This is a genomic window from Allorhizobium undicola ORS 992 = ATCC 700741, from assembly GCF_000621665.1.
GTDB lineage: Bacteria > Pseudomonadota > Alphaproteobacteria > Rhizobiales > Rhizobiaceae > Allorhizobium > Allorhizobium undicola.
The window spans coordinates 287,607-330,009 of sequence record NZ_JHXQ01000003.1 but is presented as its reverse complement, the minus strand read 5'-3'; the positions used below and the strand labels follow the sequence as shown (position 1 = coordinate 330,009).

At 59.2% G+C, this 42,403-nt stretch carries 37 protein-coding genes and 1 tRNA gene (1 of these 38 running past the window's edge); 19 read left to right on the top strand and 19 right to left on the bottom strand.

Going from position 1 to position 42,403, the window contains the following annotated elements:
* Together T424_RS0105580 and T424_RS0105575 are read left to right on the top strand one after the other, a co-directional pair.
* Positions 1 to 191 (top strand): ATP-binding protein (locus T424_RS0105580; RefSeq protein ID WP_027486846.1); only part of this gene is annotated, 191 nt, incomplete at its 5' end.
* 137 nt (positions 192 to 328) lie between these two features.
* Positions 329 to 1,297 carry a flagellin gene (locus T424_RS0105575; RefSeq protein WP_269076422.1) on the top strand — a complete coding sequence of 323 codons (969 nt, stop codon included), beginning with the start codon at positions 329 to 331 and terminating at the stop codon, positions 1,295 to 1,297.
* On the opposite strand, the gene T424_RS0105570 is transcribed toward T424_RS0105575, so the two are convergent.
* The gene (locus T424_RS0105570; RefSeq protein ID WP_027486844.1) at positions 1,290 to 1,982 is read right to left on the bottom strand and encodes a helix-turn-helix domain-containing protein; all 693 of its coding nucleotides are present in this window, start codon (positions 1,980 to 1,982) and stop codon (positions 1,290 to 1,292) included. The two genes, T424_RS0105575 and T424_RS0105570, sit on opposite strands and share 8 nt — an antisense overlap.
* A gap of 1,053 nt (positions 1,983 to 3,035) precedes the next feature.
* On the opposite strand from T424_RS0105570, the gene T424_RS22430 reads away from it, so the two are divergent.
* The 5 genes from T424_RS22430 (at position 3,036) to T424_RS0105540 (ending at position 4,948) form a co-directional block, all read left to right on the top strand.
* On the top strand, positions 3,036 to 3,200 hold the full coding sequence (locus T424_RS22430) for a hypothetical protein (RefSeq protein ID WP_154664809.1): 165 nt from the start codon (positions 3,036 to 3,038) through the stop codon (positions 3,198 to 3,200).
* Positions 3,201 to 3,422: 222 nt separating this feature from the next.
* The gene (locus T424_RS20280; RefSeq protein WP_154664808.1) at positions 3,423 to 3,947 is read left to right on the top strand and encodes a hypothetical protein; all 525 of its coding nucleotides are present in this window, start codon (positions 3,423 to 3,425) and stop codon (positions 3,945 to 3,947) included.
* Between the two features lie 32 nt (positions 3,948 to 3,979).
* On the top strand, positions 3,980 to 4,216 hold the full coding sequence (locus T424_RS0105550; protein ID WP_027486842.1) for a hypothetical protein: 237 nt from the start codon (positions 3,980 to 3,982) through the stop codon (positions 4,214 to 4,216).
* A gap of 83 nt (positions 4,217 to 4,299) precedes the next feature.
* Positions 4,300 to 4,629 (top strand): hypothetical protein, encoded by a 330-nt coding sequence (locus T424_RS0105545; protein WP_027486841.1) that lies wholly within the window; start codon positions 4,300 to 4,302, stop codon positions 4,627 to 4,629.
* Positions 4,630 to 4,648: 19 nt separating this feature from the next.
* A complete protein-coding gene (locus T424_RS0105540; protein WP_154664807.1) occupies positions 4,649 to 4,948 on the top strand; it encodes a hypothetical protein in 300 nt (99 codons plus the stop codon).
* A gap of 615 nt (positions 4,949 to 5,563) precedes the next feature.
* Here T424_RS0105540 and T424_RS0105535 read toward each other — a convergent pair.
* From T424_RS0105535 to T424_RS0105495, 8 genes are all read right to left on the bottom strand, one after another.
* On the bottom strand, positions 5,564 to 5,968 hold the full coding sequence (locus T424_RS0105535; RefSeq protein WP_027486839.1) for a hypothetical protein: 405 nt from the start codon (positions 5,966 to 5,968) through the stop codon (positions 5,564 to 5,566).
* Positions 5,965 to 6,207: a hypothetical protein gene (locus T424_RS0105530; RefSeq protein WP_027486838.1), complete on the bottom strand. Its 243-nt coding sequence runs from the start codon at positions 6,205 to 6,207 to the stop codon at positions 5,965 to 5,967. Before T424_RS0105530 ends, T424_RS0105535 begins: the two co-directional genes overlap by 4 nt.
* A gap of 288 nt (positions 6,208 to 6,495) precedes the next feature.
* Positions 6,496 to 8,457 carry a DotA/TraY family protein gene (locus T424_RS0105520; RefSeq protein ID WP_084268392.1) on the bottom strand — a complete coding sequence of 654 codons (1,962 nt, stop codon included), beginning with the start codon at positions 8,455 to 8,457 and terminating at the stop codon, positions 6,496 to 6,498.
* Complete coding sequence (locus T424_RS0105515; RefSeq protein WP_027486835.1) at positions 8,454 to 9,119, bottom strand: hypothetical protein; 666 nt, start codon at positions 9,117 to 9,119, stop codon at positions 8,454 to 8,456. The genes T424_RS0105520 and T424_RS0105515 overlap by 4 nt, the downstream gene beginning before the upstream one ends.
* Positions 9,116 to 10,273, bottom strand: a complete 1,158-nt coding sequence (locus T424_RS0105510; protein ID WP_027486834.1) for a plasmid recombination protein — start codon at positions 10,271 to 10,273, stop codon at positions 9,116 to 9,118. Before T424_RS0105510 ends, T424_RS0105515 begins: the two co-directional genes overlap by 4 nt.
* A 9-nt stretch (positions 10,274 to 10,282) precedes the next feature.
* Positions 10,283 to 10,645 (bottom strand): hypothetical protein, encoded by a 363-nt coding sequence (locus T424_RS0105505; RefSeq protein WP_027486833.1) that lies wholly within the window; start codon positions 10,643 to 10,645, stop codon positions 10,283 to 10,285.
* Positions 10,638 to 10,901: a hypothetical protein gene (locus tag T424_RS0105500; RefSeq protein WP_027486832.1), complete on the bottom strand. Its 264-nt coding sequence runs from the start codon at positions 10,899 to 10,901 to the stop codon at positions 10,638 to 10,640. The genes T424_RS0105505 and T424_RS0105500 overlap by 8 nt, the downstream gene beginning before the upstream one ends.
* On the bottom strand, positions 10,888 to 11,169 hold the full coding sequence (locus T424_RS0105495) for a hypothetical protein (RefSeq protein WP_154664806.1): 282 nt from the start codon (positions 11,167 to 11,169) through the stop codon (positions 10,888 to 10,890). Before T424_RS0105495 ends, T424_RS0105500 begins: the two co-directional genes overlap by 14 nt.
* A gap of 388 nt (positions 11,170 to 11,557) precedes the next feature.
* Here T424_RS0105495 and T424_RS0105490 point away from each other — a divergent pair, with 388 nt between their 5' ends.
* Positions 11,558 to 13,930: a hypothetical protein gene (locus T424_RS0105490; RefSeq protein ID WP_027486830.1), complete on the top strand. Its 2,373-nt coding sequence runs from the start codon at positions 11,558 to 11,560 to the stop codon at positions 13,928 to 13,930.
* Positions 13,931 to 14,118: 188 nt separating this feature from the next.
* Here the strand turns inward: T424_RS0105490 and T424_RS0105485 are convergent.
* Both T424_RS0105485 and T424_RS0105480 read right to left on the bottom strand, forming a co-directional pair.
* Positions 14,119 to 14,195 (bottom strand) — tRNA-His (locus tag T424_RS0105485).
* Between the two features lie 168 nt (positions 14,196 to 14,363).
* A complete protein-coding gene (locus T424_RS0105480; RefSeq protein ID WP_027486829.1) occupies positions 14,364 to 14,813 on the bottom strand; it encodes a phasin in 450 nt (149 codons plus the stop codon).
* Between the two features lie 270 nt (positions 14,814 to 15,083).
* Between T424_RS0105480 and T424_RS0105475 the strand changes: the two genes are divergently transcribed.
* Positions 15,084 to 18,674, top strand: a complete 3,591-nt coding sequence (locus tag T424_RS0105475; protein WP_027486828.1) for an ATP-binding protein — start codon at positions 15,084 to 15,086, stop codon at positions 18,672 to 18,674.
* Positions 18,675 to 18,874: 200 nt separating this feature from the next.
* A complete protein-coding gene (locus T424_RS0105470; protein ID WP_027486827.1) occupies positions 18,875 to 20,731 on the top strand; it encodes an AsmA family protein in 1,857 nt (618 codons plus the stop codon).
* Positions 20,732 to 20,798: 67 nt separating this feature from the next.
* Here the strand turns inward: T424_RS0105470 and T424_RS0105465 are convergent, their stop codons facing one another.
* The 4 genes from T424_RS0105465 to T424_RS0105450 are packed head-to-tail and all read right to left on the bottom strand — an operon-like array spanning position 20,799 to position 24,837.
* Entirely contained in the window at positions 20,799 to 21,614 is an 816-nt protein-coding gene (locus tag T424_RS0105465; protein WP_027486826.1) for an ABC transporter permease subunit, read from the bottom strand.
* Between the two features lie 3 nt (positions 21,615 to 21,617).
* Positions 21,618 to 22,526, bottom strand: coding sequence for an ABC transporter permease subunit (locus tag T424_RS0105460; protein WP_407921376.1), 909 nt, complete (start codon positions 22,524 to 22,526; stop codon positions 21,618 to 21,620).
* A 9-nt stretch (positions 22,527 to 22,535) separates the two neighbouring features.
* Entirely contained in the window at positions 22,536 to 23,684 is a 1,149-nt protein-coding gene (locus T424_RS0105455; protein WP_027486824.1) for an ABC transporter ATP-binding protein, read from the bottom strand.
* Between the two features lie 52 nt (positions 23,685 to 23,736).
* The gene (locus T424_RS0105450) at positions 23,737 to 24,837 is read right to left on the bottom strand and encodes a polyamine ABC transporter substrate-binding protein (RefSeq protein ID WP_027486823.1); all 1,101 of its coding nucleotides are present in this window, start codon (positions 24,835 to 24,837) and stop codon (positions 23,737 to 23,739) included.
* A gap of 251 nt (positions 24,838 to 25,088) precedes the next feature.
* Between T424_RS0105450 and T424_RS0105445 the strand changes: the two genes are divergently transcribed.
* On the top strand, positions 25,089 to 26,072 hold the full coding sequence (locus T424_RS0105445; protein WP_027486822.1) for a hypothetical protein: 984 nt from the start codon (positions 25,089 to 25,091) through the stop codon (positions 26,070 to 26,072).
* A 6-nt stretch (positions 26,073 to 26,078) separates the two neighbouring features.
* Here T424_RS0105445 and T424_RS0105440 read toward each other — a convergent pair whose 3' ends face one another.
* Entirely contained in the window at positions 26,079 to 27,497 is a 1,419-nt protein-coding gene (locus T424_RS0105440) for a helix-turn-helix domain-containing protein (RefSeq protein WP_027486821.1), read from the bottom strand.
* Between the two features lie 220 nt (positions 27,498 to 27,717).
* Here T424_RS0105440 and aceA point away from each other — a divergent pair, with 220 nt between their 5' ends.
* On the top strand, positions 27,718 to 29,007 hold the full coding sequence (aceA, locus tag T424_RS0105435) for an isocitrate lyase (RefSeq protein ID WP_027486820.1): 1,290 nt from the start codon (positions 27,718 to 27,720) through the stop codon (positions 29,005 to 29,007).
* Positions 29,008 to 29,066: 59 nt separating this feature from the next.
* Positions 29,067 to 29,309: an SMc00767 family acetate metabolism repressor gene (locus tag T424_RS0105430; RefSeq protein ID WP_027486819.1), complete on the top strand. Its 243-nt coding sequence runs from the start codon at positions 29,067 to 29,069 to the stop codon at positions 29,307 to 29,309.
* 250 nt (positions 29,310 to 29,559) lie between these two features.
* Here T424_RS0105430 and T424_RS20275 read toward each other — a convergent pair whose 3' ends face one another.
* The 3 genes from T424_RS20275 to T424_RS0105415 all read right to left on the bottom strand — a co-directional run bounded on the left by T424_RS20275 (position 29,560) and on the right by T424_RS0105415 (position 34,176).
* On the bottom strand, positions 29,560 to 32,085 hold the full coding sequence (locus T424_RS20275; RefSeq protein WP_037066675.1) for a methyl-accepting chemotaxis protein: 2,526 nt from the start codon (positions 32,083 to 32,085) through the stop codon (positions 29,560 to 29,562).
* Between the two features lie 561 nt (positions 32,086 to 32,646).
* Positions 32,647 to 32,787, bottom strand: a complete 141-nt coding sequence (locus T424_RS22425; protein WP_154664805.1) for a hypothetical protein — start codon at positions 32,785 to 32,787, stop codon at positions 32,647 to 32,649.
* A gap of 207 nt (positions 32,788 to 32,994) precedes the next feature.
* Positions 32,995 to 34,176: a BaiN/RdsA family NAD(P)/FAD-dependent oxidoreductase gene (locus T424_RS0105415; protein ID WP_027486818.1), complete on the bottom strand. Its 1,182-nt coding sequence runs from the start codon at positions 34,174 to 34,176 to the stop codon at positions 32,995 to 32,997.
* A gap of 129 nt (positions 34,177 to 34,305) precedes the next feature.
* Here T424_RS0105415 and T424_RS0105410 point away from each other — a divergent pair, with 129 nt between their 5' ends.
* From T424_RS0105410 to T424_RS20270, 6 genes are all read left to right on the top strand, one after another.
* The gene (locus T424_RS0105410) at positions 34,306 to 35,742 is read left to right on the top strand and encodes a glutamine synthetase family protein (RefSeq protein WP_027486817.1); all 1,437 of its coding nucleotides are present in this window, start codon (positions 34,306 to 34,308) and stop codon (positions 35,740 to 35,742) included.
* A 117-nt stretch (positions 35,743 to 35,859) separates the two neighbouring features.
* On the top strand, positions 35,860 to 37,143 hold the full coding sequence (locus T424_RS0105405; protein ID WP_027486816.1) for an NAD(P)/FAD-dependent oxidoreductase: 1,284 nt from the start codon (positions 35,860 to 35,862) through the stop codon (positions 37,141 to 37,143).
* 94 nt (positions 37,144 to 37,237) lie between these two features.
* Entirely contained in the window at positions 37,238 to 38,710 is a 1,473-nt protein-coding gene (gene zwf, locus T424_RS0105400; RefSeq protein WP_027486815.1) for a glucose-6-phosphate dehydrogenase, read from the top strand.
* Between the two features lie 74 nt (positions 38,711 to 38,784).
* Positions 38,785 to 39,480 carry a 6-phosphogluconolactonase gene (pgl, locus tag T424_RS0105395; protein ID WP_027486814.1) on the top strand — a complete coding sequence of 232 codons (696 nt, stop codon included), beginning with the start codon at positions 38,785 to 38,787 and terminating at the stop codon, positions 39,478 to 39,480.
* 140 nt (positions 39,481 to 39,620) lie between these two features.
* On the top strand, positions 39,621 to 41,438 hold the full coding sequence (edd, locus tag T424_RS0105390) for a phosphogluconate dehydratase (protein ID WP_027486813.1): 1,818 nt from the start codon (positions 39,621 to 39,623) through the stop codon (positions 41,436 to 41,438).
* 400 nt (positions 41,439 to 41,838) lie between these two features.
* Positions 41,839 to 42,403 carry the beginning of a methyl-accepting chemotaxis protein gene (locus tag T424_RS20270; RefSeq protein WP_037066672.1) on the top strand. Its footprint extends 1,112 nt past the window's final position, so only the first 565 of its 1,677 coding nucleotides appear in the window; its start codon is at positions 41,839 to 41,841; its stop codon lies off the right edge, out of view.

The window sequence follows — 42,403 nt, the reverse complement described above, 5'->3', positions numbered from 1 at the left end:
TCCATCTCATCAGCAGGCTCTATGAGCGGACATCGATCATCGTCACGACAAACCTGGCCTTCGGCGAGTGGCCAGCCGTATTCGGCGATGCCAAAATGACCGCCGCTCTGCTCGACAGGCTCACCCACCATTGCGAGATCGTGGAAACCGGGAACGAATCCTGGCGCTTTAAAAACCGCTCTCAAAGCTAAAGCCGAAAAGACAAACAACCCGCGCCCGCAGGCCCCTGCGCTAAATGGAGAGCTCCGGGCCTACGCGCGCTGACCCGATGCAACCAGAGGCAGGGGTCCCTTTTGGGAGCCGATAAGGGGTCCCGTTACAACGCCGATTGACATACTGGTCGATATCTACGACAATGCGCTCGGAGACCATGGCGATGTCTGCGGTCACAGATTCGATCGGCCTCGCGTCAGCCATAGTCGATACCGCCTATGCCGCGATGGAGACGGTCCACAAGAGTTTCGTGGAGATCAGGAACCTTGCGATAACGGCGAGCGACATGCCGCAGCCGGAATTCAAGAACCTCATCATCGGTGGCTATAGCCTCGACGAGTACTACGGAAAGTCACAGGTCGCCGACATTGAACAGCAGATGCAACAGCTGCAGGACCAGGCGCGGGACGCGATGGTGTCCGCATCCTTTTCGGGGGTGAACCTCCTCTACAACCCGAAAGGGCAACCGGAGAAGGCAAGCCAGCGGACGTACTCATTCGTTATCGGATATGGGGAGGCGAAGGTTCAGACGCTAGATGTCAAGGCAATGGACCTCCTGTTACTGAATGACGATTCCGGATACCCGATGAGCCACCCGTCCGACTACAATCCTGAAAAGGCGCTGTTCGATCTGGGTGATATCGTGGATGTCCCCGATTCATTCGTGCCGGCCTACGCGAGTTGGTACAATATTCTACTGACCAACCCGGTGACGGGCGACTACGAGGCCTATGACACGGATGCCTCTTTCAATCTGATGCGGCTCGAAAACAACCTCCTGCGGAACGGCGGCGACAGGGCGGGAGCGTATTCGAACTTCGTGAGTTACATCGAAACGAAACTGCAGGGTGTCGCCGACCGCATGTCCTATCTGGGGTCCATCCAGAGCTCGCTCGATACATACGAGGAACTGAACAAGTCGCGGATGGACGCGGTGACAACAGGCGTCGGGCGATTGGTCGATGCCGATATGAACGAGGCGTCTACCAGACTACGCGCTCTCGAAAGTCAGCAACAGCTGGCAGTGCAGGCGCTATCTATCGCCAACGCGTCACCCGATACCCTCCTGCAACTCTTCAGGTAATACTGGCACCGTTCTCCCGATTGACATGTCCGCCGAGCAACATGACGACCAGATGCACAAGGTTGCGTGCGCCAAACCGCACTTTAAGCCGGTCGAGACGGTGCTCGACGGTCCGGTGCGATAGACCCAGCTGGGCAGCTATTTCCTTGGCTGTGCAGCCTTCCAGCAGGAGCTGGACCACGGCCTCGTCGTCTACGTCAAACTTCCCGGGGGTCTTGGGCGCATCCAGAAGAAAACGGGCGTGTGATGACGAGATCACCCACCGTGGGCGGCCAAGCGTCCGCTGCGGTATCAGAATCCGGTCGTAGCCGAGATTGATGCCGAAGAGCTTGGTCTTCACCAACTCCATCGACGGTTGTTGGTTTTCGATGACTTGGCGAAGGCGGGGGATCACGGCGGACGCCATGTAGTCCTGGTCCTTGAAGTCGCCAATTCGCTGATCTTCAAAAATCTTGTTGACGTTGAACAAGCTCGACGTGAAGCCAGAATGACGCACGGGCGTCATCTGCCACGCGAGCGGATCATCACCTTCGATGCGGAATACGGTCAACCGCATCTTGATCGAAAGCAGGTGTAGAACACCGGCATAAACGCGATGCGGCTCCGCAGGATCGGCGGGATCGGTCTCGATCCATGCATCCAACATCTTCTGAGTGAGGGCGGCAAAGGGTTTGTCTTTCAACATGCGTCTCTTCTTCAAGTTGCCGCTACTGAAAAATGACGGACCTTGAAAGGACAACCGGGCATAGAGGCGCAAGCAACGTTATCCCGTCCTTTTTGCGCCGCGGATTTGCAATCATGGCGGACGGATAAGTCAGAGCTTTCAATGAGGCTCGAACCGGAATGCCTCGGCGGGGGTGGTCGGTCCCGGTTCCCGCCTACAGCGGCGCTTTGCAGAACCTCCTGCGGCAACCCGGTTAACCGCGCTCGGCATGCGCGAATTCCCGCGTCATCCCCGTTATCGGGGTCGCTATGCTTGCCGCTCCGATATGCTCATCTTTCGTCGCCTGATGCGGTTCCCGCATCGAAATGTCCCACTGGCCATTTTGAGAGACTTCGGTGCTGTATCGCGAAGAATACAGGCCGCTACAGCACCAATATACGCTGGAATGGGTCGGACTACCTCTCATTCTGTTTCCGCACCCTCACCGCCAAGCCTACCGCCATGCTCCCTCTGTCAACGGCGATGCCGTCCTACGCGTTGCTTCGGTCCTCTGGATGACTGCCGTTGCGCGTGCCGGTCAATTGAGGGCATCGGGACGGGAACATCCAAGGCCGCCCTCCGGGCGGGTTCGAGAGCTTGGCCTGCGGCCCGCATCGAACAGGAACATGCCTCTCGTCTTCAAATCATTAAAATCCAACCAGTGCCGTTAAGTCTCCCTCCGGCAAGACGCAACCATTCCGTGTTTATCCCTGGGCACCCTTCTCACGGAATGATATCCATTATTGCATAGAAATCAGCGGAAAGGTACACGAGATGCAGGTGAAAATCACAACCATTCCGGGCTTAACCTTCTCGGTGCAGATCGAGGAGGTTAACGACCGTGACGCCTTGGGCGGACTCATCTGTTACCTGGCATCGCTATACCGCCTCGATCCGCAAACCTCTGCTAGACACCTCATCCGACGTTCCCGCATCCCGGGGTCCGCTGCCGAAATGCGCAACGAGTTTCACCGAGACGGCATTCAGGCTTTCCGACGTCTAGATCAGGCAACCGCCTAAAAGAAAGACTTGACCATGGTCGCGCTTCGCATCCTCTCCCTCCCGATTGGGCTGACGGTTTTCACCGCGCTCTACGTCATTGCCAACAAGGCACCTGCAGCGGTCGAAACGAACAACATCGTTGTCTGGATTTTGTTGTTTCTGGCCCTCGCATGGAAAATCTCACGGCGTCGTCGTTAAGTTTGAGCGGAAATTCAAGATGTCGCGTCGGAGTCTTTAATTTAATAGTTTCAGTTACTTAGCTCAGAAATATTCGCTGCTCACTGTTGCGATCGGAGGCGACTCACATCACCATTGGTCGTCATCGCAACAGTGAGCAACGACTAAACAAGCGAGACATCAAAAAGAACTGAAACGGGCTTCGGCACGAACGGCGAAGCCATGCCAACAGAAGGACTGATTATGAACTTCATCAAGATCGAGCGCGGCGAGCGGTACCCGCTTGCGCTTAACAACATGGAAGGAGCCAAGGCCGAGTTCCTGACGGTGGAAGGCAACCTATTGCTTATAGGCATGCCAGACCTGCAGCGGTCCGAAGCTCAGGCCATCCGTAAAGGGAAAATGAAGGCTGGCTTCATCAAGGATGGCCCGCTGATCCTATGGGTGTTCGAGTTCCCGGGAGACCTCGTATTCGATTGCCCGTTCGATATTCGCCTTGTCTCCGAAGATCGCCGTCATCTTCCAGATGTCACCAATCGCGAGGAGCGGCTTCTCATCGACATTCATCTTGTGGACTCGGCCACCGATGTGGTGAGGGGGCTACGTGGAATAACGCTACCGCCCAAGCTCTCCCTGAAGTTCCTGAACGCGGTTCAGGAACAGTTGACCGACACCCGGTCCATAGCCCCGCCGCTAGCCCGATATCATGCCATGGACATTCTGCGCCTGCCGAAGCTCGCGGCAGTCCAGGTTTGCGGCCAGAACTGAACTCCCAATCACCCAAGAAGAGGATAATCGATATGAACGTATTCTATATTAGCTGGAAGCCCGATGCGGACGTCTGTGGTGAGGCCGCTGGCTTCTCTTTCGCTGGACGAGTCCTTGATCTCGTTGTGACGTTCGGCGGCGATGGCCTGTTTTACTGGGAGGTAGTTGATGCATGCACTCGCATCGCTTCCGGCACGGAGACCAGCGCCGCCGCTGCTCGACGTGCCGCCGAAACCGCTGCAAGGCTAGAAGCTATCCGAGCTGCCTAAATTTGCCTCACCGCGTGATTTCTGTTGCCAACTATCTCACGCGGTGAGACCCTTCAAACACGTTAGAGACGCAAGGTGACACAATGGACTTCAACACATGGAAAGCCCTCGATCCCGTCGAGGACATTGCCCGCAAACTCGGGTTTGACATCGGCAGTTGCCGAAGCTGGGACGACTATAGCAGCCGCTTCCAGGCCGCAAACGACCGGGACGTGGGCCGTATGGTCAAAAGAGCCAAGGAGATCGCCGGCCTTCTCTCGACAGGCGAGCTCCCTGTATTGCAGGCGATGCTCCACGCTGCCGATTTCTCGCGGCAGGCCGATGAAATATCCGAGGAGCGAACCTGGAGGCGTCTGGATCACACCTACGGCGACAACGCCACTGCCGTTGCTCTCGCGATCCTGAGGCTGTAACTCGGTGGCGGACTTCGCATTGGACTACAAGAAGCGTCAGGCGGCATATGCAGCCAAAAATAGGCGGAAGGCGAAAGCCCTCCGCCGCCCCGATGCCCGCGCCGTCGCTGACGCCTATATGGCTGCCGTAGAAGAGGGCGGTCTTGAGCGTATGATGAAGGTCTACATCGGGAAACTCGCGCCAGATGCCGATGTCGATGCTCGGAGCCAGGACGTCATCAAAATCGTCCGGACACTCGTGAGTATGGTTCTCTTCGAGAAAGGATTCGACGGAGACCAGATCAAGGACAAGATGGCGTCCATGATCGACGAAAAATGAAAAGGGCGGCATCTCTGCCACCCTTTCCTATCCGCCAGACGGCGGTCAACGAGAAACACGTATATTTCAGAGCCGCCTCAATGGCGGTCGAAACTATCCCTCAGGGGGAACGATACCCAGATATTTCGGCCCGAAGACCTGATCTATCCTAATCCCTTACAGGGAGCGAATACCGGCTTTCTGTTGTTTCAATCCACGAAGTTCCTTGCGTCCCTTCGATGAATTGATAATGCACGGGACCAATGCGCCAGTCAACAGAAAATCGAAATTATTGAGCAATAATAAGAAGTTACAAAATACAAATTGTGATTTCTTCGTATCTATCGACGCCCTTGGACAACATCGAACGCGAGAATCCGACCGGTATTTTGGCCCGTGCCGGCATCCGTCATTTTGACTGCGAGTTGATGAAACGGGAATTCCGGAAAATCGGCGGGGCTGACTGTCACACGGCATCCATGCGGGTACTGACGTCGGGATAATCTCGACGTCTGCTGTGGTTCTCGTGACCACCACACCGATAGACCGACGCGAACCGAGCGGAACGCCAAAATCCCTTCGGCGGTCGAGAGCGCCAAAGATTTCGGGGGGCTTCCATATACTATGCAGTCGATCCTACCGTGGAATGAAAGTCATAGGCATATCCAACGTTGGAATGTGCTTGCCATCCTGGTACATCTGGATCGTGAACGTTCCTGGCTGAGGCGATCCGACTAGGTCTCTTCCAGCGCTGGTTTTAACCTCTCGTAGCCAGGACGGCAGACCACGAAACTCCAATCCGTGAAATCCCCAGAAGCCGTGTATTTTTCTGTCGGGCAAGCCTGTGGTGTAGGTGATCCGATCGGCCCAACCAAAGTATCGATACTGCCTTCCATTCGGCTTCGTAATCGTGCGCGCTGGCTGGGGCACGATTTCAATATGGATATCAGGGGCCATATATCGGAGATCAACTGAGGCCGCGTCCGCTACCCCCGTAATTGACGCCGACAGAACTAGGAAGGCAATCAAGATGGACTTCATCTATCGCGCTCCTCTCCAAGGCCCACAACTGCGCCAGGGGGATGCAACCAACTAAGTATACGATCCGGCAATGACCCGATGAAGCCGAAACACCAAGCCGAAAAATGGAACAATATCGCAGGCGTCGCGCAGAAGACGGTGAGCGTAACGATCGATGCAGACAGATGCGCCAGCCCCATCAGCCCGCAGATGACCGCCAGACCAAAGCCGCCAATTGCCCAGAGGACTACCTTTTTCATGGCGTCAGACCCTTCCATAAAAATGGCGGACGAGCGCCCAGCACATCTGTGTCCGCAAAACGTCAGACACCCGAGGGTACGCCCAGTACAAAAAGATCGGGATGGCGACCGTAAGTGACAGGCTTACGCCCTGTTCCAACACGCTCAGAGAGCCATGCATCCAGTCGCGGTCGAATGCCGCCATCAACGGCCACGCAAAGAGGAATAGAAGCCACAGAGCGCCAAACAGGGATAGTTCGATGAGGATCGTCCCAAAGGTAACAGCCAGGCTCAATTTCGTTCGCACCTTCACTTCGACTTTCCTCCTTTGGCCAACATCGCCATTCCAGTCTTGGGCAGAAGCCCGCGTCCGGCAAGGGAAAGCATTCCGCCGATCGCCCCAGATGCTATGCCCGCCTCGCCAGCCGTTCCCGGCAGTCCGAGCCAGCCGAGGATGCGATCCGGCAACGCCCAGGACTGACCAAACAGTTTCAGCGATATGTACCAGGTAAGGAACAGTTGGATGATGGACATGGTAAGGAAGCCGATCAGACCGACGACTGCGCCACCGGTCTGAGCGAGGAACGTGGTTGCCCACATCGAATCCATGGTTCTGAGTACGACGTCGAAGACTGGGTAAGAACCGCAATAGGCAAGGATCGCAAGGGACGGGCGCAGGAAGATGTTGACGGTCAGCAACATCCCCATGCGCGTGCCTTCGCTGGCGAAGTCTTCGCCGCCTTCCATCTTCATCCACTTGAGGCACCACAGTGGGAGTGCGATCATTGCCTCCAGCAAGGCGGCAATAAGAGCGATACCAGCGGCCAGAACAAACAGAAATGGAAGGATTGGGATCACATAGGCGCGCAGCGCACCAATGAACATGATGCCTCCGATCGCCCAGTTTCCCCAGCCCAGGAGGAAATCCGCCGCGCCGCCTGCGCCGACGGCTGATGAAAACCAGTTCGATGACGCCACCATCAACGCGGCTCCCGCGGCGATCGCCGTCCAGGCAATGGACAACATCGCGTGACCCGATGAGATTTGGTTCGACATCGCGTCACCCGACTGCGATGCGGACGTCGCCCCCCATTCGGCGAGACCTCGTGTTATCGGCGCGAGCAGTTTCACCAGGAAATTCGATCCATCATCACCCGCGGCCGCGAAATCATTGGCTGAAAGGCTGGCTCTATCCGCCTCCCCGGATACCTGCAGCCTCAAGATGGAGAACGCACGATCCAAGGCCCCCGCGAAATCGCCGTCAGTTCGTGGCGCGACGTCTTCCGGCAATTCATTCGTCATCGCCGTCGTGAGTTCGCTGATCTGCCCCAACGCCCGGAAGTACGAGCCGGCCGAAAGGAAACCTTCCTGCTTCGCGTTCTCCACCAATCTGGACCGTGATTCCGCCTGCACCTTCGCCGCTTCCACCTTCGCGGCGGCGGACACCTTTGCATCGAACGCCGTTCCACGTGCGCGGACATCCTGCACGATCGTCGAGGAGAGCACCTTTCCGGAGATCGCCTTGGTCACGGCTTCGGCGGATGAAAGACCTGACGTATGCGCCGCCAGGTTCGCGTAACGCTGCGCCTCAATCCGATACGCGGAAACAATTTCCGCCACGGCCTCACGCCGTGCGATTGCGAATGCCTTTCGATCATCCGGGATCGTATAGGCGAAATGACCGCACGTCGGCCCGTAGCTCCAGGTCACTTTCTGCGCATAACCGGGGATTCCAAGCCCCTCCACACTTCCGCCAGGCTGAGGCAACCGTGCCTCCCAGCCCCAGGTCGAACCGGCCTGATTGTAGACGGCAGCGCAAATCTCATGCTGAAGGATTGTCATCGCAACCGTCGATCCCGAAGACGACGTCGGGAGAATTGTGGCCTCGCCAGAGGCAACTGTTTTGACAAAAACGTTCCATGAAGCGTCAGCCAGATTGATGCCGCCCCGTGCAACAACGTCCCTGAGTAGATAATGCACCGGTGAAAATCCGGTCGATGGCATCGGTATCAAGAGGCCGGCACCGACGATGATCCGCAATGGCGTCCATATCTGGTGCCAGCGGTCTCCGAGTGTCCTGCCGGTATAGGCGCTCTGCACGATACCCGAAATCGTATTGTAGGCGATCAGGACCGCGCAGAAGGCAAACAGCGTTGATGTAAAGACCTGCAGCGTCTGCCCCCAAGCCGACGTTGCGTCAGACGGCAGGACGGCAGTAACCAGACGCCAGGCCCAGTTAGAGGCAGATGGTTGGGCAAACAGGTCCATCATTTGAAGCCCCCGTCAGGTCGCGGCCCCGTCACACCGTTTTGCGTCTCGGGACCATCGGGAGACGAGATGTCGTCATCTAATTTCTGGTCTTTGAGATCGAGCGCCTTTTCCTCGGCAGGTGTTGGCGTCACGGTTACAGGCGGAAATGCAAGACGTGGTGACCGTGGAGGTCTATGCGACGTCGCTGACCCTGCCTTTCCGGAACTGCCTTTCTCTCCATCGCCACCTGTTTCCGCCGTGACGTCTGAAAAGACCGGCGCGGCATCGGGCGTGGGTTCGTCTTTCTCGGCAACGCGATCGATGATGAGCTGTCCGAGGGCCGCGAGCTCAGGGAGGACGTGCCAGATAGCCGCGAGACGCGGGCGAGCGCATGGATGCATACCGCTTTCCCGAAGGACTTCAGCATGAAGCCTGACACGGGCGTCCAGCGTCCTCCAGGCCGCGATCTCTCCAGATTCAGCCAAGGTCTCCAAATACGCCAGTAGCGCAGGAGCCTCGGCTTCTAGAAATGCCTGCTGGTGGTGAGTGGGCCTGTCCCGGACATTCATGGATCGACGCACGATGTTGACCGCCGCTCCATGCGCCCAATCGAGATGGGGCATCCCAATGTCGCGCAGGATCGCGCGGGCATTCTGCAAGAAAATCTCTTCGCCCACCGTCATGGCGTCATCCCTCCCGATATTGGTCGTGGCTCGTCCACCGCAGCGGCAAGGGCGCGCGATAAATCTCGAATTTTCTGTTGAGCCGAGGCGAGACGCTGTGCCTGGAGCCGCAGCGCGTGGCGTTGTTCGGCAGCCTTCTTCTCGATCTCACGTCGTGCGATCCGTTCGCGGTCAGCGTCGGACCTCGCCTTCTCGAGGGCGGCTTTGGTGGCGGTGACGGCAGCGGCGTATTCCTGTCGCAGACTGTCTCGTAGGGCGGATTCGCGTGCGCCATCGACGACGGCGCGGACAGCGCCACCGACGCCCTTGAACCGGTCCGCCGAGGCCTTTGCCTTCGCAGCGTCCGACTCGATCGCCGCAGCCTTCTTCTTCGTGAGATCAATGTAGGCGCGCCCCTTTGCCTCAACGACCCGTGCCCGCTCCAGAGCCTCCTTGAGCGCCGCCGCTTGGGCTTTTTCCTGGTGCCACTGCGCTCGCGTCAGGCGGCGCTTGCCAGCACCGAGGCGGGTCAGGCCGGCTGGGATCGCCACTTTCGTGTGGTAGTCGTCCAGCCATGCCCGCATGCCCGCCACGTAGGCACGGTCAGCGCGCTTTCCCATTGCCTTCTTGTCTTCCCCGGGAAGCGGTCCAGCGGCAACGACGGCATTCTTCGCGGGATATCCCGGGTGCAGAAGACCGGCGCGCATCTCGACATCATCAGGAAGCAGGTAGGCGTGAAGGTGGGGATGGCTTTCATCGGTATGGCGAACGACCGACACCAGGCGATCACCGTATTGCGCCCGCAGCCATTCGATTGATCGCTGTTCCCAATCCGAGACGTCGCGGCGGACGTCGGCGCTGCCGCGGTATTCATCCATGCTCACGGGATGAGAAAATATCAGACCGGCCAGTGTGTTCTGGTCTTTGCGGATCGCCTTGAGAGACGTCTTGCCGTTCCTGTCGGTTCTTGATGTCTTGGCCGCAGACGCCCGCTCGTCGTGCAGCCCCCTCACCGCATCGGGGTGGAGACCGTATACGACTTCTGGCGGTTTCGGCGACGGCACATGGACAGAGGCAGACGGAACCCGTGTGACTTCATCGAAGATGTAGTCCGTCGTCCGTCCCGACTTGCCGGAGCGGCTGTAGAGCTCAATGCGCGCGAACTGGTATGCCATGAGCGCGCCTCACCTGAGCCGAGGAACGATCATGCAGTAAGAGATTTGGCCGTCGCGCTCCACGAGCCCAAAGCGCGGATCACGGGCCTTCTCCTCCATTGCGGCCAGCCAGTCGGCACGGCTCATTCCCTCGGGGACCATGTATGTGAATGGGCGGTTTTGCGGGACGCGGACGCTGAAAACGTCAGCGACTGTGTCGAGGAATGCGCCTGTTTGCATATCCTTCAGCAGTGGCGATGACGCGCTCGCGTGTTCCGTGAAGCCAAAGGACGCCAACTGGGCAAAGAACGCCGTTGGCTCCCGGATGATGGTCAGTGACGCCAAGTCACCGTTATCAAGGCGAACGAGCATGAAGTAGATGGGTCTACGCATCCAGGGCCTCCTCGAAATCGAAATCCACCCCTTGAGTGAAGCTGGCGACGAGTTGGACACGGTCGAGGAAATCGCGGTCGGACATATGCTCGAAACCGCCGTTTCGTGGCGATGCGTTTTGAGAGAAGCTCGCGTATCGCTCCGGGTTTTCCCAGATTACCGCGTACCAGCTTCCGGGGAGCCTGATGACCTTGAGAACGGCGGCGGCCAGCGGGCCTTGGTTGGTGATGACGATCTGGCGTTCATACTCCTGCATGGCGGCCTCCCATGCGACGAGTGTTCTCCGCCGCAAACAACGCATCCACCTCATCGGGGTCGGCATCGAGCATGGCTGCATAGGCATCCTGTCGGCACTGGCGCTCATGCTTCATCGCATAGAGAATCGCCCAGCCTGCAGGAAGAAGAGGATCGTCGGGACGGGTCTGCTCGGCATGGAGAAGACCTGCTTCCATGCTCGGTATCTGGTCATCAAGGATGAGGTCTTGAATTATCGGAGGGAGGGACTGGTAATCAGTCTGGGGCATCGCAGGCACTCAGAGGAATACACCAAGCGTGCCTGCCGGCGGTCAGGAAAACAAAGAAAAAGTGAGCTGTATAGACCGAATACAGCTTATCACTGCGTTCTAAGCATCGGCCATTTCATGGATAAGTTAGCCGTCAGATACCAGCCGAGAGGCCATTGGACCGTTTGTTCGGACCTTGGCTCGGTTGCCAGATCGCGTGAGATTCTTCATTCCCACTCGCCGAGATTGCAGATTCCAACGCCGCGATTTGCCGTGTAGAAACATGGGCTCGAAGCCTTCGCTGTATCTACGCTCTTGTCTCAGAACCCGAGGAGGATACAGCTGAGTTTCTATGGTGTGAATGTCCGGCCATGCAACAACGCGGATCGGCGACTGACAGGTATATTTTATGGCGCTACATGCTGATTTAAAGCGAGCCAAGAGCGAAGAAGACGTCAAAGACGCCTACATCAAAGCTCTTGGTCTAAAAAGCTATTCGAAGAATTTGATCGATATCCAGACCGAGGAGGTTTGGTTCGAAGCGAAGGCAAATGGCTCTTGGACATTCTATGAAATGTTCACTCAGTTGCTGCACTACGTGCAAGTCGCTCTGAATAAAGGAGAACATGTTCCCGCACTCCTGTGCGTGATTGACACGGAAAAGGCGGCCCTTATGCAGAGCAGCCACGTGGTTCCATTCCTTTCAAAAAAGACGATCAAGTGGGGCAAATCGGCGTCGGAAGTACCCAAGGAAGCCGTCGACGCCATTTCGATTCACATTGGCACACACTTCGTGGCGTTTAACATCGAACACGACGCGCCGGAATTTCTCACGACGGTAAAAGACGCCATTGCGTCCGGCGCAATCATCCGCACTCAGATCACACCAGACAACCTTAAACAGGTCTTCGATAAATGGGTCGAGATGATCGGCCAGGAGATCGAGGATGTTGATCCGGAGAGCTACAATCTTCTCTTCTTTGCCGACATCATGAACGATGGCATAGCATCCACGCACAAGAATCTGCCAGCGAAACTGCTATTTCTTGACGGCGATCCCGTTTTCGAGATTGCCGGAAAAAATCATGCTTTGCGAAGCTTGGAAGGCTACCGCCGGTTCTGGACGATTTTCCACCGTCCGCCGAAAGACGAGTATCGCAACTACATCCTTGAACGCAGAGACAGTCTGATACCTGTAGTCGAAAGGGTCTTTAAGGGAGCGTTCTACACGCCTTTGCACGTCGTGGATAAGGCCTACGACCATCTGACGTTCACCCTTGGGAAGAACTGGCAGAGGCGCTACAAAGTCTGGGACATGTGCTGCGGTGTGGGCAACCTTGAAGTCAAGCACTCAAACCATCGCAACCTATTTATGTCGACGCTGGACCAGTCGGATGTTGATGTGATGAAGGCGACCAAAACGTGCGTCGCAGCCCACCGGTTTCAGTACGACTACCTTAATGACGACATCACCGAAGACGGCAGAATCGATTATTCCCTGACTAACAAGCTTCCGCAGGAGCTACGGGCGGCGATCACTGCCAAGGAGAAAATTCTTATCCTGATCAACCCTCCATATGCGGAGGCGATGAATGCCGGAACAGGCGTGGCCACGACGGCCGTGGGCCGAGCTCTTGGCGGTGACGTCGGCTACGCAAGACGCGAGTTGTTCATCCAGTTCCTCCTACGCATACAGGCGGAAATGCCGAACGCCATCGTGGCGATGTTTTCAAAGCTCAAGTATGTGAACGCGCCAAATTTCGATGAATTCAGGGACTATTGGAACGCGAAGTATCTCGGGGGCTTCGTCGTTCACAGCCGTGCTTTTGATGGACTGAAGGGAGAGTTTCCCATTGGCTTCTTGATCTGGGACACCGCGAGAAAGCGGAAAGAGCCCTTCGAGATCGAAGCTGAAGTTTTGGACAAGCACGCTAACCCTATTGGCGCTAAACGCTTCTATGACGTTCCCCGAACGCGTCTGTTGAACACTTGGATCAAGCGGGCGAAGTCTAACACAACGCCTGCTCTTCCCCTTACCAATGCGCTTGAGCCCACCACTCGAACCGGTGATGTCCGAGGTACCAGATGGGCAGATGGCGCAATCGGAGGGATGATCAGCAAAGGCTCCGACTTGCAAAATGCAGACGTCACAGTCCTATACTCCTCTGGTTACGCGAGCGCTGGTGGATTTTTCGTTACGGAAGAAAACCTGCGGCAATCAGCCATTGTCTTTACGGCCCGTCGAATTATTCGACAGACTTGGCTTAATGATCGCGATCAATTTCTCGCACCGTCACAGGAAATTCCGGAAGAAATGGCAAACGATTGCCTAGTCTGGATGCTATTCAACAATCGAAATCTGTCCGCGGGTGCAAACGGCTTGGTATGGGGAGGTAAGACTTGGTCTCTGATAAACCACTTCATCCCATTCGAGGAAAACGAAGTGGGCGCACCAGATCGCTTTGAGTCCAATTTCATGTCGGAGTACATTTCGACGTTAAAACTGTCGAAAGAAGCAAAGAAGGTTCTTTCCGCCGGCCTTGACGTCTGGAAGGCATACTTCGAGGCCCTGGACAAAAAGCAGATTCCGAAAGCGGTGCGAGACGAATTCAAGCTGAATCGACCCGATGTCGGTTGGTTTCAGATTCGAAACACGCTGGAGGCGCTTGCAAGTCGAGGAATAGGGGTCTCGGCTCGCGCAGCCGATATCGAGCCATCCTACAAGATTCTGTCGGAGAAAATCGTCCCTGAGATTTACGCAAAGGGCATCCTGATTGCGTGATTACGATCATCCGAATCGCTGTCCTGGTGGCAGCGTTTCGGATGACACGGTCTAGATATCGGCGCTGGGGTAGCTTGTTAGCACAACCCAAATGTTCCAGACGTGTTCCGTAGGCAGTCTTTAGGCCGCATAACGGAAACGTGGAAAACTATTTCTCTTCCTAAGCGTCTGATATCACTGTGGAAAAATGGTACGGTTGGGGGGTCTCGAACCTCCGACCTCAGGTGCCACAAACCTGCGCTCTAACCAACTGAGCTACAACCGCACAAGCGCCGAAGCGCTCTTGAGGGGTCACATACGGGGAGTGCGGGAGTTTTTCAAGTCCTTTTTCGCAATCCTCTGCATGGAGCTGAAAAACCCTTTGATGAAAAAGGGTTTTTCCAAATCAAAAGAGCCGGATAGACCGGCCCTGAAAAAGCAGTTTCTGACGAGATCAGGAAACCTTGAGGCCGGACATGGCCTTTTCAGCGGCTTCCTTGCCGGGCTTGGTAACGGTTTCGGCAACCTTCCGGGCGGCGTCCTGCATGGCCTTGGCCTGTTCCACGGTCACTTCAGCCTGCTTGCGGATGAAGGCGGTCTGCAATTCCACGAATTCGGAAACGGACTTGACCGTCAGCAACGCTTCCATGTGCGAAAGGGAAAGCTCGGCATTGGTACGCAGGGCTTCGACCGCCTTCAGGCCAAGCTCGACGCCACCGTTCTGGGCGCTTTGCAACGTGGCTTCAACGGTCTTGGATGCATCTTCGGCAGCCGCCTTCATCTTGGCATAGGCTTCCTTGGACTGGGCCGCGCCCTTTTCCGCGAAATCGCGGAAGCTGTCGGAAAACTTCGACGCATCGAAGCTGGAAAAAGAAAAGACATCAGCGGTTTTCGGGTTTGCCATGATATTCGCTCCTCGCAAAGGGCGGTCGCTTCAAGGCCGCCTCGTGTTTCCATGAGGGATCATATAATGCAGTTTGTTGTGCATTGCAATATTGTTGTGCGCTGCACAATGCTCTTTTAGCGGGCAATTTGTCGCAGTCCGGCGGTTATCGCAGCGGTGGGAATTAACCCTGTTTGCCATTTAAACCCGCCCTTGCTGGACCAAAACCGGGTGCGAAGTTATTAAAAAACTGTTAATCTGAGCGAAACCAGCGTAGCCGACAGGAATATCATGCCCGCTGTCCATTACCCCTTCATCGATATTGCCGTTCACGGCAATGTGCGGGCGCGGTTTGCGCGGGGCGAGGCATTGGTGCTGTTTTCTCCGGGCATGGATCAGGTTCTCTGGGCCAATGGCGCGGGCACGGCTTTTTTCGGCGGCGCCTCCATCTATGACTTCCTTGACCAGCCGCCACCGCAGCAGGATGTGACCTTTCGCCAGATCGCGGCCGTGGCACGCAGCCTGAAAGAGGCCGGAGAGGCTCGCAAGCTCATGGTGCGCGTGGGCGCCGGTTTCCGCAGCCTGCCGGTGGAGGCAAGCCTTGAGAGGCTGGAAATCGTTCCCGGCGAAGGTGCTGTTCTGTTTGCCGTTCCGCAAGGTCATCGCAACGAGCAGGCGCGGACGGCGGCTATGCTCAGCGGCTTTGACGACCCGGACACCCATATGGCGCTTATGGACCGGGATGGCCGGATCGTGGCGGCATCCGAGCATTTCCTGCGCCTTGGAATTTCGTCGCAGACGGCGCTGACGCTGGTGCGCATGGTCAGCACCGATGAGGACGGGCTGGTCAAGCGGCCCATCCCCACCTCGAAGGGCTACCTGCCAGCCGCCATTGGCAAGCTTTCGGACGATCCCGGCCTGTTTCTGGTCTTTGCGGTCGAAACCATTTTGGGGATGCTCGATCCGGCCGAAGGGTTTCAGGCGGCAGAGCCGGAAGTGCCCGCGGCAGAGCCCGCAGCCCCCGCAAATGTCTTTGCGGACGTGGTGGAGGCCCTTGGCCATATAGAGGAAATCGCAGCCGAGCCGGAGGATGTGTCCTTCGAGGCACCTGCCCCCTTCATCGGCACAGAGGCGCAGGATGAGCCTCAGCCTGAGACGAGCGATCTTCCCCCCGTCGCGGAGGCACAGGACGCGCCCGAAATGGCCGACGCCGATCATCCGTGCGAGAATGCGGCAGCAGAGGACGCTCCGAAGGACGAAGCCGAGCAAGTACTGCATGTGACAGAGCAGCAAGACGCGCAGGCGCTGCACGCACCGGCGCCCGCCGCTGCCATGACGGATCCGGCCCTTCCTCAGGAGGAGCCGCCTGCCGAGCCGCCCCTGCCATCCTTCGCCTTCGAGCGCTCGGGACGGGCGCAGCGTTTCGTCTGGAAAATCGATGCGCTTGGCCGTTTCAGTGAAGTGTCGGGCGAGTTCGCCAAGGCCGTGGGACCGCGTGCAGCCGCCATCGAAGGCCAGACCTTCAGCGACCTTGCCGCCCTGTTCAATCTCGATCCCGATGGCAAGATCGGCGACCTGCTGAAGCGCCGCGACACATGGTCGGGCCGCACCATCTACTGGCCTGTGGAAGGCACCTCGCTGAAGGTGCCAGTGGACCTCGCCGCCCTGCCCACCTATACCCGCAATCGCGATTTCGACGGCTTCCGTGGTTTTGGCGTGGTGCGCATTGCCGATGCGGTGGAAGATGCCGAAGCCGTTGGCCTGACCTTCCTGCCGCGCTCCGGCGAGACGGAGATGGCGGATTCGACGGCTGGCGAAGGTTTCCTGTTCGAGGAGGAAGCGGCTGAGGGGGGCGCCCCCTCTACCGCCCTGGAAGACCCAGCCCCGGCAGAACCTGACACGCAAGAGCCCGCCGTGCAGGAACCGGCAGACCCCGTCATTCCGGCCGAAGAGCCGCCTTTGCCGGAACCTCCCGTCAAAGAACCTCATGCCGATGCTGGCGCGATCAGGCCTGAGCCTCCTGCCCTTCACATTACCGAAACCGCCGCGCGGCGCTTGTCGGACAAAATCATTCAGCTTGAAGAACGCCGCTTTCGGGCGCGCGATGGCCTGAGCAACAGTGAGCAGGCAGCCTTTCGGGAAATAGCCCGCAAGCTCGATGCCATGGGCATTCCGCCGCGCAGCGATGAGGCCGGGCAAGCCACGGAGGAGAAGGTAGAGGCGACCGAAACGCGGCAGGGCCCGCAATCGGAAGGCCCAGCACCCGTCAGCGAGAGCGCCGGGCCCGCGACCGTTGAGCCCGTCGAAGAAAATATCACGGTTCTGCCGCTGGCACGCCGGGATGCGAGCTTTTCCGCCGATATGCTGGACATGTTGCCGCTGGCGTTGCTGGCGCATCGCGGCGACCGGCTGATCCATGCCAATCGCGAGTTTCTGGCGCTGACGGGCTATGACAGCCTTGAGGCCCTCAGCGACGCTGGCGGGCTGGATGCCCTGCTGCAACGCGATGAGCTGAATGCAGACGAAGCAGAGCCCGGCTCACTTGTCATCGTTAGGGCTGACGATGCGCTGGTGCCGGTTTCGGCGCGGCTGCAATCCATTCGCTGGGAAGATGCGGGCGCCCTTTTGCTGGCACTGGTGCCGACAGCGCCGGACCATGGCGGCACGGAAACAACACCGCCCCACCGGCACGAGCCGCAGGCCCCCTCACAGCCAGAGCCGGTTTCCACGCCACAGCCTGCCTCTTCCGAGGTGATGGATCTGCGTATCGAAGTGGAGGAATTGCGCTCCATTCTCGAAACCGCGACGGATGGCGTGGTCACGCTCGGCGCGGAGGGCGATATTCGCTCGATCAACCGCGCTGCCAGCGCCTTGTTCAACTACGACGAGGAAGAGATTCGCGGCAAACCCTTCGTGACGCTGTTTGCCCATGAGAGCCAGCGCTCCATTCTCGATTATCTCAGCGGACTTGCCGGTCACGGCGTTGCCAGCGTCCTGAATGACGGACGCGAGGTGATTGGCCGCGAAGCCTCCGGCGGCTTCATCCCGCTCTTCATGACGATCGGCAGGCTTTCCTCCTCCTCGGGCTATTGCGCGGTCATTCGCGACATTACCCAGTGGAAGCGCACGGAAGAGGAATTGCGCAGCGCAAAGCGCGCCGCAGAGACGGCAAACGCCCACAAGACCGATTTCCTGGCCCGCGTCAGCCACGAGATCCGCACGCCGCTCAATGCCATTATCGGCTTTTCCGACATCATGGCGGATGAGCGGTTCGGACCGATCGGCCATGCGCGCTATAGTGAATATGCCGCCGATATTGGCCGCTCTGGCCGTCACGTGCTGGATATCGTCAACGATCTTCTGGATATTTCCAAGATCGAAGCGGGCGAAATGGACCTCGATTTCGTGGCCGTTGGCCTCAACGAAACGGTATCGGAGGCGGTGGCCATCGTGCAGCCGCAGGCCAATAACCAGCGCGTCATCATCCGCACGGCGCTTTCGCAATCCGTGCCGAATGTCGTGGCGGATTTGCGCTCGGTCAAACAGATCGTGCTGAACATCCTGGCCAATGCCATTCGCTTCACCCCGTCTGGCGGGCAGATCATCGTGTCTACGGCCTATGAGCCGAATGGCAGCGTGACGCTGCGCATCCGCGACACCGGCATCGGCATGTCGCGATCGGAGCTGGAACAGGCCATGAAGCCCTTCCGGCAGGTAGCGCCCGGCGGAACGCGGCTGCGGGGCGATGGGACGGGGCTTGGCCTGCCGCTCACCAAGGCCATGGTCGATGCCAATCGCGCGCAGTTTTCCATTCATTCGACACCGAACGAGGGCACGCTGGTGGAAATCACCTTTCCCTCCCCCCGCGTTCTGGCCAGCTGAAATCAGGGGAAGACGCGGCCTTCAAATTGCCGCAGCACTCTCCTTGCTATATCCAATGGCTTTTACCGGCTTGAAATACGAAGGCGCGTTGCGCACAGATGCAGCGCCGCTTTCCTCGCAAATGCAGTGGAGAATGGATTGGAGCGGTTCCCGGTGTTCATGAGGCTCCAGTCCGATTCCTGCCCAATCGGAAGAAAACCTTGACCAATCCGGCAGACCGCAGAAAGCTCCCCGTTCCAGGACCGAAGCGCCGCAGGCGCGCAGTGCTGCACCTGGCGCTTGTGGGGCTTGTGCTGCTGCTTTCCGGCTTTGTGGCCGTTCGGCTGGTCGGGCCATATGTGGTCTCCAGCAATCTCGTGCGCGGCAGCATGGAGCGGGCCATCAGCCGGTGGAGCGGCCATGAGGTGGAGATCCACGGCACGCCCACCATCGCCTTCTGGCCGCAGCCGCGCATCAGCCTGCCCGATGTGGTGATCCGGGATGGGCGGGGCAATGGCGGCAAGGTTCTGGCGGAAATCGCCGAGCTGTCCGCAGCCTTCGGCGTGGTGCAGGCCGCCCTTGGCACGCCGGTTTTCGATGATTTTCGCCTGACGCGGCCCGTCTTGCGGCTCACCCGCAATGGCATGGGGCGGCTGGAATGGGGTGGAGAAGGTCTGCTGACCCAGGCCATTGCCGAAGCGCGCAAAAACGGCGCGAGCAGGCCCGGCGGCGAAAACGATGCGCAAGTGGGCTCGATCACCATCGAAAACGGCCGGATCGACGTGCTGGACACCGCATCTGGCCACCGCCTGACGCTGGACAGCGTTTTTTCCGACATGGCCTGGCCTTTCATGTCTGCCCCGCTGCATGGCTCGGCCAATCTGCTGCTGGGCGGTGTGGTGACACGCATCGACTTTTCCGCCCGCGATCCGTTGATGCTGTTTGCCGGTGCAGTGACCGATCTGGAGCTCAAATTTGCCTCACCCAGCGCGAAAGGCAGTTTTCAGGGCAAGGCCGGGGTTTTTCCGCCACGTTTCGCATCCGGCCGCATGAGCCTCGATGTCAGCGACGTTCATGCCCTGCTGGCCTGGGCGGGAATGGCGCTGCCCGGCACGGAAGCCTTGCGCAAGATCAGCATGGAAACCACCGCCACCGCCGACCCGGACCGCCTGCGGCTTGAGGATCTGACCTTTTCGGCCAATGATGCCGCCGCCTCCGGCATCGTCATGATCGGACCGGGCAAGAGCGGCAAGCCCAGGCTCAGCGGCACGCTGGCCTTTCAGAATATGGACATTGTCACTTTCCTTGGCGCCTTTTCGCTTTCGGCGCCGGAAACCACGACGCGCGAAGGCCGGAGCGGCCTGCTGGACTGGCTGGAATTCGATCTTTCGCTTTCCGCCCGCAGCGCAACGCTCGCCTCGCTCACGCTGACGGATGTCGGTGCAAGCGTCATGGCAACGGATTCGGCGCTGGTCTTCGACATTGCCGAAAGCACGCTGGCAGGAGGCACGCTTACAGGCCATCTGGAGGGCCGCGATGGCGCCTTCGACAAGGGCGCCAAACTGGATATTGCCCTCAGCAATGCCGACCTCGCCGAGATCGAAGCAAAGCTTGCCCTCACCGGCCCCCTGCCGCTCGGCCCCGGCTCCCTCACCCTTTCAGCGACCACCGATGTTGCCTTGTGGAGCATGAAGCCAACCGACATCACCGGCAAACTTTCCCTTCAGGCCGGGCCGGGCCGGATTTCGAACGTCGATGCCGAGCAAATCGAAACCCTTGCCCGGACAAGGCCCTTTTTCAGGCTGAGTGAAGCGGCGAAAAACGATTTGAGCTTCGACACGCTGGACAGCGAAGCCGAACTTACCGGTGGCGCCATCGACATACGCAGCGGCAGGCTGGAGGGCCGCGACCGCATTGTCACCTATTCCGGCATCATTCCCTTCGACTTCAAGGGACTGGCGCTTTCGGCAGAAATGCTGAAACCCGCCGCCGAAGACCAGCCGCAGCAGAAGCTGCGCTTTTTCGTCGGCGGCTCATGGCCGGACCTGATTATCTCGCCGGTGGCTGCCCTGAAATAGGGCGCCGTCTTCCTGAAGCGCGATCCTGATCCTGCGTCTTTTACCCAGGTCAGATATGACCTGACCGTTATGACGCCCGTGCCGCCAGATGTTCGTCGCGCTGGCGCTGCACTTCGCGCCGCTTCGTACCGATGGAGGCGATGATGACGCCAATGGTCACGAGGGCGATGAGGATGGTGCAAATGGCATTGATTTCCGGCGTGACGCCCAGACGCACCTGGGAATAGATCTTGATCGGCAGGGTCGTGGCCCCGGGCCCCGTTGTGAAGCTTGCGATGACGAGATCATCCAGCGACAGGGTGAAGGCCAGCATCCAGCCGGAAATGACGGCCGGAAAAATCAGCGGAAGCGTAATGCGGAAAAAGGTGCGCACCGGCGGGCAGCCGAGATCGAGCGCGGCCTCTTCCAGACTGCGATCGAAGGTCAGAAGCTTCGACTGCACGACAATGGCCACATAGCACATGGTGAAGGTGGTATGCGCAAGTGTCACCGTGACAATGCCGCGATCCACATCCAGCGCCACGAACAGCAGGAGCAGCGAAAGCCCTGTAATGACTTCCGGCATGACCAGCGGCGCATAGACCATGCCGGAAAACAGCAGCCGTCCCGGAAAGCGCCCGAACCGCACCAGCGCCAGTGCCGCAAGCGTACCCAGCAGCGTGCCGGCCGATGCCGAAACAATTCCGACACGCAACGTGACCCAGGCGGCATCCATCAGGCTGTCATTATGCCAGATGGCCTTGTACCAGTGCAGCGAGAAGCCGCCCCAGACTGTCACCAGCTTGGACTCGTTGAAGGAATAGACGACGAGAATGAGGATCGGCACATAAAGGAAGATGAAGCCGAGGGTGAGGATGACCGGATCGAAACGTCCTGACTTCATGGCTCACACCACCTTTTTCTGCTGGTTCTGGAAGATGGCGATGGGCACCACCAGAATGAGGAGCAAGAGGACTGCTACGGCGGAGGCCAGCGGCCAGTCGCGATTGCCGAAGAATTCCGTCCACAATGTCTTGCCGATCATCAGCGTATCGGCACCGCCCAGCAGATCAGGAATGACATATTCGCCGGTGATGGGAATGAAGCAGATCATCGCCCCGGCCACGACGCCGGGCAAAGACAGCGGAAAGGTAATGCGCCAGAAAGCCTTCCAGGGCGGGCAGCCGAGATCGCTGGCCGCCTCCAGCAGCGTGCCATCCAGCTTTTCCAGCGCCGAATAAAGCGGCAGGACCATGAAGGGCAGATAGGAATAGACGATGCCGATGAAGACCGCCATATCGGTCTGGTAGATGTGTACCTGCTCATCCGGCCCCAGAATATGCAGGCTTTGCAAGAGAAGCGTCAGCAGGCCTTCGGGCTTCAGAATGCCGATCCATGCATAGACGCGGATCAGGAACGAGGTCCAGAAGGGCAGGATCACCATCATCACCAGCGTCGGGCGGATTTCCGTGCGCGCCCGCGCCATGGCCAGCGCCATGGGATAGCCGATCAGCAAGAGCAACACCGTGGAGATGACGGCGATCCTGAGCGACGAAAGATAGGCTTCGATATAAAGCGGATCATCCCCCAGCATCCAGAAGTTTTCAAGATCGAGCTGTGAGATGAAATCGCCAAGCGCCGAGAACCCCTCGAAGACGGGGGTATAGGGCGGCATGGCAATGGCCGTGTCGGACAGGGCAATCTTCACGATGATGAAGAAAGGCATGAGGAAGAACAGCACCATCCACAGGTAAGGGATGATGACCACCAGCCAGCGGGCGGGTGATGCCTGAGGAAGGGACTGGGGCTCTGCCATGACCACCCCCTACCGTGTCAGCACCAGCCCGGCATCGGCTGGCCAGGAAAGGAAGACCTGATCGCCATAGGTCATGGGGCGATCCACGAGGCGCGAGACATTGGCCTGCGCGGCGCGGAAAGTGCGGCCGTCGGCAAGTTCGATGATGAAAACGGAGAAGTCGCCGAGATAGGCAATGTCCAGCACCTCGCCCTGCAACATGTTCACCGCGATTTCAGCCGGGGCATCGCGCGTGATGCGGATCTTTTCCGGGCGAATGGCGAAGGCAACCTGAGAGCCGGGCGCTGCCGTGCAGGGATGCGCCACCAGCGCCTCGAACCCCTCGCAGGCGATGCGGGAAAATTGCGGTGTCGGCCCCTCCCCCGCATAGGTGCCTTCGACGATGTTGATGTCGCCGATGAAATCGGCCACGTAGCGGCTGTTGGGCGCCTCATAGATTTCTGCGGGCGTTGCCACCTGCATCAGCTCGCCCTTGTCCATCACCGCGATCCGGTCGGAAACGGTCATGGCCTCCTCCTGGTCGTGGGTGACGATGAGGAAGGTGAGGCCCAGCGTCTGCTGGATGTCCATGAGTTCGAACTGGGTTTCCTCCCGGAGCTTGCGGTCGAGCGCGCCCAGCGGCTCATCCAGCAGCAGCACCTTGGGCCGCTTGGCAAGCGAGCGGGCCAGCGCCACGCGCTGCCTTTGCCCGCCGGAAAGCTGGTTGGGCTTGCGCCGGGCAAATTCCTCCAGCTTCACCAGCTTCAGCATTTCCGCCACCCGCGCTTCGATCTCGGCCTTGGGCAGATTGTCCTGCTCCAACCCGAAGGCAATGTTGCGCGCCACGCTCATATGCGGAAACAGCGCATAGGACTGGAACATCATGTTTGTCGGGCGGCGATAGGGCGGCACGCCTGAAAGATCCTTGCCTTGCAGCAGGATGCGGCCTTCCGTCGGCTCCTCGAAACCCGCCAGCATCCGCATCAGCGTGGTCTTGCCGCAGCCCGAAGGCCCCAGCAGCGAAAAGAACTCCCGCTCGTAAATATCGAGCGTCAGATTCTTGACCGCCGTATAGGGGCCGAAGCGCTTGGTGACATTTTCGAACCGGATGAAGGGCTTTTCCGCCGGATTGGTCCACGGCGCGAAGCTGCGTTTGACCGGCCCCAAGGATTTCGCCATCTGTCTACCCCCTGTCAAAGAAGAACGGGGCCTTATCAGCCCCGTTCGTTTCTTATTTGCCGGTCTTGACCTGCGTCCACAGACGGTTCAGCACGCGCTGCGACTTGGGATCGTAAGGCGAGATGGTGAAAAGCCGCTGCAAGGTTGCCTCGTCCGGGTAGACGGACGGGTTGTTGAACACATCCGGGCTGATGAGCTTCTGCGAGGCAAGATTGCCGTTGGCATAGGCCACGAAATCGGATGCCTTGGCGATCACCTCCGGCTTCATCATGTAATTGATGAAGGCGTGCGCTTCCTCGACATGCTTGGCATCGGCCGGAATGGCGAAGTTGTCGAACCACATATAGGTGCCTTCCTTGGGGATCACATAGGCGATCTCCACGCCATTCTTGGCTTCCTCGGCACGATGCTTGGCCTGCACGATGTCACCCGACCAGCCAATGGTGGCGCAGATGTCGCCATTGGCGAGATCGTTGATATAGGAGGCGGAGTTGAAGGTCTTGGCAAACGGACGGATGGCCGAATAGACCTTGCCGCCCGCTTCGAGATCCGGCGTCTTCTTGCTGTCGGGATCCTTGCCGATATAATTCATGGCAATGGCGAAGGTCTCATCCGACGCATCGAGGATGTTGAGCCCGCACTGCTTGAGTTTCTTGGCGTTTTCCGGCTTGAAGATGAAGTCCCAGCTATCGACCTTCACGTCATCGCCGAACACCTGCTTGATCTTCTTGACATTATAGCCAATGCCGGTGGTGCCCCACATGTAGTTCACGGCATACTGGTTGCCGGGATCGTATTTGGCCAGCCGGTCCATGACCTGCGGCCACATGTTGGCGAGATTGGGCAGTTTCGACTTGTCGAGCTTCTGGAACACGCCTGCCTGGATCTGCCGGGCAAGGAAAGGCCCCGTCGGCACGACGACATCATAGCCCGAACCACCGGCCAGCAGCTTGGTTTCCAACAGGTCGTTGTTATCGAACACGTCGTAGACGACCTTGATGCCGGTTTCCTTGGTGAAATCCTCAAGGATCTGCGGATCGATATAGTCCGACCAGTTGTAGACATGAACCTCCCGGTCCGCCGCCTGGGCGGAAACACCGGCAAGAAGGGCCGTCAGGGCGACGGCAGTGATGCGCAGCAAAGCGGATGTCATGATCTCTCCTGTGTCCGGGGGCCGCGAAGCAAGACCTGCGTTCCCTTTGTTTTTACTCAGACTAAGAAGGAAAACTGCCGCCGACAAGCGTAAATTTCCGTGGCGCAGCATGAAAGGGATTTCCGGCCCTCACGGATCTTGCCAGCGTCCCGGTCATCTTTGAGGAAAACCTTCGCGCCGGAACGTTCATCAATCTTTTCTAAACAACTTATGGTTTATTTATTTTTTGAAAATTACTATAGGATGAAATCATGAACGACACGAATGTGACCTACAACATCATTCTCGCCCCCGGCGATGTCGTAACCGGGGTGCGTCAGGACGGCGGCGAGGGGCATCCGGTCGTCCTGACCGGCACCCGGCCCGTCGAGGGCGCAGAGCCGCAGGCGCTTTTGTACCGCGGCCCCCTTTCTCCCACGGACAGTTCCGGATCGGCCGTTCTGACGCCGGCATTTCCCGGCCAGACCGTCACGACCTCGACCTTTTACGGACCCGACACGCCGCTTTTCAATCCACGCATCGGTCAGGGCAATGTGCGGGCCGTGGGAAGCTACAAATATGCCGAAGCACCGCAGCCCAAGGCCGATCATGGCATGATGTATGAAGGCCCGCTCGACGGCACCGGCATCTGGACCAATCTCGACGTGCCGCAGGACGTGGCTGGCGGCACGGTTTCATCCACCATTCCCCACAGCACGATGGGCGATCTGGTGGTGGGCAATTTCGACCTTGCAGACAAACCGGGCTCGGCCGCGGCCTTCATCTATCACATCGCCGGCAAGAGCTTTTTCAAACTCAGCCTCGGACCGCTGACCACAGCCTATGGCATCTGGCAGAATGGTGGCGATGAGAGCGCCTCATACACCATCGTGGGCGGGTATAAGGGCAATGAGGGCCTCAATCTCGGCTTCGTACTGGATTACGATGCGGCATCGCAGACGATCAGCCATGTGACGTCTTACAGTTATGACGACAAGCCAGGCATCGTCAGCCATTTCGAGGGCATCAGCGGCATTGCCGATGGCTACAGCCTGGCGGCCACAACCGATGCTGGCGCGGCCTATGTGGTGATCGGCAGAAACAGTGAGGGTGGCTTTGGTGAAGCACGCTGGCTTGCCGTTGCCTATCCCGGCAGCAGCAGCATTTCCACCGGCAATACGGTGATCGACAACCGCTTGATGGGGATTGCTGCCACCTCCAACGGCATTCAGGCCTATCTGGCCACCATCGGCTGACAATCCCTATTGAAAGTCGAAGACACTGAGCCCGGTCGTCATTTCATCCAGTCCCAGCGGGCGGGTCATGGGCGGCTCGGCGCGTGACAGACAGCCCCGCCGCTCGCACAGGCGGCAGGCGGGGCCAACCTCCAGCGGTCGCAGCAAGGCATCCGCATAAACCGTCGCCGCCGCCTCGCCAAGCGCGCAGGCAAGCATCAGCGCGGTGCGGCGAGGCCGCTCGTGAAAGGCGGCCTGCGGCCCCTCCAGCGTACGCGAGACGGTGAGAAAGCCCGCCCCGTCCGGCAGCATCACCGCCTCTGCCATCACCTGCCCCGGAGAGGAAAAGGCGGCGTGCAGGTTGAGCCTTGGACATTGGCCGCCAAAGCCTGCCCGCGGAAAGCCTTGCGCGCCCGCCCGCCGCAACACATTGCCCGCATTGTCGATTTCCATCAGGAAAAATTGCGGCCCTGCACCGCCTTGGGAGGAAGCGGGCTTTTGCAGGCTGACGAGGCGGGTTGCCGCCTGTTCGTAGGACACCCGAAATCGCGCCCGCAACACATCCACATCATAACGTGCTCGCTCGGCAGCGGGCTGAAATGCGGTGAGCGGCATCATCAGGGCATGGGCGCCATAGCGTGCCAGTTCGAAGCGGGCGAGCCTTCTTGCCTCGCCAGTGGTGAGCGGCAGGCCGGTCAGCGCCGCATCGATGGCGTCAGGAAAGGCCATCAGCGCCGTTTCCATCGCCACTTCCCGTAATTGATCGAAAGGCGAAAGCCGCTCCGATAGAAAAAGCCGCAGGGAATGGCGATCATAGCGGCGACGCAGCGTCGGCATGACGTGAACGGGCAGCGAGCGCACCACAATGCCATGCGTCTTGCGCAGCCATTCCTTCAGCCGTGTTTCCAGCTCTTCTCCCGCAGGCAAGCCACTGTAAAAACGCTCTGCCGCCGCCTCGATACCGGGGAAGTGAAAGGGCCGCGCCTCCAGCACATCGCGCACCTCATCCATCGGCAGGCGGGCGGCAGACAGCGCCGTTTCATGACCCTCGCGCGCCAGAAGCTCGGCCAGATCCGAAAGCCGTTTGGCTTGTTCGCGGTATGCGCGATAAAGCTTCACCACCCCGGCGGCGGCATTGGGAGCCGCCTCCGCCAGTTCCGACAATTCCTGCTCGCCGGGAATTTCGCCCGCCAGCAGCGGATCGGAAAACACCTCCCGCAGCGGTCCCGCCCCGCCCGCATCCCCTTGCAGCGCATCCGGCTCCACCTTGTAGACGCCCGCAAGCTTCACCAGCAATTGCACCGTCAGCGGCCTTTGATTGCGCTCGATAAAGTTCAGATAGGATGGCGAAATGCCCAGCCCCTCGGCCATGGCCGTCTGGGTCAGCTCCAGCTCCCGGCGAATGCGGCGCAGACGCGGCCCGGCGAAAATCTTGCGCTCTGCCATGCCGCCCCCTTTTGACAGAAATTCACACTTTTCGATATTTTACAATTTTTACAAATTTACAATAGCTCCTTGTGAAACACAAGACAACCTAACCCCTTTCATTGCTTGGATTATACGTTTCTTCTTGGGGAATTTTGCAACGCATTGTAAATTCCAAGACAGCAGAAAGCGGGTTTGAGAAGACATCAAGGCCCAGCGAAATAGGTTGAGGGAGACAGCTATGACCGATTTTTACACACTGGTTCCAACCGCCCCCAAGGGCCGGTTCGATGGCATCGAGCGCAGCTATGGCGTAGAGGATGTCAAGCGGCTGCGCGGCTCGGTCGAGATCCGCCATACGCTGGCGGAAATGGGTGCGAACCGCCTGTGGCAACTCATCGAGCGGGAGGATTTCGTCAACGCGCTCGGCGCGCTTTCCGGCAATCAGGCCATGCAGATGGTGCGCGCTGGCCTGAAGGCCATCTATCTCTCCGGCTGGCAGGTGGCGGCCGATGCCAATACGGCATCTGCCATGTATCCCGACCAGTCGCTCTATCCGGCCAATGCCGCCCCTGAACTGGCACGGCGCATCAACCGCACGCTGCAAAGGGCCGACCAGATCGAGACGCAGGAAGGCAAGGGCCTTTCGGTCGAGACATGGTTTGCACCCATCGTCGCGGATGCCGAAGCCGGGTTCGGCGGCCCGCTCAATGCCTTCGAGATCATGAAGGCCTTTATCGAGGCTGGCGCGGCAGGTGTTCACTATGAGGACCAGTTGGCGTCGGAAAAGAAATGCGGCCATCTCGGCGGCAAGGTGCTGATCCCGACGGCGGCCCATATCCGCAACCTCACCGCTGCCCGCCTTGCAGCCGACGTGATGGGCACGCCGACACTGATCATCGCCCGCACCGATGCGGAAGCCGCCAAGCTTTTGACCTCCGACATCGACGAGCGCGACCGCCCCTTCGTCGATTACGACGCAGGCCGTACCAGCGAAGGCTTCTATCAGGTGAAAAACGGCATAGAGCCCTGCATTGCCCGCGCCATTGCCTATGCGCCTTATTGCGATCTGATCTGGATGGAAACCTCCAAGCCCGATCTCGAACAGGCGCGGCGGTTTGCCGAGGCGGTTCACAAGGCCCATCCCGGCAAGAAGCTTGCCTATAATTGCTCGCCATCCTTCAACTGGAAGAAAAACCTGGATGATGCGACGATTGCAAAGTTCCAGCGTGAACTGGGGGCCATGGGCTACAAGTTCCAGTTCATCACGCTTGCTGGCTTCCATCAGCTGAATTTCGGCATGTTCGAACTGGCACGCGGCTACAAGGACCGGCAAATGGCCGCCTATTCCGAACTGCAAGAGGCGGAATTTGCAGCCGAAGCCAATGGCTACACCGCCACCAAGCACCAGCGCGAAGTGGGCACCGGCTATTTTGATGCCGTTTCCATGGCAATCTCCGGTGGCCGGTCTTCAACCACCGCCATGAAGGAATCAACCGAACACGACCAGTTCCGCCCGGCAGCGGAATAGGCTTGCCGCAAATTTATCACGCAGATCACAAACCCCGACATAATGAGAGGAGAAATGCCATGACCCCACAAACCCGAGTCAAGGAACGCGCCGAAGAACAGGCTTCCGCGATGACCAACGACCAGCAGGCGCTGATCCGTATGCTGGCCAATGACCTGCACCGGCTGAACCACGCGGTGATGAAGGCGGTGGAGGCGGGCGTTTCCGTGGAACTGGTGCGCTCGGCGCGCCACCACGGGGGTGATGGCAATTGGGGCGACCTGCTGATCCCGATCATCGTGACGCGGCAGGAAGCAGCCTGATGCGGCCAGCCCCTCGCCATTACAGCGCCGTGCGTTTTAACAAACGCACAAAGGACGCTGTAGGGGGCGGGCACCAGGAACCATTGAAGATGACTTCTGGCATTCCCTTTTCGAATATCTCAAGCCTCTGACGCAGTTGAGATATTCAAAATCCCTTCAAGGCACGGATGCCCTGGTATCTTGGTTGCCAATGCAATAGCGCCGTGCGGGAGGCACGGCGCTATTGTTATTTGGAATGGCTGGTTTCCTGTCAGGCCGCGTAACGGGCACCCCGGCCTGCGCCCTGTTCCGTTCTGAACTGCTGGAGCAGGCTTGCCAATTGATCGGCCTCTTCGGCCAGCTGGCGGCTTGCGGCACTGGTTTCTTCCACCATCGCCGCGTTTTGCTGGGTCAACTGGTCCATCTGGGTCACGGCGCCGTTCACCTCGCCAAGCGCTGCCGACTGGTCGCGGCTGGTTGCGGCAATACGTTCCACCGTTTCGCTGATGGCGGAAATCTGCTGGCCGATGGCGGTGAGTGCAGCACCCGTCTCCTGCACCAGCTTTGCACCGGCATTGACCTCGGTCGTCGAGGTGTGGATCAGCGCCTTGATCTCGTTTGCGGCGCGGCCCGAACGCTGGGCAAGTTCGCGCACCTCTTGCGCAACCACCGCAAAGCCCTTGCCCGCCTCCCCGGCGCGTGCTGCCTCCACACCGGCATTCAGGGCCAGAAGATTGGTCTGGAAGGCAATATCCTCAATCACGTCAATGATCTGCTCGATCTTGGTCGAAGCCTCCTCGATGCGGCCCATGGCCGCAATGGCATTGCCGACGACCACGACAGAGCCTTCCGCATGGCGGCGCGTTTCACCCACCTGCATATTGGCCTGCCGCGCCTGATCGGCGGCAGAACGTACATTGCTGGTGACTTCGTTGACGGCGGCGGCCGTTTCCTCCAGCGATGCGGCCTGGGTTTCGGTGCGGCGGGAAAGGTCGTCCGCCGCCTGGGCCATTTGCTGGACATTGCCCTGAATGGACTGGACATTGCCCTTGATCTGCATCAGCGTTCCTTGCAGTCGGTTCAGCGAACGGTTGAAATCGAGCCTGAGCTGCTCCAGCCGTCCCGTAAAGGGCGTGTCGATGGTCCGCGAAACATCGCCATCAGCCAACCGCTCCAGCCCTTCGGCAAGGGCGGCAACGGCAAACTGGATCTGACGGTCGGCCTCCTGCTTTTCGGCATCGTTGCGCTGGCGTTCGGCCTCGGCTGCCGCGCGCTCCCTTTCGCTTTCGGCTTCGATGCGCAGCTTGGCCTCGGCATTTTCCTTGAACACGCCAAGGGCGCGGGCCATGTCACCGATCTCGTCGGCACGGGCATCGCCGGCGATGTCGGTTTGCAGGTCGCCAGACGCCAGCCTGCGCATGGCAGCCGTGATCTGACCGATCGGCCCCTTGAACGTCACGACCAGACCAATTCCCGCAAAAACGGCGATCAATACGCCAAGCGACATGGCGCCCACAGAAATCCGGTTAGCCTGACTGCGCTCGCTGTCGGCCGCCTCCTGCTGCACGGCGGCAAAACCGGTGAGCCGCGACCAGAGCTGGTCGATTTCCTGGGCCGCCTGCCGGAAAGAGCTATCCCGGTCGGCGGCAAGCGCCGTCAACTTGCGGGCCTTGGCTGAAAGCTGCTCGGCCAATGGCCCCATGGCGGCGAAACGCGCCTTGGCACCGTCGGGAAGAGCCGGATTGGCGGCAAGTGCGGCCGCACGCTCCTTCATGCCGGAAAGCAAGCTATCGAAGGTCTTGCCAGCCTGGGCGCTGGCCGTGGTCAGAAAGCGGGACCCGCCAAGCTGCGCCCGGTCCATTGCATCCGTCATCTGGCGCGTTGCATCCACCAGCAAGGCCGCCTCGGCCATTGGCTTGTCCAGGGTCCCGAAGACCTGGGTTGCGTCACGGGCTTTGAGAGAAGCCGCCCCCTGCAAGCGAATGGTGGAAGGCCGCATGACATTGATGGCGCGGTCCAGCGTGCCGATGGTCGCGTCGTTGACCACGCCAATATCCACCTGATCGCCAATCACCTGAACGCTATCGGCAATGCCCTGCCCCACCACACGCTGGTCGGCAGGCAGCGCCGAAAGCACGGCGGCGCTGACATCCTTCAATTCGGCAAGATGCTCCTTCAGCAGCGCAAAACGCTGCTGCGGCTCCTGCAAGGCGTTGTAATCCGTCATCGTCTTGGCCAGCACGGTTGCCCCGCGCGTCAGCTTCTCGGCCTCGCGCAACATGGCTTTCGCCCGCGCTTCGTCATTGGCGATCCGGTCACGCACGCCGTTGGCCTCAGCCGTGAGATCGGCCTGGTTGCGGGCCAGTTCCTCCAGCGCCGCCTCCATGCCGTGCCGTTCGGAAAGCTCGGCCTGATAGAGTGTCCACAAACGCCCGACCTGCGCCGACATGGCATTGGTGCCGGAAATCGCCGCCTCGACCTCTGCCCGGCCTTCAGCCCCCTGCAAAGCCCCGCCAAGCTTTGTCAGCACGTCCATCTGCTCGGAGACGCGCGCATCAAGCGCCTGCTTGGTTTCCGCACTGGTCTGCTGGAGAAACAGTGTCATCCCGGCATAAACGTTCTTGAAGCCGCTCAATGCCTGCAAAACCGAAGAAGACATGTCCATGCGCGCTTGCAGCAGCGAGGAGGCATAAAGTCCGGTAAGGCCCACCGCCGATATGCTCAGAATAAATGGAAAGATGAAAACCAGAACCTTTGTTTGAATTCTGAACCGTGCAAGCAGACGATCGACGAACATGCGAAATCCCCGAATTAGATTACTCTAAATTGTTCTTTTGCGACATTCCGGCTCAGCAACATGATGTCCTCATAGTCCGAAATGCTTCGAGGCATAGTCTTTTTATTATGAGTGCCTTCTCGGGTCATCGCATGTGCGAGCTAAGAAATTCTGAACAAGCAAGCACTTCCGTAAGATTGAGCCTATATCTGCGTGCGTTGCATCAGACGCAGAAAGGACGCCGTACCAAGTTGAATTTTCTGCATTATTCCACACTTCGACTTCGATCGAAGGAATAGTGCCGCAAGACATCTTCGGGCAAGAAACTAAATTTTAGGTATAGAGAGGTTGCGCTCCAAGCATTTGTTTTTGCGCATGTCCGAATGGAAAATCGTGACGGAATGGCAGACGCCGAAGATGGCATCGCGGGCAGAGCGGCGCAGACGGCGGCTGCAATATGCATTCCGCCCAAGATCAGTCATGCCTCAATCGGTCATGGCTCAGGAAACGGCCCCGGCTGCACCCGGAGCCCGCAAAATCCCCTCCCGGCCAAAGGCATGGAAGCGCTGGAAAACAGAGCCTTTATCGGTAAAGCAGCGCCAGAACGGAAAGGGCCACGCAGGCGCCCATGCCCAGCATGGCACTGCGGAAAACGATCTTGCTCATGTCTTCGCGCGCTTTTGCGATGGCAACGGCACGCGCCTTGCGGATGGGTGTGTTCATCGGCTGCACTTTCCCAAAATCAGGAGAGAATCAATCTCTCACGCCAAGCCTAGACCCAAACCGCAGGAAACAACAGGAAAACGGAGCGGGCAATGTTCACGATGGTTCAGCAAACTTAACAAGTCTTGAAAATGGCGGCGAGATTGAGGCGTATTTCGGGTATAGCTAAAAAACATTGAAGCCTGAAGGCAGGCAAAGCGGCGTACATCAGGCCGCCTGCCCCGCCGCATGGCCACTGGCCCAGGCCCACTGGAAATTATAACCGCCGAGCCAGCCTGTGACATCCACGCATTCACCGATGAAAAACAACCCCGGCACCGTCTTTGCCTGCATGGTTTTCGAATCGAGATGGCTGGTATCGACCCCGCCAAGCGTCACCTCCGCGGTGCGATACCCCTCCGAACCCGCTGGCGTGACCGGCCAGCAATGCAGCTTTTGCCCAAGCGCCTCCAGCGCCTTGTCCGGCATGTCGGCCAGCGGACGCACAAGCCCCTCCCGCTCCGTAATATACTGCGCCAGCCGTTTGGGCAGATGCTGGGAAAGCGCGGTTTGCGCCGCCTGCCTGCCGTTCTCCCGCTTGGCCGCCTTGAGGAGCGCGGCAAAATCCCGATCCGGCTCGATTGCAAGCTGAATGTCCTCGCCTTCCCGCCAGAAGGACGAGATTTGCAAGATGGCCGGGCCGCTCAGCCCCCGGTGGGTAAACAGCAGTGCCTCGCGAAACCGTGTTCTGCCATGGCTTGCCTCGGCATCCACCGCCACACCGGAAAGGGCCGAAAGCTCGGCCAGAAGCTGCGGATCGAGCGTCAGGGGCACAAGTCCGGGCCGGGTTTCGATCAGGCCAAGCCCGAATTGCCCGGCAATGCGATAGGCAAGCCCTGTCGCCCCCATTTTGGGAATGGACTTGCCGCCACTGGCGACGATCACGCTGGCGGCGATAATCTCGCCCGCGCTACAACGTAAACGAAAGCCGGCAGCGGTTTTTTCGAGATCGTCGATCTCGCATTGCAAGTGAAGCTCCGCACCCGCATCGGCCAGTTCCGCCGTCAACATGCGGATGATGTCGCGGGCGCTGTCATTGCAAAAAAGCTGGCCCAGTGTCTTTTCATGCCAGCCGATGCCGTGGCCCTCGACCATGGCCAGAAAATCCTGCGGCGTGAACCGGGCAAGGGCGGATTTGGCGAAATGCGGATTGGATGAAAGGTAGTTTTTCGGCCCCGCATGGATATTGGTGAAATTGCAGCGCCCGCCACCGGAAATGCGGATTTTTTCGCCCGGTGCCCGCGCATGATCGAGGATCAGCACACGCCTGCCGCGGCGGGCTGCGAAAATGCCCGCCATCATGCCTGCCGCCCCGGCACCGATAATCAGCACGTCAACCTGTCTTGCCACGTCCGGGCTCCTTCTTGCTGTGAATGCTTCCTTTTCGAATATGAAATCAATGTCAATTCCCCGCTTCCCCCTCGCCAATTCGTTTCAGACGGCTATGATGGGGCAGGATCAACTCCAGCTCGGTGAGACATGCCTGCAAGAAAGACAATGCTCAGACCCAAAGGCGCAGCATCCAAGAAAACCCTGATGCCCCCGGACACCGATGGAAAGCGCGGCGTCAAGACCTGGAAGGAAGCCGCAAGCTGGCTGAGAGCCCGCGGCATCGAAGACATCGAATGCATCACCCCCGACCTTGCGGGCGTACCGCGCGGCAAGATGATGCCGACTTCGAAATTCACCGGCAACACCTCGCTTGCCCTGCCCTCGGCGCTTTATCGCCACACGATTTCCGGCGAATATCCCGACGAGACGGAAAACTTCCGCTACGATGCCCGCGACAACGACATCAAGCTGATGCCGGATCTGTCCACCCTGTCGGTCGTACCCTGGGAAACCGACCCCACCGCGCAGGTGATTTGCGACATTGTCGATACCAATGGCGAGCCGGTCAGCTATACGCCGCGCAATGTCCTGAAAAAGGTGCTTTCCCTTTACGAGAAAAAGGGCTGGAAGCCGGTGGTCGCGCCGGAAATCGAATTTTACCTCGTCGCCAAGAACGACGATCCCGATTATCCGTTGCAGCCGCCCAAAGGCCGTTCGGGCCGCTCCATTCTCGGCGGGCAGGGCTATTCCATTGCCGGGATCAACGAATTCGACGAGCTGATCGACGACATCTATCATTTCTCCGAGAAGCAGGGTCTGGAAATCGACACGCTGATCCATGAGGAAGGCCCCGCGCAGCTTGAGATCAACCTGCGGCATGGCGACCCAATCGAGCTTGCCGACCAGGTTTTCCTGTTCAAGCGCACCATTCGCGAGGCGGCGCTGAAGCACGGGATTTTCGCCACCTTCATGGCCAAGCCCATGCAGGGCCAGCCGGGCTCCGCCATGCATATCCACCAGTCGGTGGTGGATGCGGAAACGGGCAGGAACATCTTTTCCAATCCCGATGGCTCGCCCTCCAGCGAGTTCTTCGCCTTCATTGGCGGGATGCAGAAATATGTGCCGAATGCGCTGGTGATGATGGCGCCCTATGTGAATTCCTATCGCCGCCTGCAACCGGACATGGCCTGCCCGGTCAACAATGCCTGGGGCTATGACAACCGCACCACGGCCTTTCGCGTGCCGATCTCCGATCCGCAGGCGCGGCGCGTGGAAAACCGCCTGCCAAGCTCGGATGCCAATCCCTATCTGGCGCTGGCAGCCTCGCTGGGCAGCGGCTATCTCGGCATCTGCAAGGCGATAGAGCCCACCGCCCCTACCGAGGATACCGCCAATGAAGGCTCGATCGAGCTGCCGCGCGGCCTTCTCGAAGCCTTGGCGCTGATGGAGGACGAGCCCGATTTCGAGGAGGTTTTCGGGCGCGATTTCATCAATATCTATGCCGGTGTCAAACGGGGGGAGTTTGAAACCTTCATGCAGGTCATCAGCCCATGGGAGAGGGAATTCCTGCTTTTGAACGTGTGAACTCGCGCATTTCCCGTCAAATGGAAGCGGGTTTCCGTTCGCAGAGACGTAAAGACAAAGAGGTCGTGTGTTTGCCTGCGGTCGCAAGACAGGCAGACACACCGGAAAGGAACTCCCATGTGGCAAAGCCCAATCGCGCCGGGCCTCTCCTGGTATCAGGCCACCGTGGACGAACGCCCCGCTTACGCCGCCCTTGACGGGTCGGTCACGGCGGATGCCGCCATTATCGGCGGTGGCTTCACGGGTTTGCAGGCCGCCTTTCTGCTGGCGAAGGCGGGCGTGAAGGTGGTGCTGATCGATGCCAACCGCTTCGGCGATGGCGCTTCCGGCCGCAATGGCGGGCAACTCGGCACCGGCCAGCGCGCCTGGCCGGAGGAGCTGGAGGCCGAATTCGGCTTCGAGCGCGCCAAGGCCCTGTTCGACATGGCCGAACATGCCAAGACCTATCTGCTGGACTTTGCCCGCGAACACCAGATCGACATGGAATATCTGCCCGGACAGATGAATGTCGAACACAAGAAGGGCAAGGAAAAGGACTATCGCGACAGCGTGGAGATTGCCGCCACCCGCTTCAACTATCCGCATATGCATTTCATGGACCGGCAGGAAACGGCTGAGAGGCTGGGCTCCAGCCATTACCACTGCGGCATACATGACATCGGCACCGGCCATATCCATCCGCTGAAACTTCTGGCGGGGTTGGCGCGGGTGGCCGCCAATGCAGGCGCCCATCTGCACGAGATGACAGCCGCCAAAGCCCTTCGCCCATCCAGCGGCAAAACGCTGATCGAAACCGAAAGAGGCACGATTACCGCATCGAAGGTGCTGATTGCCACCAATGCCTATATCAACGGACTGGAGCCGGTCACGAGCGCCCATGTCATGCCGATCCGCTCCTTTATCGGGGCAACCGTTCCGCTCGATGCCTTTCCTGACATCATTCCCGGCAACGAGGCTGTGGCTGACAGCCGCTTCGTGGTGCGCTATTTCCGCAAGAGCCGCGATGGCCGCCTGCTGTTTGGCGGCCGCGAGGCCTATACCGCCGATAGCCCGCGTGACATTTCCCGCCATATCCGCCGCCAGATTGCGGAAATCTATCCGCAACTGTCTGATATAGACATGACCCATGCCTGGGGCGGGTCCGTAGGGATTACCATGAACCGGCAACCCTTTGCCCGCGAGGTCATGCCCGGCGTCATTTCTGTGGCGGGCTATTCCGGCCATGGCGTGATGCTGTCGAACTATTGCGGCGCCCTGTTCGCCCGATCGCTCCTGGGACAGGCCACGGAGCTGGACCTGTTCAAGGCGCTGAAAGTCCCGGCCTTTCCCGGCGGATCACGTTTGCGTTCACCGCTTCTGTTCCTGGCGCTGAGCTGGTATGCGCTGCGCGACAGGTTCTGAAAGCTTGCCGCCCAGATTTTTCCGGCCTGCCGCTGGCTTTTTTAAATCGATTGAATTATAAGCCCATCAACGGACAAGAATGAGAGACGCGCCTATGAGCAGCCAGATTATTCCCGTCGAACCTTTCGACTATGTTGTTTTCGGGGGAACAGGCGATCTTGCCGAACGCAAGCTTCTTCCAGCTCTTTATCACCGCCAGCTGGCCGGTCAACTGACCGAGCCGACGCGGATCATCGGTGCCTCGCGCTCTCCCATGACGCATGACGAATATCGCGAATTCGCAAGAAAGGCGCTCAAGGAATTCATCAAGAAAGATGAGTGGAGCGACGAGGAGATCGAAAAATTCTGCGCCCGGCTGTTCTACGTCTCGGTCGATGCCAAGGCCGACAAGGGCTGGGACGAGCTGAAGAAGCTGCTGGATCAGGGCAAGGACATCGTGCGCGCCTTCTATCTGGCCGTCTCGCCCTCCATCTTCGGCGATATTGCCGAGCGTATCCGCGATCACAAGCTCATCACCAAATCCACACGGATCGTGGTGGAAAAGCCGATCGGCCGCGACCTCGTGTCCGCTCAGGCGCTGAACGACACCATCGGCAAGGTTTTCAAGGAAGATCAGATCTTCCGCATCGACCACTATCTCGGCAAGGAGACGGTGCAGAACCTGATGGCGCTGCGCTTTGCCAATGCGCTTTACGAGCCCTTGTGGAACTCCGCCCATATCGACCATGTGCAGATCACCGTGGCTGAATCCGTAGGCCTCGAAGGCCGCGTCACCTATTACGACAAGGCAGGCGCGCTGCGCGACATGGTGCAGAACCACATTCTGCAATTGCTCTGCCTTGTCGCCATGGAAGCGCCCTCCTCGATGAATTCCGAGGCACTGCGCGACGAAAAGCTCAAGGTGCTGCGCGCCCTCAAGCCCATCGAAACGGCCAATGTCGAAAAAATGACGGTGCGCGGCCAGTACAAGGCAGGCGCTTCGGCAGGCGGACCCGTCAAAGGCTATACGGAAGAGCTGGAAGCAGCCTCCGACACCGAAACCTTCGTGGCGATCAAGGCCGAGATCAACAACTGGCGCTGGGCAGGCGTGCCCTTCTATCTGCGCACCGGCAAGCGGCTGGCACAGCGTGTTTCGGAAATCGTCATCCAGTTCAAGCCGATCCCGCATTCCATCTTCGACGAGGCCGCAGGCCGCATCGAAGCCAACCAGCTGGTCATTCGCCTGCAACCGGATGAAGGCGTCAAGCAATGGCTGATGATCAAGGATCCCGGCCCCGGCGGTATGCGCCTTCGCCATATCTCGCTGGACATGAGCTTTGCCGAATCCTTCGGCGTGCGCAACCCCGACGCCTATGAGCGCCTGCTGATGGATGTGGTGCGCTCCAACCAGACGCTGTTCATGCGCCGCGACGAGGTGGAAGCCGCGTGGAACTGGGTGGACCCTATCCTCAAGGGTTGGGAAGAACTGGGCCAGCGCGCCCAGGGTTACACCTCCGGCACCTGGGGACCGAGCCAGGCGATTGCGCTGATCGAGCGCGATGGCCGCACCTGGCATGAAGTTGATTGAAAATCGTGTTTGTACATGTGCGGATGCAAAGCCCCTCTCAGGCAGCTGCGCACACTGTCTCAAGGAGTTGATGCATGGCGCATGACTTGCTGACCTTCGAAAATGGCGCGGCTCTGGCGGCCGCCCTTGCCGGGCGGGTGGCGTCTGCGCTGTCCGCAGCGATTGCCGCGCGCGGCAGGGCAGCTTTGGCCGTTTCCGGCGGCTCCACGCCCAAGGCGTTTTTCGAGGCCCTCTCCCGGATGCCGCTGGCATGGGAAAAGGTTTACGTGACGCTGGTGGATGAGCGTTTCGTGCCGGAAGACAATGCACGCTCCAACCATCTGCTGGTGAAAACCCATCTCCTGAAGGCAGAAGCGGCCAGCGCCCGCTTCGTGCCGCTTTTTCATCCGCAAGCCAATATCGACGCCGCCGCACGGGTCGCCAGCCTCGAAACCGAAACGCTTTACCCCTTCGATGTCGTCATTCTCGGCATGGGCACGGATGGCCACACGGCCTCCTTTTTCCCCGGCGGCAATCATCTGGCCGCCGCGCTTGATCTTGCGGCACCGCGCCGGGTCATGACCATGGAAGCGGCAGGTGCGGGCGAACCGCGCCTGACCTTCTCCTTTTCGGCTCTCGCCGATGCCGGTCTTCTGGTGCTGCACATCGAAGGAGTGGAGAAAAAGACGGTGCTGGAAAAGGCGCTTTCCGGCACGGACGAGGCCGAAATGCCGATCAGGGCCGTACTTGAACGCGCGCCTTCGAAGACCGACATCTATTGGGCGCCATAAGGCGCCTTCGGGCCAAACCTGCCCCGGAACGCGGCGGGGAATGTCGAGCGGATCGCTCCATTCACCCGCAATCACTGAGATCCACGTTCGGAAATCCGGTCTCCCCTTTCCGGAACGTGCTTTGGAAGGAAGTTTGCTCCATGAGTGCCGATCATCGCATTGAAGCCATCACCCGGCGCCTCGTCGAGAGGTCGAAGCCGACGCGCGAACCCTATCTCGACCGTGTGCAGCGCGCCGCCTCCAAGGGCGTTCACCGTGCATCTCTTGCCTGCGGCAATCTCGCCCACGGCTTTGCCGTCTGTTCCTCCGGGGACAAGGCCGCCCTTGCGGGCGATGTGGTCCCCAATCTCGGCATCATCACCGCCTATAACGACATGCTTTCGGCCCATCAGCCCTTCGAGACCTATCCGGCGCTGATCCGTGAAGCCGCCCGCGAAGCAGGCGGCGTGGCGCAGGTGGCGGGCGGTGTTCCGGCCATGTGCGATGGTGTGACGCAGGGCCAGCCGGGCATGGAGCTTTCGCTGTTTTCCCGCGACGTGATCGCCATGGCGGCAGGCATCGGGCTTTCGCACAACATGTTCGACAGTACGGTCTATCTTGGCGTTTGCGACAAGATCGTGCCCGGCCTGATGATCGCGGCCCTGACCTTTGGCCATCTGCCCGCCGTCTTCGTGCCGGCAGGCCCGATGACGTCGGGGCTGGCGAATGATGAAAAGGTGCGCGTGCGCCAACTCTATGCCGAGGGCAAGGTGGGCCGCGCCGAATTGCTGGAGGCCGAATCCAGATCCTATCACGGTCCGGGCACCTGCACCTTCTACGGCACGGCCAACTCCAACCAGATGCTGATGGAAATCATGGGCTTCCATCTGCCGGGCGCCTCCTTCGTCAATCCCGGCACGCCGCTGCGCGACGCGCTGACCCGGGAAGCCGCCAAACGCGCCTTGCAGATTACCGCCCTCGGCAACGAGTTTACGCCTGCCGGCGAGATGATCGACGAGCGCTCCATCATCAACGGCGTCGTGGGCCTGCACGCCACCGGCGGCTCCACCAACCATACCATGCACCTGATCGCCATGGCGCGGGCGGGCGGCATTCAATTGACGTGGCAGGATATTTCCGATCTTTCCGACATCGTGCCGCTTCTGGCCCGCGTCTATCCCAACGGGCTTGCCGATGTGAACCACTTCCATGCCGCAGGCGGCATGGGCTATCTCATCAAACAGCTTCTGCGCGGCGGCCTGCTGCATGACGATGTCCGCACCGTCTATGGTCAAGGTCTTGCCGCCTATACGATCGAGCCGAAGCTGAATGAAGACGGCACCGTTGCCCGCCAGCCTGCCCCCGAAGACAGCCATGATCCGAAGGTGCTGGCCCGGATCGAGACCCCCTTCCAGGCTAATGGCGGCCTGAAGATGCTGACCGGCAATATTGGCAAGGCAGTCATCAAGATTTCCGCCGTCAAGCCGGAACGGCATGTGATCGAGGCACCGGCACTGGTCTTCCATAGCCAGCAGGACATGCAGGATGCCTTCAAGCGCGGCGAACTGAATCGCGATTTCGTGGCCGTCGTGCGTTTCCAGGGGCCAAAGGCCTGCGGAATGCCGGAACTGCACAAGCTCACCCCTTCCCTGGGTGTTTTGCAGGATCGCGGCTACAAGGTGGCCCTCGTCACCGACGGGCGCATGTCGGGTGCTTCGGGCAAGGTTCCGGCAGCAATCCACGTGACGCCGGAAGCGGTGGATGGCGGCGCCATCGCCAAAATCCGCGATGGCGATATGCTGCGGCTCGATGCCGTGAGCGGAACGCTGGAGGTGCTGCTTGATGCAGAAACCTTCAACGCCCGCGAGGCGGTGAAGATCGATCTTTCGGAAAACGAATACGGCATGGGCAGGGAATTGTTTGCGCCGCTGCGCCGGGTCGCCGGACCTGCGGACATGGGCGCAAGCGTGCTTTATTGACGCTTGCGAGCACCAAAACACCGCTGGCAGGCTGCTGCAACAGGCACGTGGCCTGTACCTCTCATAACATCACGCCGTTCATCAAATGCATGGCATTGCAAGCTTGATGCCGGGGCCACCGCGACGACGCCCCTGAAGCAGATTCGAGCGCTGTGCATTTTGTTCCATTAACTCTTTTGTTATCTCTAATATTTACCTTGACCCTGTGATCCGGGGGGTAATTTTTAGCGTAAATGCTTCTCTTGCGCTCGGAAGACGGATCGCGGCCTGGCCGCGGTTCACGGGCTTGCAGTGCCGGTCCAATTGAATCGCATCGGCGCTCCAGGATGATCTTTTTGCAGCATAATCCTGTCGATCCATTTTCACTCGGGTCGGATTGTGCTCTAGCGCAGGGGCTGCCATGTACGGACTATCGAAAGAAACCAGATCGAAACTGGCGGCGTTGGAAACGATCAACGCCAACATCATGATCGCAGATGCCAGGCTCAACATCCGTTATATGAACGGCGCGGTCAAAACGCTGCTTTCCGAAGCGGAAAGCGACCTGAAGAAGGAATTGCCGCGCTTCGACATGCAATCGCTGATCGGCAGCAATATCGACATATTTCACAAGAATCCCGGCCATCAACGCTCCATGCTGGCAAATCTGCAAAGCCAGCACCGCGCCACCATCTGGGTCGGCCAACGCGCATTCGACCTCATCGTGACGCCGCTTAAAAACGGCACGACCATCACGGGTTTCGTGGTGGAATGGGCAAATGCGAAAGAGCGCCTGCTCAATCTCGACTATCAGAACCAGATGCAAGCCATAACCCGTGTCCAGGCCATCGTCGCCTTTACCCCGGAAGGCAATGTCATCAGCGCCAACCAGAATTTTCTGAACGCGCTCGGCTACCGGCTGGAGGAGATCGAGGGCAAAAATCACAGCATGTTCGTGGACAAGGATTATGCCGCTTCCCCGGCCT

Coding starts and splice junctions, on each gene's coding strand:
- T424_RS0105460 (WP_407921376.1), bottom strand. CDS start 22,526: ATGGCAGAGCCCCAGTCCCTTCCTCAGGCATCACCCGCCCGCTGGCTG.
- T424_RS0105490 (WP_027486830.1), top strand. CDS start 11,558: ATGGCGCTACATGCTGATTTAAAGCGAGCCAAGAGCGAAGAAGACGTC.
- T424_RS0105500 (WP_027486832.1), bottom strand. CDS start 10,901: ATGCAGGAGTATGAACGCCAGATCGTCATCACCAACCAAGGCCCGCTG.
- T424_RS0105430 (WP_027486819.1), top strand. CDS start 29,067: ATGACCCCACAAACCCGAGTCAAGGAACGCGCCGAAGAACAGGCTTCC.
- T424_RS0105545 (WP_027486841.1), top strand. CDS start 4,300: ATGGACTTCAACACATGGAAAGCCCTCGATCCCGTCGAGGACATTGCC.
- T424_RS0105535 (WP_027486839.1), bottom strand. CDS start 5,968: ATGAAGTCCATCTTGATTGCCTTCCTAGTTCTGTCGGCGTCAATTACG.
- edd (WP_027486813.1), top strand. CDS start 39,621: ATGAGTGCCGATCATCGCATTGAAGCCATCACCCGGCGCCTCGTCGAG.
- T424_RS0105475 (WP_027486828.1), top strand. CDS start 15,084: ATGCCCGCTGTCCATTACCCCTTCATCGATATTGCCGTTCACGGCAAT.
- T424_RS0105505 (WP_027486833.1), bottom strand. CDS start 10,645: ATGCGTAGACCCATCTACTTCATGCTCGTTCGCCTTGATAACGGTGAC.
- aceA (WP_027486820.1), top strand. CDS start 27,718: ATGACCGATTTTTACACACTGGTTCCAACCGCCCCCAAGGGCCGGTTC.
- T424_RS0105465 (WP_027486826.1), bottom strand. CDS start 21,614: ATGAAGTCAGGACGTTTCGATCCGGTCATCCTCACCCTCGGCTTCATC.
- T424_RS0105480 (WP_027486829.1), bottom strand. CDS start 14,813: ATGGCAAACCCGAAAACCGCTGATGTCTTTTCTTTTTCCAGCTTCGAT.
- T424_RS0105530 (WP_027486838.1), bottom strand. CDS start 6,207: ATGAAAAAGGTAGTCCTCTGGGCAATTGGCGGCTTTGGTCTGGCGGTC.
- T424_RS0105450 (WP_027486823.1), bottom strand. CDS start 24,837: ATGACATCCGCTTTGCTGCGCATCACTGCCGTCGCCCTGACGGCCCTT.
- T424_RS0105405 (WP_027486816.1), top strand. CDS start 35,860: ATGTGGCAAAGCCCAATCGCGCCGGGCCTCTCCTGGTATCAGGCCACC.
- T424_RS22430 (WP_154664809.1), top strand. CDS start 3,036: ATGGTCGCGCTTCGCATCCTCTCCCTCCCGATTGGGCTGACGGTTTTC.
- T424_RS20275 (WP_037066675.1), bottom strand. CDS start 32,085: ATGTTCGTCGATCGTCTGCTTGCACGGTTCAGAATTCAAACAAAGGTT.
- zwf (WP_027486815.1), top strand. CDS start 37,238: ATGAGCAGCCAGATTATTCCCGTCGAACCTTTCGACTATGTTGTTTTC.
- T424_RS0105520 (WP_084268392.1), bottom strand. CDS start 8,457: ATGATGGACCTGTTTGCCCAACCATCTGCCTCTAACTGGGCCTGGCGT.
- T424_RS0105455 (WP_027486824.1), bottom strand. CDS start 23,684: ATGGCGAAATCCTTGGGGCCGGTCAAACGCAGCTTCGCGCCGTGGACC.
- T424_RS0105410 (WP_027486817.1), top strand. CDS start 34,306: ATGCCTGCAAGAAAGACAATGCTCAGACCCAAAGGCGCAGCATCCAAG.
- T424_RS0105550 (WP_027486842.1), top strand. CDS start 3,980: ATGAACGTATTCTATATTAGCTGGAAGCCCGATGCGGACGTCTGTGGT.
- pgl (WP_027486814.1), top strand. CDS start 38,785: ATGGCGCATGACTTGCTGACCTTCGAAAATGGCGCGGCTCTGGCGGCC.
- T424_RS20280 (WP_154664808.1), top strand. CDS start 3,423: ATGAACTTCATCAAGATCGAGCGCGGCGAGCGGTACCCGCTTGCGCTT.
- T424_RS0105570 (WP_027486844.1), bottom strand. CDS start 1,982: ATGTTGAAAGACAAACCCTTTGCCGCCCTCACTCAGAAGATGTTGGAT.
- T424_RS0105510 (WP_027486834.1), bottom strand. CDS start 10,273: ATGGCATACCAGTTCGCGCGCATTGAGCTCTACAGCCGCTCCGGCAAG.
- T424_RS22425 (WP_154664805.1), bottom strand. CDS start 32,787: ATGAACACACCCATCCGCAAGGCGCGTGCCGTTGCCATCGCAAAAGCG.
- T424_RS0105515 (WP_027486835.1), bottom strand. CDS start 9,119: ATGACGGTGGGCGAAGAGATTTTCTTGCAGAATGCCCGCGCGATCCTG.
- T424_RS0105440 (WP_027486821.1), bottom strand. CDS start 27,497: ATGGCAGAGCGCAAGATTTTCGCCGGGCCGCGTCTGCGCCGCATTCGC.
- T424_RS0105445 (WP_027486822.1), top strand. CDS start 25,089: ATGAACGACACGAATGTGACCTACAACATCATTCTCGCCCCCGGCGAT.
- T424_RS0105495 (WP_154664806.1), bottom strand. CDS start 11,169: ATGCCCCAGACTGATTACCAGTCCCTCCCTCCGATAATTCAAGACCTC.